The 57,671-nt window shown below is 36.1% G+C and carries 59 protein-coding genes (2 of these 59 cut by a window edge); 27 read left to right on the top strand and 32 right to left on the bottom strand.

The genetic code is table 11. The features are described from left to right. From polA to QWY88_RS10385, 4 genes are all read right to left on the bottom strand, one after another. On the bottom strand, positions 1-1,875 hold the 5' portion of the coding sequence (gene polA, locus QWY88_RS10400; protein ID WP_304546327.1) for a DNA polymerase I. Its footprint begins 843 nt before the window's first position; only the first 1,875 of its 2,718 coding nucleotides appear in the window; the start codon lies at positions 1,873-1,875; its stop codon lies off the left edge, out of view. A gap of 216 nt (positions 1,876-2,091) precedes the next feature. Then, the gene (locus tag QWY88_RS10395) at positions 2,092-2,919 is read right to left on the bottom strand and encodes an HDOD domain-containing protein (protein ID WP_304546326.1); all 828 of its coding nucleotides are present in this window, start codon (positions 2,917-2,919) and stop codon (positions 2,092-2,094) included. Between the two features lie 70 nt (positions 2,920-2,989). Further along, positions 2,990-3,697, bottom strand: coding sequence for a sulfite exporter TauE/SafE family protein (locus QWY88_RS10390; RefSeq protein ID WP_304546325.1), 708 nt, complete (start codon positions 3,695-3,697; stop codon positions 2,990-2,992). Then, on the bottom strand, positions 3,697-4,200 hold the full coding sequence (locus QWY88_RS10385; protein ID WP_304546324.1) for a hypothetical protein: 504 nt from the start codon (positions 4,198-4,200) through the stop codon (positions 3,697-3,699). Before QWY88_RS10385 ends, QWY88_RS10390 begins: the two co-directional genes overlap by 1 nt. Positions 4,201-4,327: 127 nt before the next feature. Between QWY88_RS10385 and QWY88_RS10380 the strand changes: the two genes are divergently transcribed. Continuing rightward, positions 4,328-5,593 carry a DEAD/DEAH box helicase gene (locus QWY88_RS10380; protein ID WP_304546323.1) on the top strand — a complete coding sequence of 422 codons (1,266 nt, stop codon included), beginning with the start codon at positions 4,328-4,330 and terminating at the stop codon, positions 5,591-5,593. A gap of 14 nt (positions 5,594-5,607) precedes the next feature. Here the strand turns inward: QWY88_RS10380 and QWY88_RS10375 are convergent, their stop codons facing one another. From QWY88_RS10375 to QWY88_RS10345, 7 genes are all read right to left on the bottom strand, one after another. Next, on the bottom strand, positions 5,608-6,228 hold the full coding sequence (locus QWY88_RS10375) for a TPM domain-containing protein (RefSeq protein WP_304546322.1): 621 nt from the start codon (positions 6,226-6,228) through the stop codon (positions 5,608-5,610). Next, the gene (locus QWY88_RS10370; RefSeq protein WP_304546321.1) at positions 6,228-7,088 is read right to left on the bottom strand and encodes a TPM domain-containing protein; all 861 of its coding nucleotides are present in this window, start codon (positions 7,086-7,088) and stop codon (positions 6,228-6,230) included. Before QWY88_RS10370 ends, QWY88_RS10375 begins: the two co-directional genes overlap by 1 nt. Positions 7,089-7,091: 3 nt before the next feature. Beyond that, entirely contained in the window at positions 7,092-7,685 is a 594-nt protein-coding gene (locus QWY88_RS10365; protein ID WP_304546320.1) for a LemA family protein, read from the bottom strand. A gap of 67 nt (positions 7,686-7,752) precedes the next feature. Beyond that, positions 7,753-8,883 carry an MFS transporter gene (locus QWY88_RS10360; RefSeq protein ID WP_304546319.1) on the bottom strand — a complete coding sequence of 377 codons (1,131 nt, stop codon included), beginning with the start codon at positions 8,881-8,883 and terminating at the stop codon, positions 7,753-7,755. Next, the gene (locus QWY88_RS10355; RefSeq protein WP_304546318.1) at positions 8,880-9,707 is read right to left on the bottom strand and encodes a tyrosine-type recombinase/integrase; all 828 of its coding nucleotides are present in this window, start codon (positions 9,705-9,707) and stop codon (positions 8,880-8,882) included. The genes QWY88_RS10360 and QWY88_RS10355 overlap by 4 nt, the downstream gene beginning before the upstream one ends. Further along, complete coding sequence (locus QWY88_RS10350; protein ID WP_304546317.1) at positions 9,708-10,703, bottom strand: hypothetical protein; 996 nt, start codon at positions 10,701-10,703, stop codon at positions 9,708-9,710. It lies immediately after the preceding gene. A 2-nt stretch (positions 10,704-10,705) separates the two neighbouring features. Next, the gene (locus QWY88_RS10345; protein WP_304546316.1) at positions 10,706-11,302 is read right to left on the bottom strand and encodes a hypothetical protein; all 597 of its coding nucleotides are present in this window, start codon (positions 11,300-11,302) and stop codon (positions 10,706-10,708) included. A gap of 127 nt (positions 11,303-11,429) precedes the next feature. On the opposite strand from QWY88_RS10345, the gene gatC reads away from it, so the two are divergent. The 4 genes from gatC to QWY88_RS10325 all read left to right on the top strand — a co-directional run bounded on the left by gatC (position 11,430) and on the right by QWY88_RS10325 (position 14,494). Continuing rightward, positions 11,430-11,720 carry an Asp-tRNA(Asn)/Glu-tRNA(Gln) amidotransferase subunit GatC gene (gene gatC, locus QWY88_RS10340; protein ID WP_304546315.1) on the top strand — a complete coding sequence of 97 codons (291 nt, stop codon included), beginning with the start codon at positions 11,430-11,432 and terminating at the stop codon, positions 11,718-11,720. A 2-nt stretch (positions 11,721-11,722) separates the two neighbouring features. Next, a complete protein-coding gene (locus tag QWY88_RS10335) occupies positions 11,723-12,064 on the top strand; it encodes an arsenate reductase family protein (RefSeq protein ID WP_304546314.1) in 342 nt (113 codons plus the stop codon). Beyond that, complete coding sequence (locus QWY88_RS10330) at positions 12,061-13,164, top strand: type IV pilus twitching motility protein PilT (protein ID WP_304546313.1); 1,104 nt, start codon at positions 12,061-12,063, stop codon at positions 13,162-13,164. Before QWY88_RS10335 ends, QWY88_RS10330 begins: the two co-directional genes overlap by 4 nt. Positions 13,165-13,267: 103 nt before the next feature. Further along, complete coding sequence (locus QWY88_RS10325) at positions 13,268-14,494, top strand: HD-GYP domain-containing protein (RefSeq protein ID WP_304546312.1); 1,227 nt, start codon at positions 13,268-13,270, stop codon at positions 14,492-14,494. Between the two features lie 7 nt (positions 14,495-14,501). Here the strand turns inward: QWY88_RS10325 and cysQ are convergent, their stop codons facing one another. From cysQ to QWY88_RS10295, 6 genes are read right to left on the bottom strand one after another with little or no spacing between them, the layout of a single operon-like run. Beyond that, entirely contained in the window at positions 14,502-15,260 is a 759-nt protein-coding gene (cysQ, locus tag QWY88_RS10320) for a 3'(2'),5'-bisphosphate nucleotidase CysQ (protein ID WP_304546311.1), read from the bottom strand. Continuing rightward, positions 15,253-16,245: an SAM-dependent methyltransferase gene (locus tag QWY88_RS10315; RefSeq protein ID WP_304546310.1), complete on the bottom strand. Its 993-nt coding sequence runs from the start codon at positions 16,243-16,245 to the stop codon at positions 15,253-15,255. Before QWY88_RS10315 ends, cysQ begins: the two co-directional genes overlap by 8 nt. Continuing rightward, positions 16,246-17,475 carry a TolC family protein gene (locus tag QWY88_RS10310; RefSeq protein ID WP_304546309.1) on the bottom strand — a complete coding sequence of 410 codons (1,230 nt, stop codon included), beginning with the start codon at positions 17,473-17,475 and terminating at the stop codon, positions 16,246-16,248. After that, positions 17,432-18,613, bottom strand: coding sequence for an aspartate aminotransferase family protein (locus QWY88_RS10305; protein WP_304546308.1), 1,182 nt, complete (start codon positions 18,611-18,613; stop codon positions 17,432-17,434). The genes QWY88_RS10310 and QWY88_RS10305 overlap by 44 nt, the downstream gene beginning before the upstream one ends. A gap of 31 nt (positions 18,614-18,644) precedes the next feature. After that, on the bottom strand, positions 18,645-20,387 hold the full coding sequence (locus tag QWY88_RS10300) for a molybdopterin-dependent oxidoreductase (protein WP_304546307.1): 1,743 nt from the start codon (positions 20,385-20,387) through the stop codon (positions 18,645-18,647). Between the two features lies 1 nt (position 20,388). Continuing rightward, on the bottom strand, positions 20,389-21,186 hold the full coding sequence (locus QWY88_RS10295) for an efflux RND transporter periplasmic adaptor subunit (protein ID WP_304546306.1): 798 nt from the start codon (positions 21,184-21,186) through the stop codon (positions 20,389-20,391). A 113-nt stretch (positions 21,187-21,299) separates the two neighbouring features. Here QWY88_RS10295 and QWY88_RS10290 point away from each other — a divergent pair, with 113 nt between their 5' ends. Continuing rightward, complete coding sequence (locus tag QWY88_RS10290) at positions 21,300-22,253, top strand: chemotaxis protein (RefSeq protein WP_304546305.1); 954 nt, start codon at positions 21,300-21,302, stop codon at positions 22,251-22,253. Positions 22,254-22,318: 65 nt separating this feature from the next. Here QWY88_RS10290 and QWY88_RS10285 read toward each other — a convergent pair whose 3' ends face one another. From QWY88_RS10285 to QWY88_RS10275, 3 genes are read right to left on the bottom strand one after another with little or no spacing between them, the layout of a single operon-like run. After that, positions 22,319-23,647 (bottom strand): sodium ion-translocating decarboxylase subunit beta, encoded by a 1,329-nt coding sequence (locus tag QWY88_RS10285; RefSeq protein WP_304546304.1) that lies wholly within the window; start codon positions 23,645-23,647, stop codon positions 22,319-22,321. A gap of 5 nt (positions 23,648-23,652) precedes the next feature. Further along, the gene (locus QWY88_RS10280; RefSeq protein ID WP_304546303.1) at positions 23,653-25,449 is read right to left on the bottom strand and encodes a biotin/lipoyl-containing protein; all 1,797 of its coding nucleotides are present in this window, start codon (positions 25,447-25,449) and stop codon (positions 23,653-23,655) included. A gap of 8 nt (positions 25,450-25,457) precedes the next feature. Beyond that, positions 25,458-25,691, bottom strand: coding sequence for an OadG family protein (locus tag QWY88_RS10275; protein WP_304546302.1), 234 nt, complete (start codon positions 25,689-25,691; stop codon positions 25,458-25,460). A gap of 206 nt (positions 25,692-25,897) precedes the next feature. Here QWY88_RS10275 and QWY88_RS10270 point away from each other — a divergent pair, with 206 nt between their 5' ends. Then, on the top strand, positions 25,898-26,188 hold the full coding sequence (locus QWY88_RS10270) for a hypothetical protein (RefSeq protein WP_304546301.1): 291 nt from the start codon (positions 25,898-25,900) through the stop codon (positions 26,186-26,188). Positions 26,189-26,202: 14 nt separating this feature from the next. Here QWY88_RS10270 and QWY88_RS10265 read toward each other — a convergent pair whose 3' ends face one another. The 3 genes from QWY88_RS10265 to htpG all read right to left on the bottom strand — a co-directional run bounded on the left by QWY88_RS10265 (position 26,203) and on the right by htpG (position 29,386). Then, positions 26,203-26,823, bottom strand: coding sequence for a hypothetical protein (locus QWY88_RS10265; RefSeq protein WP_304546300.1), 621 nt, complete (start codon positions 26,821-26,823; stop codon positions 26,203-26,205). A 58-nt stretch (positions 26,824-26,881) separates the two neighbouring features. Next, positions 26,882-27,391: a hypothetical protein gene (locus QWY88_RS10260; protein WP_304546299.1), complete on the bottom strand. Its 510-nt coding sequence runs from the start codon at positions 27,389-27,391 to the stop codon at positions 26,882-26,884. A gap of 102 nt (positions 27,392-27,493) precedes the next feature. Then, positions 27,494-29,386 carry a molecular chaperone HtpG gene (gene htpG / locus QWY88_RS10255; RefSeq protein WP_304546297.1) on the bottom strand — a complete coding sequence of 631 codons (1,893 nt, stop codon included), beginning with the start codon at positions 29,384-29,386 and terminating at the stop codon, positions 27,494-27,496. 141 nt (positions 29,387-29,527) lie between these two features. Between htpG and QWY88_RS10250 the strand changes: the two genes are divergently transcribed. The 4 genes from QWY88_RS10250 to QWY88_RS10235 are packed head-to-tail and all read left to right on the top strand — an operon-like array spanning position 29,528 to position 34,094. Beyond that, the gene (locus QWY88_RS10250; RefSeq protein WP_304546296.1) at positions 29,528-29,845 is read left to right on the top strand and encodes a hypothetical protein; all 318 of its coding nucleotides are present in this window, start codon (positions 29,528-29,530) and stop codon (positions 29,843-29,845) included. Next, positions 29,842-30,726: a DUF808 domain-containing protein gene (locus tag QWY88_RS10245; protein WP_304546295.1), complete on the top strand. Its 885-nt coding sequence runs from the start codon at positions 29,842-29,844 to the stop codon at positions 30,724-30,726. The genes QWY88_RS10250 and QWY88_RS10245 overlap by 4 nt, the downstream gene beginning before the upstream one ends. Before the next feature lie 10 nt (positions 30,727-30,736). Further along, positions 30,737-32,692 carry a ribosomal protection-like ABC-F family protein gene (abc-f, locus tag QWY88_RS10240; protein ID WP_304546294.1) on the top strand — a complete coding sequence of 652 codons (1,956 nt, stop codon included), beginning with the start codon at positions 30,737-30,739 and terminating at the stop codon, positions 32,690-32,692. Then, a complete protein-coding gene (locus QWY88_RS10235; RefSeq protein WP_304546293.1) occupies positions 32,679-34,094 on the top strand; it encodes a DASS family sodium-coupled anion symporter in 1,416 nt (471 codons plus the stop codon). Before abc-f ends, QWY88_RS10235 begins: the two co-directional genes overlap by 14 nt. 22 nt (positions 34,095-34,116) lie before the next feature. Here the strand turns inward: QWY88_RS10235 and QWY88_RS10230 are convergent, their stop codons facing one another. Continuing rightward, a complete protein-coding gene (locus tag QWY88_RS10230; RefSeq protein ID WP_304546292.1) occupies positions 34,117-35,466 on the bottom strand; it encodes a class II 3-deoxy-7-phosphoheptulonate synthase in 1,350 nt (449 codons plus the stop codon). Positions 35,467-35,622: 156 nt separating this feature from the next. Here QWY88_RS10230 and QWY88_RS10225 point away from each other — a divergent pair, with 156 nt between their 5' ends. The 5 genes from QWY88_RS10225 (at position 35,623) to QWY88_RS10205 (ending at position 39,965) form a co-directional block, all read left to right on the top strand. Continuing rightward, the gene (locus QWY88_RS10225) at positions 35,623-36,540 is read left to right on the top strand and encodes a GGDEF domain-containing protein (protein ID WP_304546291.1); all 918 of its coding nucleotides are present in this window, start codon (positions 35,623-35,625) and stop codon (positions 36,538-36,540) included. Then, a complete protein-coding gene (locus tag QWY88_RS10220; protein WP_304546290.1) occupies positions 36,541-37,191 on the top strand; it encodes a CvpA family protein in 651 nt (216 codons plus the stop codon). 2 nt (positions 37,192-37,193) lie between these two features. Further along, positions 37,194-37,673, top strand: coding sequence for a Fur family transcriptional regulator (locus QWY88_RS10215; protein WP_304546289.1), 480 nt, complete (start codon positions 37,194-37,196; stop codon positions 37,671-37,673). 24 nt (positions 37,674-37,697) lie between these two features. After that, on the top strand, positions 37,698-39,224 hold the full coding sequence (gene lysS, locus QWY88_RS10210) for a lysine--tRNA ligase (protein ID WP_304546288.1): 1,527 nt from the start codon (positions 37,698-37,700) through the stop codon (positions 39,222-39,224). A gap of 312 nt (positions 39,225-39,536) precedes the next feature. Further along, the gene (locus QWY88_RS10205) at positions 39,537-39,965 is read left to right on the top strand and encodes a hypothetical protein (protein ID WP_304546287.1); all 429 of its coding nucleotides are present in this window, start codon (positions 39,537-39,539) and stop codon (positions 39,963-39,965) included. A gap of 107 nt (positions 39,966-40,072) precedes the next feature. Here the strand turns inward: QWY88_RS10205 and QWY88_RS10200 are convergent, their stop codons facing one another. Then, positions 40,073-40,642: a DUF302 domain-containing protein gene (locus tag QWY88_RS10200; protein ID WP_304546286.1), complete on the bottom strand. Its 570-nt coding sequence runs from the start codon at positions 40,640-40,642 to the stop codon at positions 40,073-40,075. 151 nt (positions 40,643-40,793) lie between these two features. Between QWY88_RS10200 and QWY88_RS10195 the strand changes: the two genes are divergently transcribed. The 5 genes from QWY88_RS10195 (at position 40,794) to QWY88_RS10175 (ending at position 45,627) form a co-directional block, all read left to right on the top strand. Continuing rightward, positions 40,794-42,041, top strand: a complete 1,248-nt coding sequence (locus tag QWY88_RS10195) for a serine hydroxymethyltransferase (protein WP_304546285.1) — start codon at positions 40,794-40,796, stop codon at positions 42,039-42,041. Positions 42,042-42,054: 13 nt separating this feature from the next. After that, complete coding sequence (locus QWY88_RS10190) at positions 42,055-42,597, top strand: DUF1882 domain-containing protein (RefSeq protein WP_304546284.1); 543 nt, start codon at positions 42,055-42,057, stop codon at positions 42,595-42,597. Between the two features lie 122 nt (positions 42,598-42,719). Next, positions 42,720-43,409, top strand: a complete 690-nt coding sequence (locus QWY88_RS10185) for an SPOR domain-containing protein (RefSeq protein ID WP_304546283.1) — start codon at positions 42,720-42,722, stop codon at positions 43,407-43,409. A gap of 17 nt (positions 43,410-43,426) precedes the next feature. Beyond that, positions 43,427-44,836 (top strand): anthranilate synthase component I family protein, encoded by a 1,410-nt coding sequence (locus QWY88_RS10180; protein ID WP_304546282.1) that lies wholly within the window; start codon positions 43,427-43,429, stop codon positions 44,834-44,836. Then, positions 44,836-45,627, top strand: a complete 792-nt coding sequence (locus QWY88_RS10175; protein ID WP_304546281.1) for a shikimate dehydrogenase — start codon at positions 44,836-44,838, stop codon at positions 45,625-45,627. The genes QWY88_RS10180 and QWY88_RS10175 overlap by 1 nt, the downstream gene beginning before the upstream one ends. 4 nt (positions 45,628-45,631) lie before the next feature. On the opposite strand, the gene QWY88_RS10170 is transcribed toward QWY88_RS10175, so the two are convergent. From QWY88_RS10170 to mltA, 3 genes are read right to left on the bottom strand one after another with little or no spacing between them, the layout of a single operon-like run. Continuing rightward, entirely contained in the window at positions 45,632-46,450 is an 819-nt protein-coding gene (locus QWY88_RS10170; protein ID WP_304546280.1) for a phospholipase A, read from the bottom strand. Beyond that, positions 46,451-47,020 carry a recombination mediator RecR gene (gene recR, locus QWY88_RS10165; RefSeq protein WP_304546279.1) on the bottom strand — a complete coding sequence of 190 codons (570 nt, stop codon included), beginning with the start codon at positions 47,018-47,020 and terminating at the stop codon, positions 46,451-46,453. After that, on the bottom strand, positions 47,013-48,098 hold the full coding sequence (mltA, locus tag QWY88_RS10160) for a murein transglycosylase A (protein WP_304546278.1): 1,086 nt from the start codon (positions 48,096-48,098) through the stop codon (positions 47,013-47,015). The genes recR and mltA overlap by 8 nt, the downstream gene beginning before the upstream one ends. Before the next feature lie 90 nt (positions 48,099-48,188). On the opposite strand from mltA, the gene dnaJ reads away from it, so the two are divergent. Together dnaJ and QWY88_RS10150 are read left to right on the top strand one after the other, a co-directional pair. Beyond that, entirely contained in the window at positions 48,189-49,313 is a 1,125-nt protein-coding gene (gene dnaJ, locus QWY88_RS10155) for a molecular chaperone DnaJ (protein WP_304546277.1), read from the top strand. Between the two features lie 52 nt (positions 49,314-49,365). Continuing rightward, positions 49,366-49,959, top strand: a complete 594-nt coding sequence (locus QWY88_RS10150; RefSeq protein WP_304546276.1) for a class II aldolase and adducin N-terminal domain-containing protein — start codon at positions 49,366-49,368, stop codon at positions 49,957-49,959. On the opposite strand, the gene QWY88_RS10145 is transcribed toward QWY88_RS10150, so the two are convergent. Then, positions 49,956-51,251 carry an adenosylmethionine--8-amino-7-oxononanoate transaminase gene (locus QWY88_RS10145; protein ID WP_304546275.1) on the bottom strand — a complete coding sequence of 432 codons (1,296 nt, stop codon included), beginning with the start codon at positions 51,249-51,251 and terminating at the stop codon, positions 49,956-49,958. The genes QWY88_RS10150 and QWY88_RS10145 overlap by 4 nt on opposite strands. A gap of 126 nt (positions 51,252-51,377) precedes the next feature. Between QWY88_RS10145 and QWY88_RS10140 the strand changes: the two genes are divergently transcribed. Genes QWY88_RS10140 through QWY88_RS10125 form a run of 4 tightly spaced genes read left to right on the top strand, consistent with a single transcriptional unit; the run spans position 51,378 to position 55,643 of the window. Continuing rightward, positions 51,378-52,844 carry a peptidylprolyl isomerase gene (locus QWY88_RS10140; protein WP_304546274.1) on the top strand — a complete coding sequence of 489 codons (1,467 nt, stop codon included), beginning with the start codon at positions 51,378-51,380 and terminating at the stop codon, positions 52,842-52,844. A gap of 1 nt (position 52,845) precedes the next feature. Further along, a complete protein-coding gene (gene ftsA, locus QWY88_RS10135) occupies positions 52,846-54,204 on the top strand; it encodes a cell division protein FtsA (protein WP_304546273.1) in 1,359 nt (452 codons plus the stop codon). 12 nt (positions 54,205-54,216) lie between these two features. After that, on the top strand, positions 54,217-55,341 hold the full coding sequence (gene ftsZ / locus QWY88_RS10130; protein ID WP_304546272.1) for a cell division protein FtsZ: 1,125 nt from the start codon (positions 54,217-54,219) through the stop codon (positions 55,339-55,341). Between the two features lie 29 nt (positions 55,342-55,370). Beyond that, on the top strand, positions 55,371-55,643 hold the full coding sequence (locus QWY88_RS10125; RefSeq protein ID WP_304546271.1) for a J domain-containing protein: 273 nt from the start codon (positions 55,371-55,373) through the stop codon (positions 55,641-55,643). Here the strand turns inward: QWY88_RS10125 and QWY88_RS10120 are convergent. The 3 genes in view from QWY88_RS10120 to QWY88_RS10110 are tightly spaced (each overlapping or abutting the next) and all read right to left on the bottom strand, a layout consistent with a single transcriptional unit that may run on beyond the window. Further along, a complete protein-coding gene (locus tag QWY88_RS10120) occupies positions 55,640-56,596 on the bottom strand; it encodes a hypothetical protein (protein ID WP_304546270.1) in 957 nt (318 codons plus the stop codon). The genes QWY88_RS10125 and QWY88_RS10120 overlap by 4 nt on opposite strands. Continuing rightward, positions 56,593-57,249, bottom strand: coding sequence for an ABC transporter ATP-binding protein (locus tag QWY88_RS10115; protein WP_304546269.1), 657 nt, complete (start codon positions 57,247-57,249; stop codon positions 56,593-56,595). The genes QWY88_RS10120 and QWY88_RS10115 overlap by 4 nt, the downstream gene beginning before the upstream one ends. Beyond that, positions 57,246-57,671: the 3' portion of an ABC transporter permease gene (locus QWY88_RS10110; RefSeq protein WP_304546268.1), read on the bottom strand. The gene runs 744 nt beyond the window's last position; the window shows 426 of its 1,170 coding nt (coding positions 745-1,170); its start codon lies off the right edge, out of view; its stop codon occupies positions 57,246-57,248. Before QWY88_RS10110 ends, QWY88_RS10115 begins: the two co-directional genes overlap by 4 nt.

Raw genomic sequence — 57,671 nt, 5'->3', positions numbered from 1 at the left:
TAATAACGGCTCTATATAAGTAGAGTAAAGTTTATACACCTCACGATACTCTAAAAGCTTCGGTATGACTGCATGGGCGTCTTTAAGTGAGTTTAACACTTTCTCATCTGTAGAGTAACCTGTTTTTGTTTTCTTCCCTACAGGGAGCCCAAGCGTTTCAAAAAGAACAACACCCAGCTGCTTTGTGGAGTTAATATTGAATTCTCCGCCTGCAAGTGCATAGATCTCTTGTGTTAGTGTTTGAATATTTTCCTGAACCTCTGTTAAAAACTTCTCTAAGAAAGCTATATCAACAGCAATACCTGTCTCTTCCATTTTCAGTAGTGTTTGTAAAAACGGGATCTCTATATCATCAGCTTCATCTATTAAATGATCTGCATTTTGCAGCTCTAATTTTTGTAAGAAAAGGTTATAGAGTTTAAAAGTGATATATGCATCTTCCGCTGCATATTTACACGCTTGTTCCAGCTCAACAGATGCAAAAGTCTCCCCTTTTTTCACAGTATCTTTAAAAGGGATCATTTTATGATTTAACAGTTTTTCCGAGAGTTTATCAAGAGAAAGTGCCGCTTCGGAATTGATAAGCCATGCAAGGATCATACTGTCACTGTAAACTTTTAGTTCTTCACCTACAAATTTATTTAGAAAGTGTAGATCAAACTTGATGTTATGCCCAACTATTAAAGAGTTAAAGATCTTTTTAATAGCATCTTTAGCATCCTCTTCACTGATCTGATCGCCTACACCCAGATAAAAATGTCCAAACGGTACATAGTATGCTTCATCTTCATTAAAACAAAATGAAAATCCTACAAGCTTGTCATTTGCATAATCAAGTCCCGTAGTCTCTGTATCAAAAGCTACAATACTCAACTCTTCAAGTTTTGCTATAACTTCATCAAGCGTTTTTTTATCTGTGATTAGAGTTGTTTTAAACTCCTCTGCACTGTGGTCTTCTGCTATCTCTTCATTTGCTTTTTGGACAGCTTTCTCTTTTTGCTCATCACTCACCATATTTTTTGCATGAAGTGTTCGAAGCACTGCATTTTGTTCATACTGTACTAGCTCATCATAGATGTTTAAAAACGGATTTTCAACATCCATCTTATACTCTTCAAAATCGAGACTGTCAAATGCATCGTTACGAAGTGTTACAAGTTGTTTTGACATATAGGCTTGATCTTTTGACTCTATCAATTTCTTTTGAGTAGCACCTTTTATCTCATCTATATGAGCATAAATATTATCTAAAGAACCATATTCCTTTAAAAGCTTCTCAGCACCAACTTTTCCTATCCCTTTTACACCCGGGACATTATCTGCGCTATCACCTAAAATAGATTGGTAATCGATAAACTGTTTTGGAGTCACACCGTACTTTTCATAACAAGCTTCTTCGTTTACGCTTTTTCTTTTAATCGCATCAACAATAGTTACATTGTCATCATCGATCAGCTGGTAGAGATCTTTATCGTGAGAAACAACACGAACTTTGTACCCTTTATCTTTTGCAAACTTTACAACTGTTGCTATCATATCATCCGCTTCAAATCCGGTCAGACCAAGAGTTTTATAACCCATTTTGTTGATCCATTCAATAGCAACAGGGAGCTGCATTGTAAGTTCCGGCGGTGGTGCTTGACGATTTGCTTTATAGTTTTCGTCTATCTCGTTTCTAAACGTATCGCCCTTAGAATCAACAGCAAAGATAATATAGTCGCTGTCATGATCTTTTTGCAGTGTGGAGATAAAGTTTGTAAATCCCGTTAATAGCCCTGTCGGGAAACCATCTTTTGTTTTTAAATGTTGCGGAAGTGCATAAAAGCTTCTAAAAAAGAAACCAAATGTATCGATTACGGTAACTACTTTGGACATTAGACCTCTTTCATAACCTCTAATATTGTTCAGTAAATTATACAAGTTTATAATCAAAGTAGATATTCATTAACATAGTGATCCATACTCAAGAGGACCAAATATATATTAATACGCTTGTTTAGTTTACTCGAAGGGAGGGTTAAAAAAAATCAATCTTACACAATTTTAACTTTTTTTAGCCCTCTGATGAGTATCAGAGTTTTCGAAAGAGGTCTATTGTTCCTCTTCCTCTTCAATAATATCTATCATATCATCGATAGCGTCTTCTAAGAGCTCATGCTTATATCCCGCATCTTTTGCTTTACGAAGTGCAAAGTTAATCGCTTGATCTGATAAAGGTTTATTTATAGGTAAAACAGTTTTTACAATATGCAGAGCCATTGCATACTCTTGAACCTCTTCTGGAGCTGATGCAGGATCATCAGCAAAACGGATCATCTCTACAAACTCCTTATCAAAACCCCAGTGTTCAAATACCTCAGCCGTAACTTCAGCACTAGTTACACCCACATACGATTTTTCAACTTGAGCCAAGTTCCCGGACATCTCAATTTCAGATTTAAAACTTACATCCTCATCTTCTTTAATCACATCACTTGCAATAAGGATTTTTCCAGTTTCCTGTAAAAAAGCCGCCAGGTACAATTTTTCTGCTTTTTTCCTATCGATTTTGCCGTACCATCTATTCATCAAGGTTGCTTGCAAAGAAGAGATCTCAGCAAATCTATCACTTGTAATACCATAAGGTTGCATATCGACATTAAGCAGTTTTCTAAGCGCATTTCCAAGAGCAATAGTTCTTGTCATGCTCATTCCAAAAAGTGAAACAGCCTGACCCACATTTTTAATCTCTCTACCAAAACCGTAAAGAGGAGAATTTGCCGTTTTTAAGATATTAGCTACAATCATCGGGTCATGTTCAATTACCTTCGTAAGGTCAGCAACTCCAGCTTCTTTATCTGCAAATACCCTGTCTATATCTGCGATAGTTTTAGAAAGTGGAGGAAGTGATTTAATACTCTCTATAATTGAGCTTTTCATATCTCTAATACCCTTTTTTTGAATTGTTTTATTTTTTATTATAGCGAATTATAAATTTAATTTTCTACAATTAATGACACTGTTGTATCGTTTTTAAAGGATTTGTAATATAGTCATATCCGTTGTAGATAGTAAAAGCGCCGTAAAGTATAACCGCTACGCTCGATAAACTCATCATCATATTTCTAAAGTTCGTTGCACTTGCCATTGAAGACAAAAATCCGAGTCCGAACATTGCAGGGATTGTACTTACTCCAAAAATAAACATCACTAATGCTCCGTAAAATGGACTTGCTGTTGATGCCGCAGTGATCGCAAAAAAGTATACAAAACCGCAAGGGAGCAATCCGTTAAGCATCCCAAGTACAAAAAAACTAAAGTTCGATTTGGAGTTTAAAATAGAGCGAAAACTCTCTTTATAAAGTTTAGAAGAGGAAAAAGTATGTTCAATAACAGTTAAAAATTTAATCTTTCCCATAAGCGATAATCCGGCTAAGATCATTACAACTCCCGCAACGATAAGCAAAGCACCGTTTGCATTATTTGAAAATGTCACAACACCGCCGAGTGTTCCAAAAATTGCACCTAAAACCGTGTAAGTAAACACTCTACCAAAACTATATAGCAGATGTGCGACACTTTTTGAAACTTTTGAACTCTGCGGCTCTATTTTAATGCTTGAATATGCGAGGACAATACCGCCGCACATCCCTATACAGTGGCCAAAAGAACCTAAAAACGCTATACTTATTATCGCTAAAATATTGACTGTATCCACTAGTTATCCGTTAAAATTTTTCTAATTTTTGGGTCTTGCATCGTCTCACCGCGAAGTGTAAAAAGTCTCATCTGAGCATAGGTAACAAGCCCCTCTTTCTCTTTTTCATACGCTCCAAATCCAAACCCCATAGGCGTGATCTCATTTCGTGAATAATACGCTTCTTTTGCATCGATCCATTTATGTGAATCTCTACTCATCACCCAGATCTTTGCCTCATCTTTAAACCCTTTATTTTCAAGCCATAGGACAAAATCTCCATGATCGTGAAAAAACCAAGTTTTACCATCACGAGCAACCACTTGGGATGCATAACCTAACTCATCAATGATCATTCCGCAATAGCTGTCTTGATATTTATGCAGTTCTATTTTTAAAGGAAGTTGCTTGAGATTTCCCTCTTTGATCACCACCATATGTTGTGTTTTTCCCAAAGAAAGAAAGATAAAAACTATCACTATCACAAAAAGTAAGACTATTAAAACAGGTGCTATTTTTTTCATGTATGTATTATACTTGGATAATCTTAATAAGCTTTTTAGTCACTAAAACATATTAGTTTAAATCCCTGCCCTTACTCGCAGTTTATTATGCTATTATGAATCATATTAACAACTAGGATAAAATAAGTTGACATTTAAAGAACTGGGTCTATCAGCGCCTTTACTCAAAGCGATACAAGAACAAGGCTACACAAAAGCTACACCGATACAGGAAAAAGCTATACCTGTAGTATTAGAAAAAAAAGATATATTAGCAGGTGCTCAAACGGGTACGGGAAAAACAGCGGGTTTTACACTCCCTTTGCTCGAACTGCTTTCGCGTTCTAAAGATACAAACACTAAACATCACGTGCGTGTACTTATACTGACACCGACACGCGAGTTGGCTGCACAGGTTGGCGAGAGTGTATCTCTTTACGGCAAACATCTCCCTTTTAAATCTACAGTAATATTTGGAGGGGTAAAGATAAACCCTCAGATCACACAATTGAAAAAAGGTGTAGATATTGTTGTAGCTACTCCGGGAAGACTGTTAGATCATATCTCTCAAGGGACGATCAAACTTTCAAAAGTTGACTTTTTCATACTCGATGAAGCGGATAGAATGTTAGATATGGGGTTTATCAACGACATTAAAAAAATCATGAAACTCCTTCCTAAAGAGAGACAAAATCTTCTCTTCTCGGCAACTTACTCAGATGCTATCAAAAAACTCTCAGAGAGCTTGCTAAAATCTCCAACACTTATAGAAGTAGCAAGAAGAAACACCTCAAGCGAGATCGTTAAACAAGCTGTTTATCACGTTGACAAAGCGCGTAAACGTGAGCTTTTAACACACCTCATCACTGAAGGAGATTGGAAGCAGGTACTTGTTTTTACAAGAACGAAACACGGAGCAAATAAACTGTGCGGACAGCTAGAAAAAGACGGTATCACGGCTGTGGCTATTCACGGGAATAAAAGTCAAAATGCAAGAACCAAAGCGCTCGCTGACTTTAAAAAAGGTGAAGTGAGAGTTTTAGTGGCAACTGATATTGCGGCACGCGGGATCGACATCGATCAGCTCCCCCATGTTGTAAATTTTGAACTGCCTAACGTCAGTGAAGATTATGTACACCGCATCGGACGTACAGGACGTGCCGGGAATGAGGGTGAAGCTGTTTCACTTGTGTGTATAGATGAAGATGAGTTTTTAAGAAACATCGAAAAACTTATCAAAAAAGATATCCCTAAAGTGTGGTTAAAAGGTTTTAAACCTGACCCTTCTATAAAAGCAGAGCCAATAAATATGGGTGGTGGTCGCGGTTCTCGCAGCAATTCTCAAAAGAAAGCCAAACCTGCGCAAAGCAAGCCTAGGTCTAACTCAAGAAACCGTTCTCGATCTAGAGCTTAAAATCCTTCTAGCACCTAGATCAAAATAAGATGATTCGGCAAGCTGTCCTTATCATCTTTTGTCTCTGGAAAAAGCTCTATAAGTAACTCTGTAGCTTTTTCTATAGTCTCCAAATACCCTTGGGCGATATTTCCCTCTTTTACACGCTTTACAAAATTTTCTATACTCTCACTCCAAAGGGCATTATCCACTTTTTGTGCAACTATAGCATCTGTAAGAATTTCAACATATTTTTCAGCTTCACTTACATAGAGCATCACAAAACCGTCATTATGTACATCTTCCCCTAAAAGTTCAAGAAATTTATCTCTAGCCCTATTCGCACTGCGCTTCTTTTTTACATACGAAGGGATAAGTAACATCTTGATAGGCTTTATCTGTCCTAACACTGCTAAAAGAGCAAATACAATTAGCTGCATTAAATTAATCTCTGTTTGAGTCATTCCGTCAGATACCCCCGCATATAACCACGGCAACACAAGTGCACCGATAGCTGCCCACAATGTAGGTATAAACAGATAAGTATCACTCTGTTTAGCTATTACAGTGACAATCTCTGCACTGCTTTTTTTCTCAAAGGCCCCGATCGCCTCTCTAATACGAGATTGTTCCTCTTTATTTACTAAATATTCCATTACCAACTCCCTGATGCTCCACCGCCGCCAAAGCTTCCGCCACCGCCGCTAAAACCGCCAAAACTACTGCCTCCGCCGTAACCGCCCGACGAACCCCAGCCTCCGCTAGACCTTGAAGAGCCTGATATTATCTGTATAAATGTAAATATCCATGCAATCGCCGCAATGATGATATGCCAAAAAATTATAAAAGCTATTACAGAGGCAAAAGTTGCTATACCAACTGCTACATAAAAACGTGTACTTTTCTCCTGTCCCGACATAAAATACTCTACTATCATAGATACAAAGAAAAGGATAATAAAACCGGTAATGAAATAATCATCGAAGTTTTGAAAAGCTTTTTCACTCTTAGACTGACTACTCTTTTGCGAAATTTGATATTCACCTTTTAAAGCGTATAAAATTTGGTATGTCCCAAACTCTATCCCTTGGGAATAGTTTTTCTGTTTAAAAAATGGGAGGATTTTATCTTGAATAATATCATGTGCTATTTTATCTGTAAGTACTCCCTCTAAACCATATCCAACCTCTATGCGTACTTTTCGCTCATTTGGTGCAACTATAAGCAAGACTCCGTTGTCTTTTCCTTTTTGTCCAATCCCCCAATGGCGACCGAGTTGATAACCGTATTCCTCTATCGTATACCCTTGAAGGCTTGGAAGTGTAACGACTACAACCTGGTTTGTAGTTTTTTCTTCATGCTCTTGTAAAAGTTTTGTAAGCGCTTGTTCTTGAGATGATGAAAGGAGTGAGGCATTATCTACTACTCGACCGGTTAGTTCCGGGAATGTAGGCTCGGCTATTACAAAGGTAGTTATAAAACTTAGTAAGAGCATAAACCTTGTAAAGAGCTTCATAGCTTAAAACTCCACTTTTGGGACAGCTTGCTCCTGTGGTGTGGCACTAAAATTCTCTTTCACATTTGCTTCAGGATAAAAAATGGAAGCGACCCATTTTCCCGGAAATGTTCGAAGCTCAAGATTATACTTCTGAACAGCTGCAATATAGTCTCTTCTCGCTACAGATATACGGTTCTCAGTCCCTTCAAGTTGTGACTGGAGTGCCTGAAAGTTTTTATCTGCTTTAAGCTCGGGATAGCGTTCCACTACTAACATAAGACGCGAAAGTGCAGAACTTAGAGCTCCTTGATTTTTTTCAAACATTGCAAATGCCTGTGGATTGTTTAACATCTCGGGGGAGAGTTGCATCTGTCCCACCTTTGCTCTTGCTTCCGTAACCTGAGTCAGTACCTCTTTTTCATGAGATGCATATCCTTTCACCGTTGCAACCAGATTCGGCACTAAGTCTGCACGGCGTTTATACTGATTGTCCACCTGTGCCCACGCAGCTTTTACACCCTCATCGAGTGTAGGAACCTTATTGATATGTGTTGCGATCACAATCGCTACTAGTACGACGATTACACCTAAAATACCTAAGAATATCTTTTGCATAGAAAACTTCCTTATTTATAATTGCTACAATCTTACCACAATTAAAATAAACATTTTAAGTTTATATCTATTTATAACTCTTTACAAACAATATAAGAGCCGTTAAAAGAGCTACAAGCGACACTATAAAAAAGAGTCCTTGAATCCCGTAGGCTAACACTATGGGTTCAAATAACAATGGGGAGGAAAACTGCCCCAAGAAAAAACTCGATGTTAACATCCCTGAAGCTTTTCCTCTTTTATGCGGCGGTACTTTAGAGAGAAACCAGGCATTAGTATTCACAAGTAAAAGCCCAAAAGCCATCCCAAGAGGAGCAGTAGAGAAAAAGAGCTCTGCTATACTCTCTGCCTGAGAGACAATAAATAAACCCGTACTAAAAAGTATAAATGTTGCCATATAGATCTGGATATAAGAAAATTTTGCTTTGATCCTTGCATACTGCATAGCAGTAAGTGCATTAAAGGTCATTGCCGTTGCTATTACGAATCCTACGGTTTGCGGTTTGCCTCCTAAGATATTTACTATCAAGTACGGTAATTGTGTCGGAAGCATATAAAACAGTACCATCACAAAAAATGCAGTGAGATACACAGGAAAAAGCTTTGTCGAGACATTCAGGTCTTCATCAAGCTGCAGATGTTTTTTCGGCTCATATAATGAACTTAAAAGCAATGGGAAAAAGAGTATGGGGATCAAGTAAATAGCAAAAGGATACGACCAGTGAATTTGTGCCAGCAATCCCCCTAAAGAGATAAAAACTATGCCTCCTAGGGCTACTGCCATCCCCTGCTTTGCCATGAACTTATGTCGTACTTCTTCACTGAAATAATCTCCTATCAGTGCCGTTGAGCTCGTCATTATAAGTGCAACTGCCACGCCAAGAAGTGCACGACCGATGAGGATTACATAAAAATCATGCAGGTAAAATCCGGAACTTCCACCTATTATAAAAAGTACAATCCCTGCGTATAGAGGCTTTAAACGTCCAAACTTATCTACGATATATCCGGCAAACGGGGCAAAAATAGCAATCATCATAGATGGAATAGTAAGCATCAGCTTTGATAAAAATTCAATATGTTCTATATTTGAAAATTTATGTGCAATTAACGGTAAGGATGAGACTACCGTAATACCGGACATAATCCCGAGCATGGCAATCAATAGCAAGGATATTTGTATCTTTATTTTATTCATAAATTCTCTTTTGCCATCGGATGACATACATCGACGGTATCTTTAAGATCTTGCTTTTGTATATGGGTATAGATCTGTGTCGTTAGAAGCGAGGAGTGTCCAAGGAGTTCCTGCACTACTCTAATGTCGGCTCCTCCACGTATTAAAGAGGTGGCATAGGAGTGTCTAAGTACATGGGGTGATACGCCAAGATACTTCTGTGTGATCTTAAAAGCGGAAATTCTGCTTAGTTTTGTCCCTTTATAGTTACACCATATAAAATCTTTCTCAAATGCCAATGCTTCAAGATATTCCATTATAGCATCTTTGGCTACTTGAGCAAGCGGAACGATTCTCTCTTTTTGCCCTTTAGCATGGCGAATGTAGAGCCATTCCCCGTCTATATCTCCTAACGAGAGTTCTAAACACTCCGAAATCCTCGCCCCGCTTGCATATAAAAAAAGGATTAAAGCATAATCACGTTTGCCTATCCATGTAGTTCTATCAATCATTGAAAGTCCGTTTTGTATCGCTTCATACGATAAAAACTTTGGAAGCAGTTTAGGAATTTTTGCCGATTTGATCTTTGTTTTTTCTGCTAAAAAATCCTCTTTGTAACAAAAATCAAAAAAAGCATTGATAGAAGAGAGTTTTCGGTTAAGAGTTCGTTTGTTTTTATATTCTGCAAGGAGAGAAAGAATTGTTGGGGTATCTAAAGAGATAAGCGGCTTTTGGAACTTCTCTTCAAGCTGTAGAAGGTCACCCTTGTATGCCTCGACACTCTTTTTAGAGAGTGTTTTGGTTACAAGGATATATTCTAAAAAAGCTTCAAGTTCCTTAGACATCTATTTGATTGATATTTTTGTATCATCCACATAAAAAACTTTATCGCCTACAAAAACGAACCCGTCACTAAAGTCGCTTTTATATATTTTATACTCAAAAGTTTTTTTGTCAATTTCTATGAGATACTCCTCTTTTTCAAGAAGATATATCTTTTCGTCATCGCTTATCATTCCAAGAATGTGAGCAAACGGAAGCTTGATTTTATTAACAACCTCAAGCTCAGGAGTAAGAGAGATAATATCACCCTGCTTTGTTGCTACATAAAGCATTTTTCCGTCATCTATAATAGTTCTTATCTCATACTTTTGACGTATCTCTTTTTGTGCAAGTGAAAGAATCTTTGTACCTGTAGCTGCAATAATTTTATTATCAATCATATTAAAATAGATTACATTGTTAAACTTATCTTGCGACGACACGATTACCGTACGTAAACGTTTTTTCGCCGTAATATTGATGATCACGATTTTACCGTCAAGCGTTGAAAAGATAACAAGGTCTTTCATAAAGTAAGGATTTACTATCTTCATATCAACCGCTAACGATTTAGAACCCTGCTCTTTTAATACTAATGCTTGAGAGTCAATATCATACAAAGCCATATCATTGTTTGCAAAAAGTACCGCTAAGATATTATCTTTTATACTTGCCGCTGCAATTGTATTTTTCAGATCGATACTTTTTGTAATATTACTATCGTTTTTAGATGTTAGAGTTACATTCCCGTCAATTGATGCAGAGATGATCCAACCGTCACTCTCAGATATTACTCTTTTATCTTCATCAATAGCAATATCTATAATACTATCTCTATCTAGAACTTTACGATTATCTAAAAGAGCAACATTATAAGCTCTATCTACTAGTTCAGATTCTATACTACTCTCTTTATCCCAGTCAGCTTCTACAGATTTCGGCTCATATACCTCTTTTGTACTACATCCGCTTAAAAGAATAGTTAAAGTAGTAATAGTAAAAAATATATAGTTTTTCAAAACTATTTAACTCCGTAGTGCATTAATGATTTTGCAACATTTGCTAAAGGTGAATCTGACGAGATCATACTTAGATTTGCATGAGCTTCATCAATCTTACCTTCATTCATAGCAATTAGTGCTAATTCAACCAGTGCTAATTCTTTATAAATCACATCTTTTTGTTTAGCATATTTTTCTAAAAGTTTTTTATCACCTTTTAGTTGTGCAGCTTCGTACGTTGAAAGATCCCCTATAAGTAATGCTTTTGAGTCTGTTAGTTTTGAGAATTCTTCCGCACTCTCTTTTGCTACTGCTTGAGAGTAAGCCCACACATCATGTAGTTCAGGACTTAATGATTGAAGTCTTGCAAGTGTCGCAGTGTTAGAGCTATCTGCTTGTAACTCTTTTAATGTCTCATTTGCTGCACTAATAGTGTTTTGTTTATTTACATCATAAGCGATATCCGCTGCTACAATTAAAACTATAGCGATTACAGAACCTATAAGTGGTTTTTTGTATTTTTTTACAAATCTTTCTGTTACGACAGCTTTTTCAAAGAACTTCTCTTCAGAGTTCAGTTCCTCTTTAACCATGTCAATATTATCTTTTAAACTCAAAAATCATCCCTTTATTTCGAAAGTATAGAATATTATCGCATAGTTTGTTAAACTTTTCTCAAACAAGTTCAAATAAATTAAGTTTTCTATGTTAAAATTTAAAAAAATATACATGTCAGGAATTTTAATGCAAGTTGATGATAAATTATTAAGTAGATTAGAAAAGTTATCTTATTTAAAAGTTTCAGAGGATAAACGTGCTGAAATTGTAGAGCAATTATCTGAAATCGTAAGTTTTGTTGATAATTTAAGTGAACTAGATACCGCTGGAATCGAGTCAACTTTTGCTATGAATGACAATGCAACTCCTTTAAGAGAAGATGTACCATCTTGCGATACTAATATAAATGATGATATACTGCGTCATGCACCAGATGCATCTGAACATTTCTTTATAGTACCTAAAATTATCGAGTAGTCATGATCAGAGTCTATGGTATAAAAAATTGTGATAGTGTCAAAAAAGCTTTATCGTTTTTCAAAAAAAACGATCTTGCCTATGAACTATACGACTTTAAAACACAAGAATTACCATGCCAGAAGATAGATGAATGGCTCCAAAAAGTAAGTATGAAAGAACTTTTTAACTCAAGAAGTACTACATACAGAAACTTAAAACTCAAAGAACTCAATCTGGATGAAGCCGGACAAAAAGAGTGGTTATGCAAAGAAAACCTTCTTATAAAAAGACCAGTAGTTGAGTTTAACGGTGAAGTAATTGTTGGTTTTAACGAAGAAAATTATAAAAGGAGTTTTCTATGAGTGAAGAGTTACAAGATCAAAGTGCCCAAGCAGGTAAAAAGTTAGATATTAAAAAACTTTTAAAAAGTGTTATGGCGTTTAAATCATCTGATTTACACCTTGTTGTTGGTAGTGAACCACAAATTAGGATAGATAAAGAGTTAAGAGCTCTTAATCTCCCTGTTCTTAGTGATACCGACATTGAAGAGATGGCTTATTCTCTTATAGAAGACAAACAGAAAAAAGATTTTGAAGAGAACAACGAACTTGACTTCTCTTTTGAACTTAAAGATATCGGACGTTTCCGTGCGAACTACTACCGTACTATCTATGGTATAGGTTGTGCATTTCGTATGATTCCTATTGAGATCCCTACACTTGAAGAGTATGGGAATCCCCCAATTTTTAAAGAGCTTGTTAAAAAAGAGAAAGGTCTTATCCTTGTAACAGGTCCTACAGGTTCAGGTAAATCAACTACACTTGCTTCAATGTTACACGAGATTAATCTCAATGAAAGACGTCACATTATCACAATTGAAGACCCGGTTGAGTTTGTTCATACAAACATTAAGTCCCTCTTTTCACAAAGGGATGTTGGAAGTTGTACAAGATCATTCGCTACAGCACTGAAGTATGCTCTGCGTCAAGACCCGGATGTTATCCTGATCGGGGAGATGAGGGATGCTGAAACAATCGGTGCAGCGCTAACAGCCGCTGAAACCGGTCACTTGGTTTTTGGTACACTTCACACAAACTCTGCACCTGGTACAATTAACCGTATTATCGACGTTTTTGACGGTGAGGAACAAGCACAAGTTAGAGCACAGCTCTCTTCATCACTCGTTGCTGTTATCTCACAGACACTTATCCCTAGAGTAGGTGGCGGTAAAGTAGCTACACAAGAGGTTATGATCTCTAATCCTGCGATCGCAAACTTGATTCGTGAAGACAAAGTACACCAAATCTACTCACAAATGCAGTTAAACCAAGGGGAAACTGCTATGACGACTCAAACACAACAGCTGCTTGAACTTTTACAGAAAAAAGTTATCTCTAAAGAGAATGCACTGAAAAACTCAAACAGACCTGATGAGTTAATGAAAGTTATTGCAAACCTCTAAAAACTCCCCTCTTTTTTATTATGAAACTCATCTGAGTTTCATAATTTAATCTACATAATTTTTTCTTATTTACCATTAAGTTTAGACGAGATACAATAGTCCTATGAACTACCAATTAAACTTAAGAGAAGTGACATATGCACTCTCAACTGCCTTGGATTTTGTAGGTATTGATGATACTTTTCATGGGAAAAGAGTTGCCTATATGGCAGCAGAGATTCTCAAAGAACTTCATTGGCCACAAGAAAAGATTGATGATGTCATCTGTGCATCCATGCTCCATGACTGCGGTGTTTCCTCTACAGATGTGCATTCACACCTTGTAACTGAGCTAGATTGGGATAACTCCCAAGTACATGCAAAGCGCGGAGAACAGCTTTTAAACAGTGTAGATATCTATGCAAAATATGCGACTTTTATACGTTATCATCATACCCACTGGGACAAGATGCCTGACTCACTTTCTCAAGAGGAGAAAGATATTGCAAACCTGATATATATGGTTGATAGAGTTGACGCTTTAAATGCCCAACAAAAAGATTCTGATACTTTATCTGTTCAAACAATCAAAGATACTATTACAAAATACAGCGGTACTATGTTCTCTCCGGAATTTGTAGAAGTATTTTTGCATATCTCTGAGCGCTCTTCTTTTTGGTTTTATTTTGAAGAGGATGCACTAGATGAGTATTTTATTGAGTGGATTGAAAACGGGGAAGAGCGTACATTCTCTTTTTTAGAAGTGAAGAAGCTTGCATTAATGTTTGCAGCCGTTGTTGATGCGAAAAGTGAATTTACATCATCCCATTCGGTGAGTGTCAGTAATCTTGCACGTTATCTGGCTGAGGAGATGAACCTCTCTTTAGAAGTGTGCGAAAAGATAGAGATAGCCGGATTGTTGCACGATCTTGGAAAACTGCGTGTTGATGATTCAATTTTAAATAAACCCTCCAAACTTGATTACAATGAACGTCTAAAAATGAACAGACATGGGTTTGATTCTTATATTATTTTACGCAGAGTGCAAGGTTTTAAAGAGATAGCTTATTTGGCATCCATGCATCATGAAACACTAGACTCACAAGGATATCCGTATAATTTTGAAGCAAAAGATATCCCAATAGAAGCACGTATTATTACATCAGCCGATATCTATCAGGCACTTATACAAAATAGACCATATCGCGAAGGATTAAGTAAAGAGGAAGCCTTAAATATAGTTACTTCAATGACAGAAGCGGGTAAACTCGATCATAGGATTACAAACCTTATCGCAAACAATCTGGACACCTGCTATGAAAAAGCTATGATAAAGTATGAGATACTATAAAGGTTCACTACTCTTTAACAATAAACCAAGGGTTTAATAAATCTTCTTTATTATAGATAAGAGGGTTTGTTGAGCCAAACTGATATATCATTTTTCCGGCTTCTCTTAAAATGATATCAGCTGCAGCAGTATCCCATTCACTTGTAGCTCCTAACTTTGGATAGATATCTGCTTCACCTGCAGCTATCATACAAAGTTTTAATGAGCTCCCTACAGCTTTTTGTTCTATTTTTTTTGTATCGAAAGTTTGAATAAATTTTTTTGTTTCTTCTGATAAATGAGACCTTGAAGTTAAAACAATCAGTTTATCCTCTGGATTATGGTTAATCTTTAATGGAAGTTTTTCCCCGTTTTTAAAAGCGCCTTCATCTTTTTTTGCCCAATAAAGCTCCTCTTTGACGGGTGCATAAACAACACCTAAAACTGGAGTACCTTTGTGAATCAGCGCAATATTCACTGTAAATTCACCGTTTTTCTTGATAAATTCCTTGGTACCGTCTATTGGATCTATACACCAATAATACTCCCACGTTTTTCTTATCTCGTACGGAGCATCTTGAGTCTCTTCACTCATTATCGGTATATTCGGATAGAGTTTTTCCAAGCGAGAGCAGATGATATCATTTGCTTTGAGATCAGCTTCGGTAAGCGGAGAGTTATCCTCTTTGTACTCTATGGCAAAATCTTGCACATAGATCTCCATAATAGCGTCCCCTGCTTCTAAAGCCAATGTTTTGATAGCTTCTATATCTATAGTATTAAGCATTTTTCCTAAACTTAATCATCTTAAATCTCTCACCCATTAAATTTGGCATAATAAGCATTTTTACTTTTTCAAGCTCTTGTTTGTAGATCTTCTCATCTGCATTTTCCCGTAACATCTCCAAGAGCTCTAAGATCCCCATATCAACAAGTGAGACCATTTGCGGGACACACGTTATGAACTTAACACCGGCCTCTTCATAAGCATCTTTTACATGTTCAAAAGTTACGTCGTAAGTGATATCTGAAGTTCCAAAAAGTGTTTCTCTGTCTAGATCATCTTCAAAGAACGGAAACACTTCATGTTTTGCATAGATTCGAAGTGAAAAATCAGGACGCGCCTGCAATTCTCCGTAGTCAAAACTCATAAATTCAAAACGCTCGGCTGCAGAAGCCATCTCTTTAGCAAATTCTTCGTAACCGACTGCTATTTCGCCTTTTTCTTTATGGTATTTCTTCGCTTTTTCACTTACCCATTCATCTTCTACGTCAAAATTGATCTGATGTCCGTCAACACGTGCAGTATGCCCTTTAAAGTAAAGTTCGCAAGGAAACGCATCAAAGATCTCATTTGCGATAAAAAAAGCACTTTTTACCTTCATCTCGCTCAAAGATTTATAGTGTGTCAACTGCACTACATCGCCGAAACTCTCAGCAAAGTATTCTCTTTGTTGTCTTTGAAGGTCATCAAATCTTTCAATTATAACAAAGTTCAGACTTGAAAGCAGTTCAGGTCTGAGCGTATATAAAAACTCACACACATCGGCTAAAAAATAGCCATGGTGCGCACCAATCTCACATACTGAACCATCTTTGTCTAAAAAACCTTCATCAACCAAAGAGATGATATGTTTGGCTATTGTTCCGCCGAAAAATTTACTCGCACTTACAGCCGTGTAAAAATCACCCTCTTTCCCAATATTTTTATACGTAGCGTAGTAACCATCTTCACCGTAAAGCCACTCACCCATATACTCGCTAAATTTCATCTACTCTCCGTTATTTACGTACATCTCATATAGTGTTAACAGTTCTAACTGTTTATCAATATCGTATATTTTTGCATCTATTTTTTGGATCTCTAAAGAGTTTTGCAAATTTTCTACATCGTATTGCGTTTTATACCCTGCATCATATAAATCTTTAGTATCTTCTAACAACTTGGCATAAAGTTCTATATTCTCTTGACTCAAAGAGATCTTCTTATCAAGGTTTTCAATATTGTGTAAAACCTGTTCAAAAAGCTTTGCAAGTTCAAGTTTTTTATCCTCTTGAACAACTTGCGACTTCAGATAATCAAGTTTGATAGATTCTATATCGTTAAACATATTGATATCTAATGGCATTGACGCACTTACACCATAGTCGTAATAATCAATCTCTCGGGAGCTATCTCTTAAATCCCCAGCTATAAAAAACTGTTGCCCTTCACTTTTTTGCCATGTATATCCGGCTGTAAAATTCACTTTTGGGAGATATTTTGCAATAGTTACGTTCTTATAATATCTATCTTTTTCTATCTGTGACTGAGTCTGTTTTAAAACAATATTGTTTTTTAAGAACTCATCCTCTTTTATGAACTCTAAATGGGGGATAGTAGCTTCTTGATAATCAAGATCACTCAGTACCTGAAACTGTGTTACCAATGTCTCTTTTGCATTTTGTATATCAAAGAGTGCTTGTTTTACGACATTTCTCTGAATGATAGCATCATCTAAAAAGCCTGAATCAAGTCTTCCGCTTAAATACTCTTCCCTTCTTTGTTCAAGGTTTATATCTGCATTTTTTATCTGTAAAACTTGACGTTCCTCTTGAAGATCTGATTTTTTCAACTGCATTAAAATTGAGACAGTATCTTTAATCATTTTTCGTTTTGCTACATCGATCGAATAATTATTATATAATCTCATAGCATTGGCATATCTGATCCCGTAATAGATCCCACCGCTTTGAAAAATCGGTTGAGTCATCTTAATAGCAGCATTTTGATTAGTCTGTTCTACAACATTGGGATTACTTTTAGAGTAACTATAAGTTAACTGAATAGGTGCGATCCATGTATCGCGCAGTTTTGAACTCTCTTGACCATTTTTTTCATAATCATATTCAAACTGCTTCTTTTTTAGATCAGACAGGTAGGTATCTAAAGAGGCATTATTCTCATTTGCCAGTAAGCTAGAGCTTACTAACAGCAGACTCAAGAGCTTTAAAGCCTTCATCTATTTCCTCTTTCGTGATCGTTAACGGTGGTAAAAATCTTAGTGTATTACGTCCCGCTTTTAAAACCATCACACCATTTTCTTGTCCATTTTTAATAATTGCAGCCAAGGTATCAGAATCTTTAGCGCGTAGACCACACATCATTCCAAGTCCTACTTTTGCAGTAAAGAGGTCTGTATGATTATTGTAAAATTTCTCTAATGCCTCGTCAAAATATGTGATCCCTTCAGATAAAGCACCGCTTGCATCATATTCATTTAAAATATCAAGTACTTCGCAAATCGCAGTCGTACTTAAAAAGTTTCCACCGAAAGTTGAACCGTGATCGCCCGGATTGAAAATATCTTTTTTAGTTGTCATCACAACACCGACAGGGACACCGCCGCCTACACCTTTTGCTAAAGTAACAACATCAGGTTCAATCTCATACAGATTCGATGCCAAGAACTTTCCTGTTCTATATACACCTGTTTGTACTTCATCTACAATAAGTAAAATATCTTTAGATTTTAACAGTTTTTCAAGTGCTTGTACTTTCTCTTTATCTTGAGGCTGTACACCGCCTTCACCTTGAACAAGTTCTATCATAACCGCAACAGTATGATCATCAAGTAAAGATTCCACTTCATCGATATCTTTAGCATACACAAACCCATCAGGAAACGGTCCAAAGTAGTTATGCATAGACTCTTGACCCGTTGCTTTTACCGTAGTAATCGTTCTTCCATGGAATGAATGATCAAGAGTAATGATTTTATAACGTTTAGGTACCCCATCTTTTTCACCGTATTTTCTAGCGATCTTAATAGCACCTTCATTTGCTTCTGCACCGCTGTTTCCAAAGAAACATTTCATATCATAGCCGCTGGCTTCAACTATTTTTTGAGCAGCGATCGCTTGCGGAGCAGTATAATATAGGTTTGACATATGTATTAACTTTTTAGTCTGTTCACACAGTGCATTAGTCAGTCTTTCATTACCATGCCCGACACTCACAACTGCAATACCGGAAGTAAAGTCTATGTACTCTTTACCGTTAGCATCAGTAAGTCTTGCATTTTTACCGCTCACGAACTCAACATCTGCTCTTGCATAAGTTGGTAAAACATATTTTTGATCTAATTGTTGTATATTCATAATTTATCCAATAATTTTTATAAGATTATAACTAAAAATCTCTTACGATTGAAACCATATTTTCTTGAAAAATAGCACTTTTACCTTCAATAGAGTGTCTTGAAGATGTAAGATTGTTCACTCCGGGTGTCCCGCTATAGATTAAAACAGTATCGTCTCGAAGATCATCTGAGTTCTTCACCTCTAGTACCACTTCACCGTTTTGAGAAACTATTTTCACACGTTCCCCATCCTTTATCTGATGAGAGCTGTTGAGATAGACATAGTGTTCCCTGTTAAACTGAGAATTTAAACTATGTGCACTTTTTGAAGTTATAAGATGAAAACTCTCCTCCGTAGCCTCTTGTAAAACATCAAACTCTTCAAGAAATAAAAACTCTCCGTCATCTGTATCAAAACCATCTTGATAAGGGATAGCATCTCTGTTTTCCACCTCAAAGACTCCATTCATCTTCACAACGCCGAAGCTTTTAAAATGTTCTAAATACTCTTGCTCGCTTTTTAAATCTATCTCAAAAGAATCACACAAATATTTTGCCAAATCATACTCGCTGATCCCTACATCACCCTCTATTTGTTTATTCATCACTGAAAGTGTATTGTGTCCGTATGAGGCACGGATATCATCTTTTTCCAAGAACGTCTTTGCAGGAATTACCAAATCTGCACGCTCACTTGTTTCATTTTCATAAAGGCCAAAGTAAACAACGTTTTTCGTATGGTAGATACTATTTTTTACACGAGAGCTATCGGGCATCTGTGCAAGGGGATTTGCCCCTTGAATAAAAACAGACTCAAACTCATCAAATGGAGTATTAACTTTTGAAACCTTTTTTGAATGAGTATTAAAAGGGCTATCTATCCCCTCTTTTGAATCCCCAAGGTATGCTACACCGCATCCCTCTTTTCCAAATAAACCCAGAGTTACGGCAAACGCATCGATAGCACGCATAATATCTGCACCGTCAGAGTACTTTTGTATCCCTACTCCACAGACAATTGCTACCTTTTTATTTTGTAAGAGCTCTAATACAGCTCCAATGTCACCAAGAGAAAGACCCATGGTATCAAGTGTCGCTTTTATACGGATACCTTGTGTCAGTTCATAATAATCTTCAAATTCACTTGCATACTCCGCTAAATACGCTTCATCAAAAGAGCCCTCTATATGTAAAAAACGTGTTAAGAGCATTGCAAAATAGAGATCAGTATGCGGCTTGAGTTGCACGTGATAATCTGCCGTTTTTGCGATCTGTGTTTTTACAGGATCGATAACAATAATTTTTTTATCTTTTATGAGCGGTAAAAGATGCGAAGATGTCACATGAGGATTTCTCCCCCAGAAAATGATGACATCAGATTTTTCTATCTCTGAATAAGGCATATTTTTATTACTGCCGCGTCCTTCAAGTATACCGGCTTCACCTGCACCGTCACATAAACTGCCGTCTGTTAAGATATTGTCGTTTGAGGCAAAAAAATGGGATGTCACATCCTGCATTAAACCGAAGTTTCCATGCCCTTTGTAATGAAGCATCTGATGTTTTGGAGTTTGTTCTACTATTTCTTTGAGCTTTTGAAGTGCTTTTTCCAAACTTATCACTTCACCCTTATACCTTGGCGCAGTGATACGTTCAAAATTCTTATAATGGTTTAAGTGCGGGCATAAGAATCCTTGTGTATGTCCATTTGACACACCTTTTAAAACACCATCTTTGTAAACCACTTCACATGCATCATAACAATCAAGTGGACACGCCGTATGTTCTGTCATATTACTTCTCTTTCAATTCTATTTTTACGAGTTTAGAAAAAATCTTTGGAGGATTAATTACAATCTGTACTAAATATTTTGAGATATTTTTCTCATCTGCAATAGATAATATTCTTGTAGGTTTATAAACTGTTTTATCTCCGTCAATATAGACAACTTTATCTTTTAAGTTTATAAGTTCATCTTCCGTTACATAGATACTAAGTAAACCTTTAGATGTATCTGCGATTTTTGCCAGTGCCATTCCAGGTGCAACAACTTGCCCAACTTTAACATCGATTGAGTAAAGTACTAACCCTTTATTGCGTAAGTTTTTATCTTGAATGATTTTTTCAAGCTGTTTTTGACGCAGGTTTAAATCTGCTAATTGAATCTTAAGATTTTTGATCTCTTTTTTTGTCGATAATGCCAAGTTTCTACTTGTTACAAGATTATAAAATTCATTGTCTTTTTCAATTTTAGACTTGATCTTTAACGCTGCAACTTTTTTATAGTTCAACTCTTTTTTTTCTAATGAAAGATTGAGATTTTCTAAAATTTCCTGATTCACTTTAATCGTCTCTTCAATAAAAGTGATCTTCTGTTTTACATCGCTTAACTCATCTTTATCCAACATGTCATCAATTTTAATATATATATCTTTAGTTAATTTTTTTCCAATCATATTTTCGGCTATATCCAACACCTCACCCGATACGTTTGAACTAATCGTTCTCATCTCGTAAGGCTCTACTTTTGAATAATAAACTTGAGAGTATGCTAATGTACTTAAAAATACTAATAATGAAAATAATTTCATATCTTTTTATCCTTCGTAAAAACTAAACTAATTTTAACATGAGATTGTTAATTCAAGCATATTTCATATTTATTTTGGTACTATTTATCCATCTTTAATAAATGGGGAAATGAATGGCTTTTTTAGATAAAGTAGATGCCGCTACAAATCTTGCCAAGAACAATGAATTACAACTGCTTGTCTTTAGAATAAGCGAGAGTGACGATTCGGCGTACTATGCAATTAATGTATTTAAAACGAGAGAAGTTGTAGAGTCAAAAAATCATTTTTTGACGCAAATTCCTTCTTCTCATCCACTACTCGAAGGCACTATTATCTTACGTGGGTTACAGATCCCTCTACTTAATCTACCAAAATGGTTAGGTGTAAATCTTTCTAAAGAGGAAGTGGAAAAATCTGATATTCTTATCTGTGACTTCAATGGAGTTATTATCGGTTTACGCATTATGTATGCATACAGAGTTATTAAGAAAAACTGGAATGAGATGCATGCACCAGATAGTTACCGTCTTAAAGATGACGGTGTCGTGATCAATGACACAAGATTAGAAGACGGTAGTTTATGTTTAGTGCTTGATTATGAAAAACTTTTAGCTGATGTTATTCCTCAAGCACTAGTTGATATTGACAAAGACACAGCAATGCTAAAAGATATTGTCTTACCTCAAAAACTAAAAGAGGGAACTGTCCTTGTTGCAGAAGATTCAAAAACTGCACAAAAACATTTAATACAAATATTTAAAAATGCTCATATCAATATGATACTTTTTGATAACGGGAAAAAACTTGTTGAACACTTAGATACTTTAGATGCTGATGGAATTGAAAAAATTACTGCAGTTATTACAGATATCGAGATGCCGGAAATGTCTGGTTTTACGGTGACTAAACTTTTAAAACTAAATCCTCTTACAAGAAATATTCCTATTATTGTCAATAGTTCTATGACGGGAGAAAACAATAGACGTGAGGCTGAATCTTTAGGTGCAGACGGTTTCATCGATAAGACTAAAAGTCATAATATCATACCGTTAATTGCAAATTTAATGAATGAAAACGTGAAATAATTTTTTGTAGAAAAGAGAGAAATATTTCAGATACAGAAAAGCTCTGTATCTGATAATCTCAACTATTATTGAAATAGTGAGATTAAAACACCGGCAGCAACAGCTGAACCGATAACACCTGCAACGTTTGGACCCATTGCATGCATTAGAAGCATGTTTGTTCTGTCATACTCCATACCAACTTTATTTGATACACGAGCTGCCATTGGAACTGCTGAAACTCCAGCTGAACCGATTAATGGATTGATCTTATGTCCAGGGAATAAGTTCATGATTTTCGCCATAATAACACCTGCTGCAGTACCTACAGAGAATGCAACGATACCAAGAGCCATAATGAACATAGTTTCAGGAACTAAGAACTGATCTGCTGCTAGTTTAGAACCAACACCAAGACCTAAGAAAATAGTTGTAATGTTGATAAGAGCATTTTGTAATGTGTCATTTAAACGCTCAACAACACCTGATTCTTTTAAGAAGTTACCAAACATAAACGCACCGATAAGTGGTGTAGATTCCGGTAAAACTAAAATAGCAAGAACTAAAACTAAAATCGGGAACACTAGTTTCTCTAAACGAGAAACGTGACGAAGTGTTGACATTTTGATCTTACGCTCTTTTTCGTTTGTTAACGCTTTCATAATCGGAGGCTGGATAATAGGTACCATAGCCATATAACTATATGAAGCAACTGCGATTGCACCTAAAAGTTCAGGTGAAAGTTTCGTAGCAATAAAGATCGATGTCGGACCATCCGCTCCACCAATAATAGAGATAGCCGAAGCTTGTTTTAACGTAAAGTCAACTAAGCCCATATCAGCAAGTACTACTGCACCAACAAGTGTTCCAAAGATACCAAACTGTGCAGCACCACCAAGTAGAGCTGTTTTAGGGTTTGATAAAAGTGGACCGAAGTCAGTCATTGCACCAACACCCATAAAGATGATGATCGGGAACATTTCGTTTGAAAGACCCATGTGGTAGATAACACCTAAGAATCCATGCTCACCTGCAATTCCTGCAACTGGAATATTAGCAAGAAGACCACCAAACGCGATTGGTAAAAGAAGTAACGGTTCAAACCCTTTAGCAATTGCTAACCAAAACAGTAAAAATACCACTAAGATCATGATCACACGACCAAGACCTTTATGGAAGTCACTCATTTTTTCACCTGTAGCACTAAGCTCATCCGGATCCGGGTTTACAAGTGCAACAATACCTGTTGACTTTAAAAAACCTGTAATCATTTCACCAAAAGGTTTTGACTCGTAAGTCTCTTCCTGATGTGCAGAAGTGTTACTTGCTACTGCTCCATGCTCAGATGCCATAGCAGTAGTGCTAAAAGCAAATAGCATTGTAAAAGCTAGAAGTTTAAGTACAATTTTTTTCATATTAATTATCCTAGCACTGCTACGACTTGACCTTCAACTACTTTATCATTTGTAGCAACATTGATTGATTTGATTACACCACCGCGAGGTGCTACTACATCAATCTCCATTTTCATAGATTCAAGGATCATAATTACATCACCCTCATTTACACTTTGACCCGGATTAGCAACGATTTTCCAAACATTACCAGGAAGAAGTGCTTTAATTGGATCACCTTCACCTGAAGTTGCTGCCGGAGCTGCTGCTGGAGCTACGCTTTCACCGTTAACTGCAGTTACTTGAATATCAGCATTCCCCTCTGCTACTTGTACACTAAATTTTTGACCATCTACAACTACTGTATAGTTTCCACTCATCTCTTTACTCCCCTCTTTACAATCTGCTTTCATTTGAGATATTTTTCTTACGTTTAATTCACCTTCACCTTTTAGGAAAGTGATACCTTTTTCTTGACATGCTGCTGCAATAAAAATATTTTCTTCAGTGATTTCAATATCCTCTTCTTTAAGAACATTAATCCAGTTCTCTAAAGATTTTGCAGGATCTGCATCAGCTAAGTCTAGTGCTTTTTCTGTAGTAGGCTCAAGTCCTAATTTCTCAGATGCAATTTTCACAATTTCAGGATCTGGCTCTACCGGAGTTTTACCGAAATAACCAAGTACCATTCTTCCGTATCCTGGAGCGATTGCTTTCCATGGACCTTGCATTACATTGTTTAATGCTTGTTGGAAGTAGAATTGAGATACAGGAGTTACAGATGTACCGTAACCACCTTTTTCAACAACCTCTTGCATTGCAGCAATAACTTCTGGAAATTTATCCATAATGTCATTATCACGCATCATTTGAGTGTTTGCAGTAAGTGCACCACCCGGCATTGGTGAGAATGGAATAATCGGTGAAACCATTGTAGCTTCAGGTGGTACGAAATAATCTTCTAAACACCCTTGTAACTCTTTCTCATACGTTAAAATCTTACCGATATCTAAACCACCAAGATCAAAATCCATACCTTTTGTAGCATGTAACATAGTTAACATATCAGGTTGACTTGTTCCACCACTTACCGGTGAAGCAGCTAAATCGATACCGTCAACACCAGCTTCTAATGCAGCCATATATGCAGCTACAGAAACACCGGCAGTTTCATGTGTATGTAAGCGAATATGTGTATCATCAGGAAGAAGTTTTCTTGCCATTTGAATAGTTTCAAAAACTTTTTGAGGATTTGAAGTACCAGATGCATCTTTAAAACAGATACTATCGTATGGGATACCGCTATCTAAAATATCACGAAGAGTTTTTTCATAGAACTCAACAGTATGAGCACCGTGACAACCTGGTGGTAAGTCCATCATAGTTACAACTGCTTCATGTTTTAGACCATGATGAGTGATTCTCTCAGCAGAATATTTTAAGTTCTCTACATCATTTAATGCATCAAAGTTACGAATAGTAGTCGCACCGTGTTTTTTAAACATCTTTGCATGTAGATCGATAAGGTCTTTAGAACCTGTATCTAACATTACCGTGTTTACACCGCGTGCTAACGTTTGTAAGTTTGCATCTGGACCAACGATTTTACGGAATTTATCCATCATTTCAAAAGCATCTTCTCTTAAATAGAAGTATAAAGATTGAAATCTAGCTCCCCCACCAAATTCGTAGTGCGTTATACCAGCTGTTTTTGCTGCTTCTACCGCTGGAAAAAAATCATCCATTAGAACACGACCACCAAATACTGATTGGAAACCGTCTCTAAAAGTTGTATCCATTATATCTATAAATTTTTTAGCCATTATAATCCTTACCCTTCTCTATGGTATTTTATAGCTGCTGTAATAGCCGCAATCACTTTTTTATTGCCCTGTTGCTTTGCTGTATCTGTAACATCAGCATTCGCTTGTGGTTCAGGGAAAAATTTATGTATCACTGAAGACATAAGATTCATAGCTATAATCATAATAACTAAGAACGCAAATACTGTCCCCATCCCTAAAAACATAAACTTGATCCCCTCTATTACAAGGTTAGTTTCCATAAAATTTTACCTTTATCCATAATTTGTCCGCTGTAGTATAGTAAAAAGATGTTTAAATAAAGTTTTTAATCCTTTATTAGTTTTAAAAATATCAATTGGATGTTACTTTTTCATTCAGTAAAAAAATCTAAAATTTTCATAAAGAACTTTTAGATACACTTTCATAAATATATAAACAAATAAATTTTTAATAGGATATAGTAAATATGATTGCAGGTATGTATGAACAAGATTTTATAGCATATATGATTTTTGGACTAATTTTAAACTTTTTATTTTCCATTCTTTTTGGACTCTATTTAAGTAAAAATATCGGTATGAAAGAGATGATTGAATCAAAAGGAGATAAAGAACAATCTATTTTTGTTAGCTTGAGCCTTTTTATCCCGTATGCAAAGATGCTTGTTACACTTTATCGTGTAGCAATTTTACAATTTTTCTTTTTAAATAAGGGACATACACACAAAGAGTTCTGGATCTACTTAACACACAAATAGACCAAAAAGAGAATTTAATAATAACGCTTCATACAACTCAGTACTTTTGGATCGGAGAAGGCTCCCCTTTTCCAAGTTTCGGCACTTTTTTGTGTTGATTCAAATCTTGCTTTAAAGACTTCACTTTGTAAGCTTTTTTTTGTTAAAGCGAGCCCCTCTTGCAATAAAATCTCCGAAAAGGTAAATTCCCCTTTTGCATAGACAATACAGCTTTTATCTACATACTCTACATGATAAAAAGATTTTCTTTTTAAATAACGACGATTTAGATGGTAAAGCTTGGGATTTTGAATGTAAAATTTTTGGAGTGTTTCTTTACACTCTTTATCTATTTTTTTAGAGTTTAAAACCTCATCAATAGTAACGACACCGTAAGGTCTGCATACAAAAGAGTAATACGGAGCAATCTGAAACTCCTGCAGAGAGTTATTTACAGCTCTTTTTAACATCATCATAGTAGGTTCTTTTGCATCAAGGGTAAATAATGGTATAATAAACAACCAAATTTTTAGGATATTTATGAGTGATTTTAAATTAAAATTGATTCTTAGCTTACTTAGCGGCATACTGTTTTCATTTATTTTCATCATACTTGCTTTTGCTCTTCCAACTAAAGATAACGAAGTAGTAATCATTAAAAAACCTGAAGGAAAGCTCGAGCAGATCTCACAAGCTCTACGAGACAGATAAATTTTATAAGCTACTTTTCACTTCCATAAGTCGAAGTGTATCGTACGCACGCTTTGGTTTTAACTTGATTGCACAATATTTTAAAGCTTCCAAACACGTTACAAGATAATCTAAATCATCTTTCTTCATTAATTCATCAAGCAATACTTGTGCGTCATGGATACGAAGGTTCCTTGCAACACCCAAATTTTTATGTGCCAGTTCTCTAAATAATGTGTAATCTAACTCTTGATGATGTGCCTTAGAGTCTTGGAGTTTTTTTAAATATTCTTCAAATTGTACAACAGATTTTGTCACTTGTTCTACATAGTCTTCTACCAGTTGTTCTACCAACTCTTTATCAAGACCTAGTTCTTCCACAGCAGTAGTAGGATCATATGCATAGTTCCCTATATCTAAATGTGAAAGTTCAAATACAAACAGTTCGTGACATAAGATCTCTGCTTGTTCTGAAAGTGTAATAGGATCGGTTTCGTGTATATTCGTAATATAATATTTAAGTTTCTCTAGCATTAGCAAAAAGATAACATATTTTTATATAAGTTACCTTTTTTGCTAGAAAATGTTATTTAATATCGTCAATAAGTGCTACAAAAACACTCATTTAACACTTTTTTATAATGCTTTTGTGATAATTCTGTTCAATCTTGTAACAAAATCTGCAGTATCTTTCAACTCTTGACCGTCAAACAGTTTTGCTTGATCAAGTAGTACATGTGCAGCATCTGCAATTAAATTTTGGTCAGCCGAGTCTTTTAGCTTTTTGATCAGATCGTGGTTAGGATTTACCTGTAAAATAGGAGCCGGTTCTGCAACATCACCGCCTTGTCCCATCTGTTTCATCATCTGTGCCATCATATATGCAGGATCTTCTTTGTCAGCTTTAATTGCAACAGCCGATTCAACAAGTTCAGGTGCTACCTCAACAGCTTTTACCTCTTCACCAAGAAGCTCTTTCATCTCAGTTGTAAAACCTTCAAACTCTTTAGAAAGCTCCTCTTTGGCTTTTTGTTCCTCTTCGCTCTCTTCAAGCTTCGCATCAGTAACGTTTACAAGTTTATACTCTTTATACTCAGTTACCATTGGGAAGATTATTGTATCTACCTCTTCATTTAGAACTAGTACATCGATATTTTTTGCTTTAAACTTCTCTAACACAGGAGATTTTTTTAGCATATCCAGTGAAGATTTTCCAGTGATGTAGTAGATCTCTTTTTTCTCTTCATCTACATTTTTTACAAACTCTTCGATTGATGTCTGCTCGTCTGAATTTAATGTATTGAATTTTAATAATTCTAAGATTTTCTCACGGTTTGCAAAGTCGTTATAAAGTCCCTCTTTAAGAACGTTTCCAAACTCTTTGTAGAATGTATCGTACTTTTCAGGAGATTTTTTCATCATTTTTGCTAGTTCAGAAAGTACTTTCTTTACTGAAGCATTTTTGATCTTTGCCATTACAGCATTGCTTTGTAAGATCTCACGAGAAACATTCAGCGGTAAATCTTTTGAATCAATTACACCGCGTAAAAATCTTAAATATGTCGGCATAAGCTCTTTTTCATCATCTGTAATAAATACACGGTTGATGTAAAGTTTAATACCCGATTGATAATCAACTCTGAAGATATCCATTGGTGCTTTGCTTGGGATATAAAATAAAGTTGTATACTCAATAGCACCTTCTGCTTTATTGTGCATCCAAGTTAACGGCTCTTCACTTGAGTGCGCGATTGTTTGATAGAAATCTTTATACTCTTCATCAGTAACGTCAGATTTTGCAATGCTCCAAAGTGCATTTGCTTTGTTGATCTGCTCATTGTTTACTTCAGTTTTTGCGCTCTCTGTTTCATTCCCTTCATCATCTGTTTTTGCAGGGATATGGTTCTCTTTATCCATAAAGATTGCAAACGGAATGTGGTTTGAGTATTTTTTAATTAAAGACTCAAGTCTAAAAGTTTCTGTAAACTCTGTTTCATCATCGTTTAGGAAAAGTTTGATCTCCGTTCCGTGTGAATCTTTTGATGCCTCTTCGATATCAAACTCGCCGTCACCGTTACTTGTCCATTTGAAAGCTTTATCTTCACCCGCTTTTTTTGTAGTAACCTCAACTTTTCCTGCTACCATAAACGCTGCGTAGAAACCTACACCGAACTGTCCGATAAGTTGAGAATCTTGTTTTTGGTCACCGCTTAAAGACTCTAAAAACGCTTTTGTACCCGATTTTGCGATCGTACCTAAGTTGTTCATTAGGTCCTCTTCGTTCATACCTATACCGCTGTCTATAATTGTTAATGTTTTTTCATCTTTGTTCGGTACTAGTTCTATACGAGGATTAAAATTTATAGTTTTGTATTTGTCATCAGTTAAATGGAGCATATTAAGTTTATCTAATGCATCTGAAGCATTAGAGATAAGCTCTCTTAAAAATATCTCTTTATTTGAATAGAGTGAATGTATCATTAAATGTAGTATTTGATTTGCTTCTGTTTGAAACTTATGTGTTGCCATTTATCTTCCTTTTTTATTAAGTTTGTAAAATTCTAGCAAAAATTTGTTAATGAATGCAAATACTATCAATAAACTTTAGTCAATTCAACTAAAGTTTATTTAGTCTACTGAAAAATTACTATTTTAGGCTATAATTCAGACATGGACATAAATTTTATAGATATGATGGAACCCACACCAAAACTGCTGACTAAAAGATGTAAAATAATTGCACTTGCAATTAGAATATTCTTACAATTTAGTATCTACCCTATTACACTTATTGTATGGTACTTAGAGGGATGGTTTATAGCCGTTTTAACACTTCTTTTAGGATTTATTGTTATCGGGATTATCCGATCAAAGCTACGAAATGATTCTATTCCTGTTAAACAAAGAGAGTACAACTACAATGATACGGGGATAGCAACATGGTACACTGCCAAGCAGTTCTGCTATCCGGAGGAGATCAAACAATGACAGGTGGTTTTTTTGCCGTTTTTGACGACATCGCAACTCTTTTAGACGACGCAGCTTCTATGACAAAAGTTGCTACAAAAAAAACCGCGGGAATTTTAGGGGATGATTTAGCCGTAAATGCCCAAAAAGCCTCCAACTTTGCAGCTTCACGTGAGATTCCTGTACTATGGGCGATCACAAAAGGCTCATTTATCAATAAACTCATTATCTTACCTCTTGCCTTTTTGCTTAGCTATTTTGCTTCGTGGGCAATTATTCCTATACTTATGCTCGGTGGTGCTTATCTTGCTTTCGAGGGAGCTGAAAAAATTTTAGAGTGGATCATGCCTCACAAACACCATAAGCATGAAGACCCGGATCTACAACTCACTGAAGATGAGATACTTTATATAGAAAAAGAGAAGATCAAGTCTGCAATAAAAACGGACTTTATCCTCTCAATTGAAATTGTAATCATGGCTCTTGGCATCGTTATAAATGAAACTTTTGCAACACAGCTGATCGCTGTAAGTATTGTAGCCTTTTTAGCGACGATCGGGGTGTATGGGATCGTTACCCTCATCGTTCGAATGGATGATATAGGTTTTCATCTAATTGCAACGGCAAAAGAGGAAAATAGACTTCGTAAAAGCATCGGTTTACTGCTCGTAACTTCCCTTCCAAAAGTGATCAAAGCTCTGACTGTGATCGGGACACTGGCAATGCTTTTAGTAGCTGGTGGAATTTACATGCACAATGTTCACCAGATCCATGAACTCTTACACAATCTTCCTTCAATTATAGGGGAGCTTCTTGTAGGAATGATCGTTGGCGCTGTTGTATTGGGCCTTGAAAAAGTGTTCTTACAGCTAAAAAAAGTTATAATTCCAACAAAAAAATAAGAACAATTTTATGGCATTAATAGACTTACAAAACATTTCAAAACACTACTCTGCACAAAAGATCCTTGTAGAGATCGATTTTCATGTTGATGAGGGCGAACGTATCGTTATCATAGGTAAAAACGGAAGCGGAAAATCAACGCTTATGAAGATCGTAAACGGCACGCTCGATGCTGATGAGGGAAAACGTATTGTCCAAAACGACATAGAAATCAAAATGCTCGATCAACGTCCCGTTTTTGAAGAGGGCCACAATGTTCGTGAAGCTGTTGAGGCTGGTTTAAAAGAGATCAATGCCGCAAAAGAGCGCTATAACGAACTTACAAATCTTTTGGCTGAAGATTTTGAAAACAAAACACTCTTACGTGAACACGAAAAACTTTCCAACTACATCGAACACCACTCCGCTTGGAACTTGGATGACAAGATCGAGCGCATTATCCAGCACTTCGATCTCAAACGTTACGAGGACAAACCAATTGCACTACTAAGCGGTGGGGAGCAAAGACGTGTTGCACTTGCTTCACTTCTTCTTCAAAAGCCTGATGTACTTCTACTTGATGAGCCTACCAACCACCTTGATGTCTATATGGTTGAGTTCTTAGAAGAGCTTTTACTTAAAGAGAAGTTTACACTTGTTTTTATCTCTCACGACCGTTACTTTATCGACAGAGTTGCAACAAAATCGATCGAGGTTGAAGATTGTGCATTACGCGAATACAAAGGCGGTTATAGTGATTACCTCACACAAAAAGAGCAATACCTGCAAAATCTTCAAAAACAACATGAAACTTTACTTTCACTACTCAAACGTGAAAATGAATGGTACTCACGCGGTGTAAGAGCAAGACTTAAACGTAATGAAGGGCGTAAAGAACGTTTAATGGAACTTCGTGAAGCTGCAAAAAACAATCCTAGCAAGATTAGAAAAATGTCTATGGAGCTACAACGCGAAGCAAAACACTTCAACCGTGACAAAAGCATAAACAAACAAAAAATGCTTTTTGAGATCGAAGATCTACATCTGAAACTAGGTGATAAAGAGTTACTTCACGATTTTTCTACAAGAATCCTCCAAAAAGATGTGATTGCAATTGTTGGTCCAAACGGCAGTGGAAAATCCACACTATTAAAAACACTTCTTGGACGTATCAAACCAACGTCTGGAAAGATTAAACAAGGGGAGTTTACAATCGGATATTTTGATCAACATCGCGAAATGCTCGATGATGATAAAAACCTTATTGAGACTTTCTGTCCAAATGGCGGGGATCGTGTAAGTGTGCAAGGAAAAGATCTCCATGTTTACGGATACCTTAAAAACTTTCTTTTCCCTCGTGAGTTTTTAGATAAAAAGATAGGAGTGCTGAGTGGTGGAGAGAAAAACCGTGTAGCATTAGCCCTCCTCTTTACAAAAAAAGTAGATATCTTGATCCTCGATGAGCCTACAAATGATCTCGATATTCCAACGATTAATATCTTGGAAGAGCAGCTTACAAACTTTCCTGGTGCTGTTATACTGGTAAGTCACGATAGATATTTTGTTGATAAGATCGCGAAAAAACTCTTCATTTTCAAAAAAGATCAAACGATTGAAGAGTCTTATCAGGATTACAGTGAATACTTAGAACTTGAAAAAGAGTTGCATGAGCTTGACGAGATGGAAAAAGAGGCCTCAATTGTAGAGGAAAAACCTAAAGAAATCGTACAAGAGAAAACAAAACCTGTCAAACTCACATACAAAGAGAAAATCGCCCTGGAAAAACTCCCGCACGAAATTGAAGAGCTTGAAAACACTATTGAAGAGAAAAACAACTGTTTGGCTGATCCTGCTTGCTATGAGAAGATCGGTATCTCTGTCTTAGCAAAAGAGCTTGAAGAGATCGAAGCTGTGTATGAGCAAAAAGTGGAAGAGCTTTTAACTATAGAGGAAAAACTAGAGGCGATTGAAAATGGGACATCATAAAAAAAGAAATCTAATACTTCATTTAAAACAACTTGCCATCTTTGCATTTGGCATTTTGTTATGGTTTACTCCGGCCCCCGATGGACTTACAATCCAGGCATGGCATCTTTTTGCGATATTTATCTCCGTAATTTTTGCAGTTATTATCGAAGCTTTCCCTATCTTTACCGCATCTATCATAGGGGTAAGTTTTACCATCCTCACCTCTACCCTCTCTCCAAAAGAAGCATACAGCGGATTTTCCCAAAGTTTTATCCTTTTAATTATCGTCGCTTTTTTAATAGCCAGAGGTGTCATAAAATCAGGGCTTGGAAAAAGGATAGCATTTTTAATTATCAAAAAATTTGGCAAATCCTCTTTAGGTTTAGGCTATTCTATGATCGCAGCTGATATGTTCATTGCTCCTGCTTTTCCAAGTAATACTGCACGTAGCGGTGTCTTGTTTCCGATCGTAAATGCTCTTGCAGCCGACAGCGGTTCCAAAGTAGCTGACGGTACACGAAAAAAACTGGGTGCATACCTGATGATGACCTCAATGGCCGGAATTACAATCTCTTCGGCAATGTGGCTTACGGCAATGGCAGCCAATCCTGCCGGGGTAAAGATGGCAGAGGAGTTTGGTGTGCATATCAGCTACGGCTCATGGGCATTAGCTGCATCACTCCCTACCCTTCTTGCATTCATTGCGATTCCATGGGTACTGTTTAAAATATTTCCCCCTGAGATAAAAGAGACACCCGATGCACCGCAAATTGCTGAGAGAGAGCTTGAACATATGGGGCCTGTACACAAAAACGAATATATCATGGGCTTTACCTTTATTTCCATGGTAACGCTATGGGTACTCTCTCCGATATTTGGATTTGATAAAACTGCCATTGCCTTTTTGGGACTTGCAGCTATCATGATAACAAATATCTTTACTTTGGAAGATTTGGCACAAGAGGGACGAGCACTGGGAACTCTTGTGTGGTTTGCCATTTTATACTCTATGAGTTCGGAGTTAAACCATTTAGGATTTATGTCTTGGCTGGGAGCTCATATATCTGACTTTGTAATCGGTTTTTCCTGGCAGTTAATCTACATCATACTTGTGCTTTCATATGTAGCTATCCACTACTTTTTCGTATCTCAAACTGCACAGATGCTGGCACTTTTTTCGGTCTTTTTAGGTGTAGGTATTGAAACAGGTGTACCTGCGGAATTGCTAGCGCTAATGCTTCTTTTTGCAACAAACTTCAATGCGATGATCACGCCGCAAGGCTCATCTGCAAATGTTATCTATCTCGGTTCTGGATATATTGAATCTAAAGAGGTTTATAAATACGGGGGAGTAATTACACTGTTAAACAGTTTTATCTATCTAACTTTCGGAACTGTTTGGATACTTGCTATTTTATAAGATAAAAGCAGAGAGTTTCTCTCTACTTTTGTGCTTCTTTTAAAGAGTCTGCAATTAAAAATGCAAGCTCTAAAGATTGGTCAGCGTTTAGACGCGGATCACAATGTGTGTGGTAACGAGAACTTAAATCCTCTTCTGTTACAGTAAAGCTTCCACCGATACACTCAGTTACGTTTTTACCTGTCATCTCTAAGTGAACTCCACCGGCGTGAGTCCCTTCAGCTTTATGTACTTGGAAGAACTGTTTCATCTCAGTTAAGATATCGTCTACCGGACGAGTTTTATAGTTGTTTGAAGATTTGATTGTATTTCCATGCATCGGATCACATGACCAAACTACATTTAAACCTTCTTTCTCAACTGCACGGATAAGTGCCGGTAAACCTTCAGCTACCTTGTTTGCACCCATACGAACAATGATATTTAAACGGCCCGCTTCATTTTCAGGATTTACCGCATTTGCAAGACGTACTAAATCTTCAGGATCCATAGACGGTCCCGCTTTAATACCGATAGGGTTATGGATACCTTTCATATATTCAACATGAGCACCGTCAAGCTGGCGAGTTCTATCACCGATCCAAACCATATGTGCAGCAACATTGTACCAGTCACCGGTAATTGAATCTTTTCTAGTAAATGCTTCTTCATACGGAAGTAATAACGCTTCATGTGAAGTATAAAAATCTGTCTCACGTAATGTTCTATAAGTTTTTGAAGTGATTCCGCATGCTTCCATAAACTTCAACGACTGCTGAATATCATCTGCAAGTTTTTCATATTTTTGTGTTACATCATCTTGATGAGCAAAATCTAAAGTCCATTTATGAACTTGGTGTAGATCTGCTAAACCACCAGAAGCAAAAGCACGAAGCAAGTTTTGCGTAGCAGCAGACTGATTATATGCTTTGATCATACGTTCTGGATCAGGTACACGGGCATTTGTAGTAAAATCAACAGAGTTGATGATATCACCACGGTATGAATCTAGTGTTACACCATCTATAGTTTCAGTGTCGCTTGATCTCGGTTTTGCAAACTGACCGCCAAGTCTTCCAACTTTAACAACAGGAAGTCCACCGGCATATGTCATCACTACAGCCATTTGCATTAAAGCTTTAAAAGTGTCACGAATGTTGTCTGCATGAAACTCACTGAAACTCTCAGCACAATCACCACCCTGTAATAAAAATGCTTTTCCGTTTGCAACATTTGCAAGTTGTTCTTTAAGTGAACGAACCTCTCCAGCAAAAACTAAAGGCGGATAGTTTTTTAACTCAGTTAAAACATCATTTAACTTCCCTTGATCAGGATAAGTTGGTTGTTGTAAAATTGGTTTTTCTCTCCAGCTAGATGGGGTCCATATACTCATAGTTATAACCTTAAATGTATTATTTTTCGCAATTCTATCTAATAATAGTTAAAATCAATATGAGTTCAATCTTTTTTTAGCTATCTTTTATATAAAAGTTTTATTTATGGTTAATTTTTGTATAATCACCCTTATAAAATTGATGGAGTTCCTGAATTGAAAAAAGATGATTTAAAGTCCCTTGTGACACAGCTTTGTAATGATCTTATCGACAATATTGATGCACAAGAGCATCCTACAAAAGATCAAGTTGCTGAATATCTTCAAGATTCAGCACTCACTATCCAATCGATCCATGAAGATGACATGGATACTGTCGAGCATGCAAAAGAAGCATTTACAAATGCATATAAAATTATTGCCGAACAGGGAATATCATCATACCAGGAAACAAGCGACAAGTTTTTAGATCTAACAGAACAACATCAAGCAAATCTAGAAGAGTATAAAAAAAGTTCATTAGTAGACATCCAGACAATCACTGAAAAGTTTGACGAGATACATAAACATATGACACACGAAATAGAAAAAGCAAATGGTGTCATAAACAGTTTACAGGACAAAATCAAAGATCTTGAAGAGAACTCACAACTTGATCCTCTTACAAAGGTTTTTAACAGACGTGCATTAAACTCTTATGTTAATCAAGTCTGTGAAAAGGGAGAGATAAAGCACGAGATGCACTTCCTTATTCTTGATATAGACGACTTCAAAAACATCAATGATACTTACGGTCATGTTGCAGGTGACAAAGTACTTATTTTCCTTGCAAATCTTCTGAAGAAAACTTTACGTGACGGAGATAAAATCTTCAGATACGGTGGGGAAGAGTTTGTTATTATTTTAAATAGAATTGATCATGACAGTTGTCTAAACATCTCGGAAAGAGTTTTAAAACTTGTAAGTTCAAACAAACTCATCTATAAAGGGACTACCCTTCAAGTTACAGTAAGTATTGGAACTACACAATACCATAACGGCGATACTATGGAAGATCTTATCGAAAGAGCAGATAAAGCTTTATACAGATCAAAAAGTAATGGTAAAAATCAAATGAACGTGGAAAAGAAGTAAATGGAATTAAATTATTTTGATATTGTTGCGGGAGTTATAATACTTCTACTAGGTTTAAAAGGGATTATTAACGGTTTTTTCAAAGAGGTATTTGGACTTATCGGGATCATCGGCGGTATCTTTATCGCATCTAGAATTGGTGATGATGTAGGTGAATATTTAAGTGATATGATCTTTAAGTTTTCAAATCCGTCAGCTATCAGCTTTACAGGTTTTTTAGTCTCTTTAGCTCTGTTTTGGGTATTGATGATCCTAACGGGAATGATATTTCACAAACTAAGCAAGTTAAGCGGCCTAGGCGCTTTAGATAAAATATTAGGTTTTGTTTTCGGTGCAAGTAAGTTTTTCTTAATCGGTGCTGTTATCGCATTTGCTATTAGCAATATCAAATCTTTAAAACCGACTTTAGATTCTGTGATGAGCAACAGTATCTTATACCCTGTTTTTGTTTCTACAGGTAGTTTTATCATGAAAATCGATCCAGTTGAAGAGGTTGCACAAGTTCAAGAGAATATTGATGCAGTTACACAAACTGTAGAAGAGACTGCACAAGAGATGATTCAAGATTCTATAGAAAAAAATATTAGTGAAATCAATGCAACTATTGAAACTAATTTAACACAAGAAACAAATCTAACAAAAGAGAATTAGTCATGTCAGAAATAACAACTAACTTTAATGATAGAACAATTGAATACAATCAACTTCTTGATGATTTTAAATCTTTAATTAAAAAGAACAATCTTAAGTTCACAATTCAACGTGAAGTAATTTTAGAAACTTTATATAACTCAGATGAGCACCTTACACCTGAAGAGTTACATAGAATCATACAAGAGAAATATCCGGAACTAAAAACGGGAATTGCAACGGTTTATCGTACACTATCTCTTTTGGAAGACTCTAACATTGTAACTTCTCTCTCTTTCGGGGCTCAAGGGAAAAAATATGAACTCGGGGCAAAAGATCATCACGATCACCTTATTTGTACTGTTTGTGGAAATATCACTGAATTTGTAGATGAAGAGATAGAGAAACGTCAGCATAAGATAACAGATGAACTTGGTTTTAAAATGCTTGATCATTCTATGCAAATCTATGGCATATGTAAATCGTGCCAAGAAAAAAAATAAATTTAACTAATAAAGGAATAATTTTTGATTTTTGATAATAAATTCATACAACAAAGAATCCAAAAAGCGAAAGTTTTAAAAGAATCTGGTTTCAATCCATATTCTAATGATTCAAAAAGAAATACAACAATTAATAAATATGTTAATGTAAACCAAGATATTTTTGATAAAGAGGAGAAGCGTGATGAAAAACGCCACTACATCGTAAGTGGTCGTATCAAACTTCTTCGTATCATGGGTAAAGCAAGTTTTGCCAAAATTGAAGATGAGAGCGGTATGCTTCAAGTGTATATTGCCAGAGACAATCTTCCTGAAGGTTTCTACAATGAAACTTTTAAGAAAAACATTGAAGTTGGTGATATTATCGAAGTTGGAGGTTATCCGTTTGTTACAGGTAAAGGGGAACTTTCTTTACATGTAGATGAACTTAAACTTTTAACAAAAGCAATCTCTCCGCTACCTGAAAAATTCCACGGAATTACAGATAAAGAGATCAGATACAGAAAAAGATATCTTGACCTTATTATGAACTCTGAAGTAAGACGTACGTTCCAGATCCGTTCACAAGTGATCTCTCTTACAAGAAGATTCTTTGAAGACAAAGGGTTCTTAGAAGTTGAAACACCTATGATGCATCCTATTGCGGGTGGAGCAAATGCAAAACCGTTTGTTACACACCATAATGCACTTGGAATTGACAGATACTTAAGAATTGCACCTGAGCTTTACCTAAAAAGACTAATCGTTGGTGGATTTGAAGCGGTATTTGAGATCAATAGAAACTTTAGAAATGAAGGTATGGATGCTACACACAATCCTGAATTTACTTCTATCGAGTTCTACTGGGCATACAAAACCTACAAAGATTTAATTGCGATCACTAAAGAGTATTTTCACTACCTTTTTGATCACCTAAACCTTCCAACTATTTTACCGTACGGTGATATGGAAGTTAACTTTGATAACTTTACGGAAATTCCACTTATTAAATCTCTTTCAGAGATCGGTGGTGTTCCTGAAGAGATCGTATACGACAAAGATAAAATCGTAGAGTTTTTAAAATCTAAAAACATCGATGTAAATGAAGCTATGAATCTTGGACAACTTCAAGGGGAACTTTTTGACGAGTTTGTTGAAGAGAAACTGATCGATCCGACATTTATTACAGAGTATCCGGTAGAGATCTCTCCACTTGCAAGAAGAAGTGATGAGAACCCTGCTATCACTGAAAGATTTGAGCTTTTCATTGCAGGTCGTGAAATTGCAAATGCATTCAGCGAGTTAAATGACCCAGTTGATCAGCTAGAGCGTTTTGAAGGACAAATGGCTGCAAAAGACAGCGGTGATGATGAAGCTCATGAAATGGATAGCGATTTCGTTGAAGCACTCAGCTACGGAATGGCACCGACTGCAGGACAAGGTATTGGTATTGACAGACTTGTAATGCTTCTTACAAATGAACATAGTATTCGTGATGTATTACTGTTCCCGGCTATGAAACCTCTACACAATGAAACTTCTCACGAAGAAAGTGAAGAAGAAGAAAAATAGTTTACAAGGAGTTACCTACTCCTTGCCCCCTCCCCTAAAAATTAAATGACAAAATGTACATTTAACACTTTTTTCTGCCAATCAAACGACAAAATGATCAAATAACGGCAAATATATTTTTAAATGAACATTGATATTTGAAAAATTTTAGTTCTTTTCCAAATCAATTAAACAAAGTATTGTATTTTGCAATAATTTTATAATTGAAATTAACATTTTTGGTGTTCATTTATTTATCTCATATCAAGCTGATCTATATATAATGTTCGTTGAAAGATGTTCGTTGAAAGATGTTCGATTAGGGGGATTAAATTGATAAAAGCATATATAGTTGCTAGATGGAGTGTTTATATTTTTATCATAGCACCAATCTTATTGTTTATAACAATGTCAATACTTCGAAATAGTTTTGGTATATCTGAAGACAATTGGTATTTTGCACTAATTATAATATATATTTTAATAATAAGGTATCTTCTTAAAGAAAAATATTCTAATATAGATATTGAAATTTTAAACGCATCTAAAAATTTTGAAAGTGGAATAGGTATGATATATACTGGTCATTTTATATTATTTCTACTATTTATTATTACCAAGTGGCAACCAGTTTTATCTTTTTTTGCTTTACCTGTATTATTATTTGTATTATTTTCTTATTATAGTGGTCTTTCAATGACCTATAAAGAAATTGAAAAATATAAGCAAACCATGCTAAAAAAAGATAATAAAACAGAGTAGCAAATAAATTACCTAGCGGAAAGTCATTTGCTATCTTCAATCGTTATCTCAGATGCTATGCATCTAAATCTTAGAAGTCCAAAAATTTCTGAAGAAAGATAATTTCCTTAGAAATCACCTTTTGCAGCACGTTCTGGAACTTTTTCCATAGCTTCTTTTACTTTAAGAGCAGCTTCTAGCATCTCTTTTGGAAGTGGTTTACCACCATGAATTGCCAATGTCATATCCATACTAATTAAATTTGCATCACCGTTTCCGTATTGAATATACATAATTCTACATGGCATAAAACCACCATACCATTGTGAATAATTTAAGAATACTTTTGCAGTAGTTAGATTACATAAAGAGAAAATTCTTGCTTCTTTAACTTCATCTGGTCCAGCATCTTCTTTTGTATACATTTTTACATAACCAGTAAGTCTCATATTGTATTCTTCAGTAAGTGCTTCAATTGATTCTTTTACTTCATCACCACTGATACCTTCTTCAACTTTCCACGTTTTCATCATAGCACGTGCAGGATCACCATTAGTTAAAATATTATCAAACATAGCCATAAAAGCCGGCATCGCTTTTGAATCCAACGCACTAACTTTTGAACCGAAACTAGCGTAAAGACCGATTACAGCTACAATTACAACAGCACCTATAAATGCAAGTAGATTTTTAATCATTCTACAATCCTTTGTTTATTTTGGGGTAGGATCGTATCACATTTTAACCTTTATAAAAATTAATCTCCAATTCTCTTCTTCACATTCAGAACTCTATTATGATATTTTTAGTATAATCTTGCCAATTTTATGAAATGAGGAATTTTAGAGTATGAGCTTTTTAAAAGAGTTTGATGAAGAAGTATACAACTTATGTGAGCAAGAGCTTGAAAGACAAACTGATCACTTAGAGATGATCGCATCTGAAAACTTTACACTTCCGGCTGTAATGGAAGCTATGGGAAGCGTTTTTACAAACAAATACGCTGAAGGATATCCGGCAAAAAGATATTACGGCGGATGTGAATATGCTGATGGTGTTGAGCAATTAGCAATCGATAGAGCTTGTAAACTTTTCGGTTGTAACTATGCAAACGTACAACCACATGCAGGAAGCCAGGCAAACGGTGCAGTATATGCAGCACTTTTAAAAGCTGGTGATAAAATTCTTGGTATGGATTTAAGCCACGGTGGACACTTAACTCACGGTTCAAAACCAAGCTTTTCTGGGAAAAACTACCAATCTTTCACTTACGGTGTAGAGCTTGACGGTAGAATCAACTACGACAGAGTTATGGATATCGCTAAGATCACTCAGCCTAAGATCATCGTATGTGGTGCATCTGCTTATGCTCGTGAAATCGACTTCAAAAAATTCCGTGAAATTGCTGATGAAGTTGGTGCTATTTTATTTGCTGATATCGCTCATATCGCTGGTTTAGTAGCTGCAGGTGAGCACCCTAGCCCATTCCCATATGCTGACGTTGTAACTACAACTACGCACAAAACTCTTGCAGGACCACGTGGTGGTATGATCATGACAAATGATGAAGAGATCGCTAAAAAAGTTAACTCTGCAATCTTCCCGGGTCTTCAAGGTGGACCGCTTGTTCATGTAATCGCTGCTAAAGCTGTTGGATTTAAACACAACCTTTCTGATGAATGGAAAGAGTATGCTAAGCAAGTGAAAAAGAATGCTTCTGTTTTAGCTGATGTTCTTATCAAACGTGGATACGATGTAGTAAGTGGAGGAACAGATAACCACTTAGTACTAGTAAGTTTCTTAAACAAAGACTTCAGTGGAAAAGATGCTGATGCAGCTCTTGGTAATGCTGGTATTACAGTAAACAAAAACACTGTTCCTGGTGAGACAAGAAGTCCGTTCGTTACTTCAGGTATTCGTGTAGGTTCACCTGCACTTACATCTCGCGGTATGAAAGAAAAAGAGTTTGAACTTATTGCAAACAAAATGGCTGATATTTTAGATGATATTAACAATACTGAACTTCAAGCACAAGTAAAAGCAGAGTTAAAAGAACTAGCACAAAACTTTGTAATATATAACCAGTCAACGTACTAATCGGGTATATATTATGACCGCAATGGATCTCAAGCTTATAAAAATGGTAACAGACCACTACTGGATCAAAAGAGATACGGTAGTGGACAAAATCAACTTTAAAGGTCGTACTTTTTACAACAAGTTTGAAAGAGTAGATGAGATGCTGTCTCAATCAGTGATCAACAAACACCTAAAAGGTGAAATTACAGTTGCACATTCACTTGTGAATAAACACAATAAAGTGGAAAACATAGTAATTGATTACAACGGCAGAGATCCGGAGCGCTTTTACCACAAAACACAACTTCTTCTTCGTGAAGAAGGCTTCATAAACTTCACTGCATACAAAACAAAAACAGAGGGTCATCTTCATGTTTATATCCACAAGGGGCATACTACTCTACAAGAGGCTATCCAACTTGGGAAAATGTTAAGTATGAAGTTAGCTGCTAAACAACCAAAACAATGGCGTATGTTTCCAAACAATGATATGCCGGATGAATACAACATTTTAACTCTACCATATGAAGTATACGCAAAAGAGCGTGGAGCTTCTTGGTCAAAGCACATGTAACTTCTTTAGAAAAGCCAACTAGCTTTCTTTAGAAAACATATGTAATACATCTGTCATACAGTTGTTTATTTATCCTATTTTTGGTATTATAAATCAATCAAATAACTACTGAGGTAAAAATTATGAATGAAAACAATGAACTAAGTGATATCGTTTTAAATAAGAGCTCATCTTCAGGTTCTAGTAAAAAAATGGTGTTGGCTATTGCAACATTAGGTATTATACTTATTGCTGTTGTTACAATTATGAAATCATGCGGTTCAGATAACATTAATGGTACGCCTCAAACTGTTATTCCACCAAAACCACAACAAAACATTGTTGAAGAAGAGATCCAGAGTGCTAATGCTCCTGAACAAACAACCAGAAATGATGAACCACTTTTTGAAGAGGTTGAAGTTATTGAAGATGATAGTGTAGATGATGCTGATTTAGATAAAATTGCACAAAAGTTAAAAGAGGAATCACAAGAAGAAAATGTTGTGCAGCCTCAAGTGAAACCAACTGTACAAACACAACCGGTAAAAACAGTAGTAAAACCTGCTCCAAAACCTGTAACACAAAAAGTTACTAATACAGCAGCATACTATATTCAAGTTGGTTCATTTACAAAATATGAACCGAATCAGAAATTTTTACAATCTATTACAAAACTCGGTTACCAGTATATGTACCATAAAGTAAGAGTTAACAATAAAACTTTAAACAAAGTACTTGTTGGACCTTTTACAACAGAACAAGAAGCTAGAGATGCAAGACGTGTACTACGTTCAAAAGTTGAACCGGGTGCATTTTTAGTGAAGTTAAAATAATTTTTACAGGCTCAAAATTGATACATAATAAACAGTTTACGTTAGACCAGCTAGCACCCATAGCGGTCTATTCAAAAATAAAAGAATTTTTTGAGGGTGAGATTACATATTTATTTGAAAGTGCCAGTCAAAGCGAAGGTAATTACAGCTTTATATGTATAGGTGCAAGAGAAAGATTACAGTATATTAATGATCAAACAGTTTATACTGATCAAAACGGCACTAAACATACAAAAGATGAGAACCCTTTTACATTTTTAAAAAACTATTATGCAAAGATAGACTCTTCAATCTATAAAGAGATAGCAAGAGAACTTAATATCGGTTATGTAGACGGTTTTATCGGTTACATCGGTTACGATATGGTAAAAGTGTTTGAACCTGTTCTCAAGCCTTATATGGATAATCTTGAAGATGAGCTAGATACTCCCGATCTTGACCTGATTCTGCCGAAAATGGTACTTGTCTATTCACATAAAAACAACAAGATAACACTTGTTTCTACTTTAGAAGATTATGCAAAGCAGTTTGATGATCTTGAAAACCATCTCAAATCAACTTACGTATATAAACACCGTGTACACAATATCGGTGATGACAAGGGAAGTTTTGCCCATACTAAAGAGAAGTTCTTTGATATGATCGCGAAATCAAAAGAGATGATTAAATCGGGTGATGTTTTTCAGATCCTTATGACAAACCGCTTTACAAGAAACATCAAAGTTGATCCATTTAGTTTTTACCGAATTTTACGTGCAAAAAATCCATCTCCATATATGTTTTTAATGGAGTACGAAGATTTTAGTATCGTGGGTTCTTCACCTGAAGTTATGGTAAGACTTGATGAGGGTGAATTATTGCTCCGCCCTATTGCAGGTACTAGAAAACGCGGTAAAACAAAAGAGCGCGACAAGGAACTTGAAGAGGAGCTCTTAGCTGATCCAAAAGAGTTAGCTGAACACCTTATGCTTATCGATTTAGGTCGTAACGATGTTGGACGTGTAGCAAAGACAGGAAGCGTAAAAGTTGAGAATATGATGCATATTGAACGTTATTCTCACGTTATGCATATCGTATCTGATGTTGTAGCCGAACTTCAAGAAGATAAAGATATGTTTGACCTTTTTATGGCAACATTCACGGCAGGGACAATGACGGGAGCACCAAAAATTCGTGCAATGGAGCTTATTGCCGAGTATGAGGGACTTAAACGCGGTTTTTACAGTGGAAGTATAGGTTACTTCGGGTTTGACGGGAATATGGATAGTGCCATTACAATTAGAACTGCCCTTGTAAAACCTGAAAAAGTGGTACTACAAGCTGGTGCAGGTGTTGTTGCCGACAGTATCGATGAGTTAGAGTATCTTGAAGTAAAAAACAAACTCGGAGCACTTATCCACTCTTTAGAGGACTTAGATAAAAACTGATGCAACTTTTTTCTATATTCGGCAATCCGGTTTCCCACTCACGAAGCCCTTTAATGCACAACACTGTTTTTAAAAACATGGGCTACGAAGGGTGCTATACTCGCACTCACTTATTAGACGGTGAAAAACTCAAAGAAACTTTTTTCGATCTCAAACTAAGCGGTGCAAATGTAACTGTTCCGCATAAAGAGGCAGCCTATGCAGCGTGTGATGAAGTAAGAGGCTTTGCACAAAAAGTAGGTGTTGTAAATACTTTGATCAATGAAAACGGTAAGCTGATCGGTTATAATACCGATGCAGACGGTTTTATGTTTAGCATTGAAGAGTTTAAAAACATCAAAAAAGTACTTATTATCGGTGCAGGCGGTACTGCAAAAGCACTTAGTATGAAGTTTCTCGAAGAAGGTTTAGATGTTAGTGTTCTAAACCGTTCTGCAGGACGTCTTGAGTTTTTCAGCTCTATTGGATGTAAAGTCTTTACATGGGATGACTTTAAAGTCTCAGAGTTTGATCTTGTAGTCAATACAACCAGTGCGGGTTTATCTGATAATAATCTTCCGGCTCCAAAAGAGATGATCGAAGATATCCTTAGCCATACACGTTATGCAGCTGATGCTATCTACGGAAAACTAACACCTTTTTTACAACTCTCACAAGAGAAGAAAATCCCTTTTAAAGACGGTGTAGATATGCTTTTAGGACAAGGGGTACTTGCTAATGAGTTATTTACAAACTTTGCCCTGAAAAAAGAGGATATCAAAGAGCAGATGCAAAAAAGCTTTCTCTATTAAACTTTTATCTTGAGAAACTAAAACCTATAGAAAACTTATTGACATAATTTTTATAGTCGATTAAAGTTTCTGTATAACCGCTAAAAACTTTAAAGTAGAGATTAACTGCACGTCCAACCGGATATGCATAAGCCACTTCGACAGAACCCTTTTTTGTCGCTAAATTTCCTCTTAGATCCATTGAAAACACTTCTTCACCGGCGAAGTATTTTACACCTAAACCTGTGTAACCTATATAATCCATAATATCAGGATTATCTTCTAATGAAAAAATAGGATACCAAACTCTTAAATCCGTATGCAGATTTCCATGTATCAACCCTACAGTTGCGTAAAGAGTATTTATCCCCCTTGAGATATTACCGATTGCTTCTCCGTCTACTGTCGTATATGTAGTATCCGGATTTCCGTTAGATTGGTGTTCATATCCGAGTTGCAGGCTATCTAGGTGTTCTATATTCAAGCTTTTTATATCGTAGCGTGCAAATAGTTCCGGGTTATATATATTTTCACGAAAAGGTTTTGAAGTTGTATAAAGCTGCCAAAATGCATGTTGAGAGTATGAGGCATAATATTTTCCCCCTAAACCAAATATATTTTTTGCAACATTATATTTAATACTGATCTGGACTTCAACCTCAGTATGTTTATATTCCGTATCTTTTATAAAAGAAGTATAACTTTTGTCTCTATAGGAAGCCGGACAAAAATAGTTTACTTTGTATGCTTCTAAGTCTGAACCGCTAAACCATTGTTCATCTCTAAGATCCTCTTCTGCTAAAAGTGCATTGCAAACAAGAAGTAATACCAGTATATATTTCATTTATACTCTCACCCTATCCTCTAAAGCTCTTGTTAAAGATAAAAGATCGATATTTTCCAAACTAACTCCGGTTGGAACACCCTGAGCAATTCTCGAGAAATGGACATTATAGTGGCTTAACTTATCTTCAATATATAAAATCACTGCATCGTTTGCAATAGAAGGTGTAAGGGCAAACAAGATCTCTTCCACCCCGTTTTTCACTATATCTTCTAAATGAGAGACACTCAACTCCTCTAAACTTTCTAAAACAAAATACTTCCCTTCAAAAAGACCGTTCTCTTCAAGCAGTAAAATATCTTTTGCGTTTTCGACCATACATAGCAAAGTAGTATCACGATTTTCATCTGAACAGATATGGCAGATCTCATCTTCACTCATCCCGCCGCATATTCTGCATTTCTTTAAAGAACCCAGAGCATCTTCGATAGCATGGGCTATCTTCATCCCTGCATATGTATCGTTCATGATCATAAAATATGCAAGTCGTGTAGCTGATTTTTTTCCGATAGTGGGTAACTCTTGGAGGGCATCAACTAAACGGTTAAATTTATCTAATGAACTATTCATCTCTCTCTTTTTTCTCTTCTTTTGGTAAAAATACCCATAATTTCAGCGGTGCCTTTAACTTACCGGCAAGCTCCTCGGCTTCTGTTCCGAAGCCTGTAAAAAAGTCGGCTCTTACACTCCCTTTAATCGCTCCACCGGTATCTTGTGCAAAGACAATTTTGCTAATTTTTCTATCCTCTAAATCAGCATCTAAGTATAACATAGATCCCAATTTTATATATTTACGATCGACTGCAACCGAGCGCATGGGTGTAAGTTTTATGCCGAGTGCCCCGTACGCCCCTTTTGCTTTTTTTCTAAAAAACACCATTGAATCGTTATAGTTTAATACTTCATCAATACGTTTGGGATGAGATTCAAGCCAGGCTCTTATACTCTGCATCGATACATCTTCTATTTTCATCTCACCCTGAGCTACCAGATATCTTCCGATCGCCTTATACTTACGGCCGTTTTGATTATCGTATCCTATGTACATGGTAGTGTTATCATCAAGATACACTTTTCCGGAACCTTGAATCTCCAAAAAGAACTTATCTATTTTAGAATCACAGTAACAAAGTACGGGAGCTTCTATATTTTCAGCTTCCGATCTGCTATAGTAAGGGATCACTTTGCCCTCAACCAGGCGGCCGCGAAGTCTGTAATGTTTTAATTCGGGATAGATTTCAGAGAGATTAACACTTACCAAATCTACCGGTGTTTTATAGACCGGATATTTATAAACATCTGTTTTTTCCAAAGAACCGTTTATACTTGCTAAATAATATCCTGTTAATAACCCCTCGCCCTTTTCATTGTTTAACTTATAAGGCTGAAAGTTTTGCAATATAAAGTTTCTCGGATTCTCAACTTCTAAAGATTTTTCACATAACTTAGGATAAAGCTTCAGTGTTCTTTTTGCTTGACAATTCTCTTGAAAAAGTTCTAAAACATTTTGAAAATCCTCATTGGTAAAACTTTGAGGTAATGCATCAAAACTACTTTTTTGCATCACTTCAACCTCTTGCTTGAGATTTTTTTGAGAACATCCAAAAAACAGTGTTGTGATAATAATTAAAACTATAGCTCTATTCATAAAAGGATTATATAGTTATGCAACTTTAGTCTCAATTTAAAGTTAGGAAAAAACGATATAATTCCACCAAAACGTATATATAGGATAAAAATGGAAGAGTTAAGCTATTATGAGATTTTAGAAATATCACAAACTGCAGATAAGGCAGAGATCAAAAAAGCTTATAGAAAGATGGCAAAAAAATACCATCCAGATAAAAATCCCGGAGACGATGAAGCGGAAAAAATGTTCAAGCTTTGTAATGAAGCATACCAGTGTTTAAGCGATGAACAACAAAGAAGTATCTATGACAGATACGGTAAAGAGGGTCTTTCTGGGATGGGTGGAGGCTCACGCTCATCTGGCGGCTTTGACGATCTCGGTGCTATCTTTGAAGAGATGTTTAGCGGATTTGGCGGAGGCAGTCGTTCTCGCAGAAGAAACCCGGCCGATATGGACAAATATCCGCTTGATATGAATATAGATATGAAAATAACTTTCCAAGAAGCTGTTTTTGGATGTGAAAAAGAGATCAACTACTCTTATAAAGATGCTTGTGGTGATTGTAACGGCACAGGTGCAAAAGATGGAAAACTTTCAACTTGTCCACATTGTGGGGGACAAGGCCAAGTGTTTATGAAACAAGGTTTTATGACTTTCTCTCAAACATGTCCACACTGTAACGGTACGGGAAGTGCAGCGACTGAAAGATGTTCAACATGTAAAGGTGATGGATATAAAACTGTAAAAGAGAGTATTTCTATTAAAGTACCTCAAGGTATAGATTCTGGTAACAGACTGAGAGTTTCAGGTAAAGGTAACATAGGTAAAAGAGGAAACCGCGGTGATCTTTACGTAACTTTTGACGTACAGCCCGACAAACACTTTATCCGTGATGATAATGATGTTTATATCGAAATCCCTGTATTTTTTACTCAAGCGATCAAAGGTGATACCCTTACAATCCCGTCACTTACAGGTGAACTGGAGTTAAAACTTGAGTACGGTACTCGTGATAAACAAAGATACACTTTTAGAGGTGAAGGTATAGAGGATGTTCACGGACATGGTAAAGGGAACTTAATTGCCGTTATCAACCTCCAGTATCCAAGTAAATTAAATGATGAGCAATTAGAGTTATTAAACAAACTTCAAGAGTCTTTCGGAGTTGAGTCAAAACCGCATGAAGGTGTACTCGATTCAGTAATCGATAAAATGAAAAGTTGGTTTAAGTAGACCTCTTGTATAGTTTACTGACAAATTTTAGAAGTTATAAAAAGGTCTAACAATGAATAAAGATCATCTCAAACGCAAGCTCTCCTCTTTATCTCTTTCTATGTTTAGAAAGGATTTCTTCGGGATCTACCACGGTTCCCTTTCAGCAAAAACTGAATCGGGACGTTTTTTAATAAATACAAAAGAGGCTGTTTTTGATGATCTTGATGAAAATGCATTAATAGAGCTTTATTTTAAAAAAGATTACAGATGGCACCAGGCAAGTATAGATGCCGATATCCATCAAAATATCTACTCAAAAATATCTGATGCAAAATTCATCTGTTTCTCTATGCCACAGTTTACCACTGCATACTCACTCTACCACAACATAATCTCTCCAAAAGATTATTTTGGACACAAAGTACTCGGAAATATTGAAATATACGATCCTAAACAGTTTGAAGACTGGTATGATCGTGCAAGAAGTGAGATCCCTTACTATTTTCAAACAAATAACACTAATATTATGATTATACGCGGATATGGGGTGTATGCTTACAACAGAGATATCCATGAGATGGCAAAAAAACTTGCCATCTTGGAAAAAAGCTGTAGACTATTGATGCTCGATAATAACAATAGTATCGATTTAGAACTAAACTAGAGTGACTTCACAGCCTCTAGTGCTATATCGAACATCTTGTCACACTCCTCTTGAGTCAGGATATATGGAGGCATGAAATATACCACATGTCCTAAAGGACGAAGCAGCACACCGTTTTTCAAACCGTAATCATAGACTTTTAACCCTATCCTGTCTTCTGTAGTATATCCTTTAAGTTCTACGGCACACACCATCCCCGTTTGTCTAATACTTGCAACATTTTCAAGTGTTTCAAACTCCTGCAATCGTCTTGACATATGCTCACTAAGTACTCTGTTCTTCTCTATAATATTTTCATTTTCAAATATATCTAAGGTTGCATTAGCAGCTGCACAAGCCAGTGCATTTCCGGTATATGAATGGGAGTGTAAGAAAGCTTTATATTCATTATAATCACAATAGAACTTCATATAGATTTCATTTGATGTGAGTACGACAGATAAAGGTAGATAACCACCTGTTAATCCTTTTGAAAGTACAATAAAATCAGGTGAGATTCCCGCAACGTCACATGCAAACAACTCCCCTGTTCTACCAAACCCAACCATAACTTCATCGGCGATAAGATGAACATCATAACGGTTACAGATATCACGTACAAACACTAAAAATTCCGGATGATACATATGCATATACCCAGCCCCTTGTATAAGAGGTTCTAATATAATGGCACTGATCTCATCAGAACGTTCTTGACATAATTTTTCAAATGCATCTGCTGCTTCACGCGCTGCTTCAATCGACATATCTTTGGGTACAGGCGTTTGGATAGATTGAATTAATAGAGGCTTATATGTATCTTTATACAATTCAACATCTCCGACACTCAGTGCTCCGATCGTCTCACCGTGATACGAGTTTGTCAGTGATACAAACAGCGGTTTGTTTTTTCCGTCATTCAAGTTTGCATGGTAACTCATCTTTAAAGCAACTTCCACTGCAGATGAACCGTTATCCGCATAGAAACATTTATCAAGCCCTTTTGGAGTAAGTTTTACAAGCCTTTCTGAAAGTCTGATCACCTGTTCATGTGTGAACCCTGCTAAAATAACATGTTCTAATGTATCTAACTGCTCTTTTATTTTAGAATTTATATATTTATTTGTATGTCCAAATATATTTACCCACCAAGAACTCACTGCATCTATGTATTTATTTTCTTCAAAATCTTCAAGATATACTCCATAAGCTTTTTTTATAGGTATAAGAGGTAAAGTCTCGTGATCTTTCATCTGTGTACAAGGATGCCATAATACTTCTAGGTCTCTATTTTTCAATTCTTTATTCTTCATAATATACCTCTTTCATAATCTCTAATACTTTTTTGGCAAGATTATATCTTTGTATCGTTTCTTTATCAAGTTTAAAGGCTAAATTACATAAAATATCGCAAATTACACCAAGAGGATATATTTTTTATGATTACATGGATGCAAAGACACAAAAAGTGGCTTATAATTACTATCTGGATTTCAACAATCGCATTTGTAGGTGCAGGTTTTGTTGGATGGGGTCAATATAACTACGGTGATAAAGCCGGAGCAGTTGCTAAAGTAGGTGAAGTAGAGATTAGTATGGGTGAACTCCAAAAGTCTTACTCTAGACTCTATCAACAATATGCACAGATGTTCCAAGGTAATTTTGACGAAGAGAGAGCAAAACAGTTTGGACTGCAACAACAAGCATTGCAACAACTAATCAACCAAGCACTTTTAGTGAACCTGGCGCAATCATATAATCTTAGCATCAACGATCAAGAGCTCTACGATCAGCTCAAACAAGATAAAAACTTCTTCAATAATGGTGTATTTGATAAAGAAGTATATAAACAAGTTCTCTCTCAAAACAGACTAAGCATTGCAGAGTATGAACAAGAGTTAAGAAAACAACTTCTTATTCAAAAAACGATCTCTTTACTGAACGTAAAAACAAGTAAAAATGAAGCTAAAATCTTAGACACACTTTTAAGTATTTCAGATAAGATCGAATACAAAGTATTATCTACAGAAGAGATCAATATAGAGATTAAAGATGAGGATCTAAAATCTTTTTGGCTAACAATGCAAAATAAATTTATGAATGAAGTAAGTTACAACGTAAAGTTTATCAAACAAGAAAATGTAACTGCTACATATGATGATGCAACAATTGCTGATCATTACCAAGACAACAAAAACCATTTTAAAGACAACGATGGGAAAATTCTTTCACTTGAAGAAGCGAAAGACGCAGTTATAGCAGAGTTAAATGCGGCAGCTACAAAAAAAGCGGCTTTAAGAACTTTTGTTGATTATAAAAACGGTAAGCTTGATAAAACAGTTACTATCAATGAAGCTGTAGTTTCAAATAACAAAAACCCGTTTAACGCAGAAGTGTTACAAAAACTCTCAACAACAGCTATGACAAAGCCTTTTATCAAACCTATTAACGTAGATGGTGTATATTATAGTTTTGAACTGGTTAAAGTAAATCCTGCGACGCCAAAAACGTTTGAGCAAGCGAAATCAAAAGTTTTACCTTTTTATATCGACCAAAAGAAAAAAGAGAAAATTTTAGAATTAGCTAACAATTCAGTTGCTGTATTCAAAGGGCAAAAATCTGAATTTTTAACAATGGAATCAGTAGGTAAATTAGCTTCGTTAAACGATATGGAAAGTGCTGAATTTTTACAAAAGCTTTTTACTTCAGACAAAAAACGCAGTTTTGTAACTTTACAAAGTGGAAAAATTGTTCTCTTTAACATTTTGGAACAAAAGTTGCTTAAAAATTCAAATAATGATCAAGCTGATGTGGTAGCTAGATTAAAAACTAGTATCTTTAGTGAAGGGTTGATAAAAACTCTACAAAATAGATATAAAACTGAGATATTTATCCAAGGACTCTAAATTGAGTAGAAATGTTTTAGCCATAGATATTGGCTCGACAAAGATTTGTGCAATTACTGCTGACATAGCAGATGACAACTCTATAACTATCACAGGTGCCGGTACCACTAAAGCGCAAGGTCTGAAAAAGGGAAGTATTGTAAATATTGAACTTGCAGCTCGTAGTATAAAAACAGCTGTTGAAGATGCTAAAAGAGTATCTGGTTCAACTGCAACGAGTGCTATAGTTTCAATATCTGGTGCATATACTAAAAGTTTAAACTCAAACGGGATTGTAAATATCCAATCAAAAGAGATAAGCTTTGATGAGATCAAACGTGTAATGCACACATCGCTTTACAATGCAAATATCCCTAACGAATATGAAGTACTCCATGCACTTCCATATAACTTTAAAGTAGATGATCAAGACTTTATCGAAGATCCACTCGGGATGAATGCATCGCGTCTTGAAGTTGAAACGCATATCATTACTACACAAAAATCAAACCTGAACAACCTGAAAAAAGCGGTTCGCGGTGCGGGTGTTGAAGTTGAAAACATTGTTCTTAACTCATACGCTTCAGCAATTGCCGTTTTAAATGAAGATGAAAAAGAGCTTGGTGCTGCTGTTATCGACATGGGTGCTGAGACAAGTAACATAGCTATCTATTCAGGTAATGCGATCAGATATAACGAATATCTCGGTGTTGGTTCAAAACATGTAACAAGTGACCTTTCAATGGCACTTCATACACCGCTTAATGCAGCAGATAAAGTAAAACTGGACTTTGGTTCACTATTAACTCCAAGCAACGATCTAATTGAATTACCTATTATCGGTGATGAGCATACTACACATGAAGTATCATTAGAAGTTGTACATAATGTAGTTTTTGCAAGAGTTGAAGAGACACTGATGATTCTTGCTCAGTTTATCGAAAACAGTAGACTTAAAGACCAGATCGGTGCAGGTGTAGTCCTTACCGGCGGTTTTTCAAAAATGGAAGGTATTCGTGATCTGGCAATTGCTACTTTTGGCTCTGTCCCTGTGCGTTTAGCAAAACCGATGGAGATGGATGGTCTTTTTGAAGGACTTCTCGAGCCGGAATATGCAAGTGCGGTAGGTCTTATAATGTTTTCAGCTACACCGTATACGCCGTATGAAATTGATGTCAATAAAAGAGTTCGTCATTCAAATGAAGAACCTACATCTAATGTAAAAGTTGATTTTAATCAATCGATGCAAGAGAGTGTACCTGTAGCTGAGCAGGAAGAGGAAACTACTAAGATGGTTAACCTTGAGGCATCAAAAGAGAAAAAGAGTGATGAACCTAGTGTTGTTAGCAAATTTTGGAACTGGGCTACACAGTTATTTTAAAGGAGTGAGATAATGGAACCATTTATAGTTGAAGAGGTACAAAACCCAAGCGGTGCAAGAATTATTGCTGTAGGTGTTGGCGGCGGTGGCGGCAACATGATCGGTCATATGCTAAATGAAGGTGTGGGTGGCATCGAGATGATGCTTGTAAATACGGATGCGCAAGTACTTAACGAAAACACATCTGCAACAAAGATCCAAATCGGTGCAAACCTGACAAAAGGTCTTGGAGCTGGTATGAAGCCACAAGTTGGTCGTGATTCTGCACTAGAGAACTATGATGAAATTAGAAACGCTTTAGAGGGTGCTGATATCGTATTTATCTCTGCTGGTCTTGGTGGAGGTACTGGTACTGGTGCTGCACCTGTTGTTGCTCAGATCGCAAAAGAGGTAGGCGCACTTACTATTTCAGTAGTTACAAAACCTTTCAAATTTGAAGGGAAGAAAAGACTACAACTTGCAGATGCAGGTTTAGAAGAGCTGAAAAAAGAGAGTGACTCTATCGTAGTTATTCCAAATGACAAACTTTTATCTATCATCGACAGAAGACTTGGTCTAAAAGAGAGCTTCAAGATCGTAGATAGCGTTTTAGCACAAGCTGTAAGCGGAACATCTGGTGTTATTTTATCAAGCGGTGATAACGACATCAACCTTGACTTTGCCGATCTACAAACTGTAATGAGTCATAGAGGTATGGCACTTATGGGTGTTGGTGAGCATGAAGGTGAAAATGCTGCTTATGAAGCTATTAAAGCGGCTATCGAGTCTCCGTTACTTGACAATATGTCTATCAACGGTGCAATGGGTGTACTTGTACACTTTAAAATCCACCCTGACTTCTCGTTTATCGATATGTCTGAAGCTATGGAAGTTGTACACGAAAGTGCTCACGATGAAGCAGATGTTATCTGGGGAACTTCAACAGATGCAGATCTTCCTGAAAACTATGTAAGAATTACTATCGTAGCAACTGGTTTTGATAAAGAGGAAGAGGAAGTATTAACAAATAATACTGACTTTGAAGCTCAAGAACCAATTACTCCAAAAGTAAGAATGAGCCCTCGTATGGTTGTAGGCGGAGAGCTAGACGGTGACTACCTAGATATCCCTGCATATATGAGAAAACAACAAGACTAGAGCTATTGAACTCCTCCTTTGAAAAACTCATGAAGGCCAAATCACTCCTTGGTCTTCGTGAAAAATCCTCTCTAAAAGAAATCAAACAAAAATACAAACTTCTCATGAAGAAATGGCATCCAGATAAACATAAAGAGAATCCCGATCGCGCAACACAGATGAGTATGCAAATAAATGAAGCATATGAAACTATTATGAACTACTGTGACAACTTTGAATACCCGTTTGATGAAGAGAGTATCAAAACAGCTACATATACGCCGCAAGAGTGGTGGAACGATAAATTTGGCCCTAATCGTTAAAGCCAAACTCCGTTTTTAAAATAATAACTTATCGGAAAATAACTCACTAATACTAAATAGATAAAATTAAACAGTAGTGAGAGATTAAATCTTCTTTTTACCTCTTTTCTTTCATACTCTAAAAATGCAAGAGATACTCCGTAATATGTTCCGTAAAATAAAAAGATATATAAAAAATACCCTATATAGTTATAATCTTTTTGCAACATACAAAACGGACAGTGATGTGTCGGAAGTTCATATATATAGGTGCCGAAAAATGATATAAGCGACAATATAGATACGATTACAAACAGAAGATTCAACACTCCGTAAAGAGCTCTTTGTTTTAAGAGGAAAGAGAGTGCTAACAGGATAAAACTTCCATAAAATAGAGTTACTAAGAGTGTATCTTTCGATAAAAGCTCAGAGATATAGGTAGTATCTGTCACAGAGAAAATAGCACCGCAACAATCTACAATACTGTTTATATCTATACTTGAAAACATCACTATCTCTGTAATAATCTCAATCAGAAGTAAAACAAAAGCAACGATAAAAAGTAAAAACTTTGCACGAAAATATTTTTGCTCTTCATATTTCATATCTTCACTGTTGAGTGTGATCCAAAACGCAAAGAGATACAGATTTAACATTTTAAGTATCAGTAACGGTACACCGTACTCGGTTGCATTGACAACTCCGGCTGCACACATTGCACCTACTAAGATATTTGAGATCTTATCGAGGGTAAAGACAAAGAAGACAAACATCGGGATCTTGATAAAGAAAATAAACTTGATAATGGTAGCTGCCAGGTAGCTTTTTTTCTCAAGCTCATACTGCTGTTGCGTATTTTTATTTCGATCGTATCCCAGTGTAATTTTTAGACTCAAATAAAAGGCGATCGACGCGAAAAACAGAAAAAGTATATCAACGATATAGATACTTAAAACTTCAGGCGTTAAACTCATGCTTTTAGTTGTCCGTTTTCAATCTCTACGATGCGATCAACAAAATCAAGCTCAAAAAAGAGCGGATCGTGCGTCGCTATAATGATCGTTTTATTTTCACTCTTAAGAGCTTTTATCTGCTCTATAAACTCTAACGAGAGCTCTTTATCCAGGTTTGATGTCGGTTCATCTGCGAGTATGATTTTCGGGTCATTTACAATAGCTCTTGCAATTGCCACACGCTGTTGTTGTCCACCTGAGAGGTTTTGGGAATAATTGTCTTTATACTCTTGGAGTTTATAAAGCTCCAGCAGCTTATCCAGCCTCGTTTGCAACTCCTCTTTTGGAAGGTTTAACGGTCGCAGCGGAAGGAGGATATTCTCAGCCACACTCATGTTTGGGATAAGGTTGTATCTCTGAAAAATAAAACCTATATTATCGCGGCGAAATTCACTTGCAAAATGATCCGCTATTCTTGAAAGCTTTTTCCCATCTACAATCACCTCACCGTTTGTCGGTTTTAAAAGCGCCGATATTAAAGAAAGAATTGTAGTTTTCCCGCTACCGCTCACTCCTTTAAGAACAACAAGTTCACCCTCTTTAAATGAGAGATTGATATCTTTAAGAGCAGATTTCTCTTTATACGATTTATTGAGTTGGATTAACCGGATCATCTCATCACCTCATCAGCATCCTGAGTTGCTATCTTCCATGACGGAATAATAGTTGCGGCAATATATACCGGGACACTCAGGAAAAATACGATAGCTAAAGGTTGTAGGTCTACTCTTAGTTCTAAAGAGTCTATCTGCTCTACCCCTGCTATATTTAAAAAGATATCCCGTAGGTAATACCCGTCAAAGAAGTAAAGATAGCCTAACGCCAATACAACACCAAAGATGTATGAAAAAATCGAAATAATACTCGCTTCATATATCTTTACACGCAGAATATCTTCTACCCTCCACCCTAAAGCTTTAAGTATCCCTATCTCCCTTTTTTCACTGCTGCTTACACTGTTTGTTTTATCATATACGATCATAAAAAATGTAAAGATTGAGATAATAAACAGTGTAATAAAAATCCCGCTGTCATA

The sequence above is a fragment of the Sulfurimonas sp. hsl 1-7 genome (genome assembly GCF_030577135.1).
GTDB classification, from domain to species: Bacteria; Campylobacterota; Campylobacteria; order Campylobacterales; family Sulfurimonadaceae; genus Sulfurimonas; species Sulfurimonas microaerophilus.
The sequence above is the reverse complement of the archived record's forward strand: the minus strand, read 5'-3'. Positions and strand labels throughout refer to the sequence as shown.

Excerpts from the sequence above, each read along its gene's own strand:
- QWY88_RS10280 (WP_304546303.1), bottom strand. The coding sequence starts at position 25,449 with ATGGCTAAAAAATTTATAGATATAATGGATACAACTTTTAGAGACGGT.
- dnaJ (WP_304546277.1), top strand. The coding sequence starts at position 48,189 with ATGGAAGAGTTAAGCTATTATGAGATTTTAGAAATATCACAAACTGCA.
- QWY88_RS10305 (WP_304546308.1), bottom strand. The coding sequence starts at position 18,613 with ATGAATATACAACAATTAGATCAAAAATATGTTTTACCAACTTATGCA.
- QWY88_RS10370 (WP_304546321.1), bottom strand. The coding sequence starts at position 7,088 with ATGAAGCTCTTTACAAGGTTTATGCTCTTACTAAGTTTTATAACTACC.
- QWY88_RS10230 (WP_304546292.1), bottom strand. The coding sequence starts at position 35,466 with ATGAGTATATGGACCCCATCTAGCTGGAGAGAAAAACCAATTTTACAA.
- QWY88_RS10290 (WP_304546305.1), top strand. The coding sequence starts at position 21,300 with ATGGCTTTTTTAGATAAAGTAGATGCCGCTACAAATCTTGCCAAGAAC.
- QWY88_RS10175 (WP_304546281.1), top strand. The coding sequence starts at position 44,836 with ATGCAACTTTTTTCTATATTCGGCAATCCGGTTTCCCACTCACGAAGC.
- QWY88_RS10115 (WP_304546269.1), bottom strand. The coding sequence starts at position 57,249 with ATGATCCGGTTAATCCAACTCAATAAATCGTATAAAGAGAAATCTGCT.
- QWY88_RS10190 (WP_304546284.1), top strand. The coding sequence starts at position 42,055 with ATGACCGCAATGGATCTCAAGCTTATAAAAATGGTAACAGACCACTAC.
- QWY88_RS10330 (WP_304546313.1), top strand. The coding sequence starts at position 12,061 with ATGAGTGAAGAGTTACAAGATCAAAGTGCCCAAGCAGGTAAAAAGTTA.
- QWY88_RS10170 (WP_304546280.1), bottom strand. The coding sequence starts at position 46,450 with ATGAAATATATACTGGTATTACTTCTTGTTTGCAATGCACTTTTAGCA.
- QWY88_RS10200 (WP_304546286.1), bottom strand. The coding sequence starts at position 40,642 with ATGATTAAAAATCTACTTGCATTTATAGGTGCTGTTGTAATTGTAGCT.
- QWY88_RS10315 (WP_304546310.1), bottom strand. The coding sequence starts at position 16,245 with ATGAAATTTAGCGAGTATATGGGTGAGTGGCTTTACGGTGAAGATGGT.
- recR (WP_304546279.1), bottom strand. The coding sequence starts at position 47,020 with ATGAATAGTTCATTAGATAAATTTAACCGTTTAGTTGATGCCCTCCAA.
- cysQ (WP_304546311.1), bottom strand. The coding sequence starts at position 15,260 with ATGCTTAATACTATAGATATAGAAGCTATCAAAACATTGGCTTTAGAA.
- QWY88_RS10360 (WP_304546319.1), bottom strand. The coding sequence starts at position 8,883 with ATGAATAAAATAAAGATACAAATATCCTTGCTATTGATTGCCATGCTC.
- QWY88_RS10385 (WP_304546324.1), bottom strand. The coding sequence starts at position 4,200 with ATGAAAAAAATAGCACCTGTTTTAATAGTCTTACTTTTTGTGATAGTG.
- QWY88_RS10195 (WP_304546285.1), top strand. The coding sequence starts at position 40,794 with ATGAGCTTTTTAAAAGAGTTTGATGAAGAAGTATACAACTTATGTGAG.
- QWY88_RS10270 (WP_304546301.1), top strand. The coding sequence starts at position 25,898 with ATGATTGCAGGTATGTATGAACAAGATTTTATAGCATATATGATTTTT.
- QWY88_RS10125 (WP_304546271.1), top strand. The coding sequence starts at position 55,371 with ATGAAGGCCAAATCACTCCTTGGTCTTCGTGAAAAATCCTCTCTAAAA.
- QWY88_RS10250 (WP_304546296.1), top strand. The coding sequence starts at position 29,528 with ATGGACATAAATTTTATAGATATGATGGAACCCACACCAAAACTGCTG.
- QWY88_RS10145 (WP_304546275.1), bottom strand. The coding sequence starts at position 51,251 with ATGAAGAATAAAGAATTGAAAAATAGAGACCTAGAAGTATTATGGCAT.
- QWY88_RS10285 (WP_304546304.1), bottom strand. The coding sequence starts at position 23,647 with ATGAAAAAAATTGTACTTAAACTTCTAGCTTTTACAATGCTATTTGCT.
- QWY88_RS10355 (WP_304546318.1), bottom strand. The coding sequence starts at position 9,707 with ATGTCTAAGGAACTTGAAGCTTTTTTAGAATATATCCTTGTAACCAAA.
- QWY88_RS10300 (WP_304546307.1), bottom strand. The coding sequence starts at position 20,387 with ATGACAGAACATACGGCGTGTCCACTTGATTGTTATGATGCATGTGAA.
- abc-f (WP_304546294.1), top strand. The coding sequence starts at position 30,737 with ATGGCATTAATAGACTTACAAAACATTTCAAAACACTACTCTGCACAA.
- QWY88_RS10325 (WP_304546312.1), top strand. The coding sequence starts at position 13,268 with ATGAACTACCAATTAAACTTAAGAGAAGTGACATATGCACTCTCAACT.
- QWY88_RS10395 (WP_304546326.1), bottom strand. The coding sequence starts at position 2,919 with ATGAAAAGCTCAATTATAGAGAGTATTAAATCACTTCCTCCACTTTCT.
- QWY88_RS10365 (WP_304546320.1), bottom strand. The coding sequence starts at position 7,685 with ATGCAAAAGATATTCTTAGGTATTTTAGGTGTAATCGTCGTACTAGTA.
- QWY88_RS10295 (WP_304546306.1), bottom strand. The coding sequence starts at position 21,186 with ATGAAATTATTTTCATTATTAGTATTTTTAAGTACATTAGCATACTCT.
- mltA (WP_304546278.1), bottom strand. The coding sequence starts at position 48,098 with ATGAATAGAGCTATAGTTTTAATTATTATCACAACACTGTTTTTTGGA.
- QWY88_RS10140 (WP_304546274.1), top strand. The coding sequence starts at position 51,378 with ATGATTACATGGATGCAAAGACACAAAAAGTGGCTTATAATTACTATC.
- QWY88_RS10310 (WP_304546309.1), bottom strand. The coding sequence starts at position 17,475 with ATGAAGGCTTTAAAGCTCTTGAGTCTGCTGTTAGTAAGCTCTAGCTTA.
- QWY88_RS10220 (WP_304546290.1), top strand. The coding sequence starts at position 36,541 with ATGGAATTAAATTATTTTGATATTGTTGCGGGAGTTATAATACTTCTA.
- QWY88_RS10185 (WP_304546283.1), top strand. The coding sequence starts at position 42,720 with ATGAATGAAAACAATGAACTAAGTGATATCGTTTTAAATAAGAGCTCA.
- QWY88_RS10150 (WP_304546276.1), top strand. The coding sequence starts at position 49,366 with ATGAATAAAGATCATCTCAAACGCAAGCTCTCCTCTTTATCTCTTTCT.
- QWY88_RS10260 (WP_304546299.1), bottom strand. The coding sequence starts at position 27,391 with ATGCTAGAGAAACTTAAATATTATATTACGAATATACACGAAACCGAT.
- QWY88_RS10335 (WP_304546314.1), top strand. The coding sequence starts at position 11,723 with ATGATCAGAGTCTATGGTATAAAAAATTGTGATAGTGTCAAAAAAGCT.
- gatC (WP_304546315.1), top strand. The coding sequence starts at position 11,430 with ATGCAAGTTGATGATAAATTATTAAGTAGATTAGAAAAGTTATCTTAT.
- QWY88_RS10375 (WP_304546322.1), bottom strand. The coding sequence starts at position 6,228 with ATGGAATATTTAGTAAATAAAGAGGAACAATCTCGTATTAGAGAGGCG.
- QWY88_RS10235 (WP_304546293.1), top strand. The coding sequence starts at position 32,679 with ATGGGACATCATAAAAAAAGAAATCTAATACTTCATTTAAAACAACTT.
- htpG (WP_304546297.1), bottom strand. The coding sequence starts at position 29,386 with ATGGCAACACATAAGTTTCAAACAGAAGCAAATCAAATACTACATTTA.
- QWY88_RS10275 (WP_304546302.1), bottom strand. The coding sequence starts at position 25,691 with ATGGAAACTAACCTTGTAATAGAGGGGATCAAGTTTATGTTTTTAGGG.
- QWY88_RS10265 (WP_304546300.1), bottom strand. The coding sequence starts at position 26,823 with ATGATTACTACTTCGTTATCTTTAGTTGGAAGAGCAAAAGCAAGTATG.
- QWY88_RS10215 (WP_304546289.1), top strand. The coding sequence starts at position 37,194 with ATGTCAGAAATAACAACTAACTTTAATGATAGAACAATTGAATACAAT.
- QWY88_RS10245 (WP_304546295.1), top strand. The coding sequence starts at position 29,842 with ATGACAGGTGGTTTTTTTGCCGTTTTTGACGACATCGCAACTCTTTTA.
- ftsZ (WP_304546272.1), top strand. The coding sequence starts at position 54,217 with ATGGAACCATTTATAGTTGAAGAGGTACAAAACCCAAGCGGTGCAAGA.
- QWY88_RS10120 (WP_304546270.1), bottom strand. The coding sequence starts at position 56,596 with ATGAGTTTAACGCCTGAAGTTTTAAGTATCTATATCGTTGATATACTT.